Origin of the sequence: Sporomusa malonica (assembly GCF_900176355.1) — a bacterium.
Lineage (GTDB): Bacteria > Bacillota > Negativicutes > Sporomusales > Sporomusaceae > Sporomusa > Sporomusa malonica.
On the sequence record NZ_FWXI01000001.1, the window covers coordinates 230,687 to 288,357 of the forward strand.

General features: G+C 44.2%; 48 protein-coding genes and 1 riboswitch (2 of these 49 running past the window's edge). Of the genes, 37 read left to right on the top strand and 11 right to left on the bottom strand.

Annotation, left to right across the window (positions count from 1 at the left end; translation table 11 throughout):
* The 11 genes from B9A22_RS01025 to B9A22_RS01075 form a co-directional block, all read left to right on the top strand.
* A protein-coding gene (locus B9A22_RS01025) for an MDR family MFS transporter (RefSeq protein ID WP_217805838.1) crosses the window boundary here: on the top strand, window positions 1-1,087 show its 3' portion. Its footprint begins 566 nt before the window's first position; only the last 1,087 of its 1,653 coding nucleotides appear in the window; its start codon lies off the left edge, out of view; its stop codon occupies window positions 1,085-1,087.
* Between the two features lie 123 nt (window positions 1,088-1,210).
* Window positions 1,211-2,611 carry a DASS family sodium-coupled anion symporter gene (locus B9A22_RS01030; protein WP_084573733.1) on the top strand — a complete coding sequence of 467 codons (1,401 nt, stop codon included), beginning with the start codon at window positions 1,211-1,213 and terminating at the stop codon, window positions 2,609-2,611.
* 20 nt (window positions 2,612-2,631) lie between these two features.
* Window positions 2,632-3,531: a drug/metabolite exporter YedA gene (gene yedA, locus B9A22_RS01035; RefSeq protein WP_084573734.1), complete on the top strand. Its 900-nt coding sequence runs from the start codon at window positions 2,632-2,634 to the stop codon at window positions 3,529-3,531.
* 121 nt (window positions 3,532-3,652) lie between these two features.
* Window positions 3,653-4,051 carry a FosX/FosE/FosI family fosfomycin resistance hydrolase gene (gene fosX, locus B9A22_RS01040; protein WP_084573735.1) on the top strand — a complete coding sequence of 133 codons (399 nt, stop codon included), beginning with the start codon at window positions 3,653-3,655 and terminating at the stop codon, window positions 4,049-4,051.
* Between the two features lie 6 nt (window positions 4,052-4,057).
* Complete coding sequence (locus B9A22_RS01045; RefSeq protein WP_084573736.1) at window positions 4,058-5,080, top strand: Wadjet anti-phage system protein JetD domain-containing protein; 1,023 nt, start codon at window positions 4,058-4,060, stop codon at window positions 5,078-5,080.
* Window positions 5,065-6,546, top strand: a complete 1,482-nt coding sequence (locus B9A22_RS01050; protein ID WP_084573737.1) for a hypothetical protein — start codon at window positions 5,065-5,067, stop codon at window positions 6,544-6,546. Before B9A22_RS01045 ends, B9A22_RS01050 begins: the two co-directional genes overlap by 16 nt.
* Entirely contained in the window at window positions 6,536-7,282 is a 747-nt protein-coding gene (locus B9A22_RS01055) for a DUF6063 family protein (RefSeq protein WP_084573738.1), read from the top strand. The genes B9A22_RS01050 and B9A22_RS01055 overlap by 11 nt, the downstream gene beginning before the upstream one ends.
* Window positions 7,242-11,687, top strand: a complete 4,446-nt coding sequence (locus tag B9A22_RS25945) for a coiled-coil domain-containing protein (protein ID WP_245823739.1) — start codon at window positions 7,242-7,244, stop codon at window positions 11,685-11,687. The genes B9A22_RS01055 and B9A22_RS25945 overlap by 41 nt, the downstream gene beginning before the upstream one ends.
* A gap of 70 nt (window positions 11,688-11,757) precedes the next feature.
* The gene (locus tag B9A22_RS01065) at window positions 11,758-12,564 is read left to right on the top strand and encodes a transposase (protein ID WP_084573739.1); all 807 of its coding nucleotides are present in this window, start codon (window positions 11,758-11,760) and stop codon (window positions 12,562-12,564) included.
* Between the two features lie 31 nt (window positions 12,565-12,595).
* A complete protein-coding gene (locus B9A22_RS01070) occupies window positions 12,596-13,144 on the top strand; it encodes a gamma carbonic anhydrase family protein (protein WP_084573740.1) in 549 nt (182 codons plus the stop codon).
* Window positions 13,145-13,163: 19 nt separating this feature from the next.
* Window positions 13,164-13,799: a nitroreductase family protein gene (locus tag B9A22_RS01075; protein ID WP_084573741.1), complete on the top strand. Its 636-nt coding sequence runs from the start codon at window positions 13,164-13,166 to the stop codon at window positions 13,797-13,799.
* Window positions 13,800-13,867: 68 nt separating this feature from the next.
* On the opposite strand, the gene B9A22_RS01080 is transcribed toward B9A22_RS01075, so the two are convergent.
* The 4 genes from B9A22_RS01080 to B9A22_RS01095 form a co-directional block, all read right to left on the bottom strand.
* Window positions 13,868-14,530: a DUF1638 domain-containing protein gene (locus B9A22_RS01080; protein ID WP_084573742.1), complete on the bottom strand. Its 663-nt coding sequence runs from the start codon at window positions 14,528-14,530 to the stop codon at window positions 13,868-13,870.
* A 15-nt stretch (window positions 14,531-14,545) separates the two neighbouring features.
* The gene (locus B9A22_RS01085) at window positions 14,546-16,609 is read right to left on the bottom strand and encodes a methyl-accepting chemotaxis protein (RefSeq protein WP_084573743.1); all 2,064 of its coding nucleotides are present in this window, start codon (window positions 16,607-16,609) and stop codon (window positions 14,546-14,548) included.
* A 98-nt stretch (window positions 16,610-16,707) separates the two neighbouring features.
* The gene (locus B9A22_RS01090; RefSeq protein WP_084573744.1) at window positions 16,708-18,051 is read right to left on the bottom strand and encodes an MFS transporter; all 1,344 of its coding nucleotides are present in this window, start codon (window positions 18,049-18,051) and stop codon (window positions 16,708-16,710) included.
* Between the two features lie 184 nt (window positions 18,052-18,235).
* Entirely contained in the window at window positions 18,236-19,705 is a 1,470-nt protein-coding gene (locus tag B9A22_RS01095; RefSeq protein ID WP_084573745.1) for a sigma-54 interaction domain-containing protein, read from the bottom strand.
* Window positions 19,706-20,102: 397 nt separating this feature from the next.
* On the opposite strand from B9A22_RS01095, the gene caiT reads away from it, so the two are divergent.
* The 6 genes from caiT (at window position 20,103) to B9A22_RS01125 (ending at window position 26,960) form a co-directional block, all read left to right on the top strand.
* A complete protein-coding gene (gene caiT / locus B9A22_RS01100; protein WP_084573746.1) occupies window positions 20,103-21,698 on the top strand; it encodes an L-carnitine/gamma-butyrobetaine antiporter in 1,596 nt (531 codons plus the stop codon).
* A 30-nt stretch (window positions 21,699-21,728) separates the two neighbouring features.
* Window positions 21,729-22,649, top strand: coding sequence for a [methyl-Co(III) glycine betaine-specific corrinoid protein]--tetrahydrofolate methyltransferase MtgA (mtgA, locus tag B9A22_RS01105; protein WP_084573747.1), 921 nt, complete (start codon window positions 21,729-21,731; stop codon window positions 22,647-22,649).
* A gap of 56 nt (window positions 22,650-22,705) precedes the next feature.
* The gene (gene mtgB, locus B9A22_RS01110; protein WP_084573748.1) at window positions 22,706-24,133 is read left to right on the top strand and encodes a glycine betaine--corrinoid protein methyltransferase; all 1,428 of its coding nucleotides are present in this window, start codon (window positions 22,706-22,708) and stop codon (window positions 24,131-24,133) included.
* A gap of 64 nt (window positions 24,134-24,197) precedes the next feature.
* Window positions 24,198-24,845 carry a glycine betaine-specific corrinoid protein MtgC gene (gene mtgC, locus B9A22_RS01115; protein WP_084573749.1) on the top strand — a complete coding sequence of 216 codons (648 nt, stop codon included), beginning with the start codon at window positions 24,198-24,200 and terminating at the stop codon, window positions 24,843-24,845.
* A gap of 267 nt (window positions 24,846-25,112) precedes the next feature.
* Complete coding sequence (locus tag B9A22_RS01120; RefSeq protein ID WP_176215336.1) at window positions 25,113-25,706, top strand: DedA family protein; 594 nt, start codon at window positions 25,113-25,115, stop codon at window positions 25,704-25,706.
* A 102-nt stretch (window positions 25,707-25,808) separates the two neighbouring features.
* Complete coding sequence (locus B9A22_RS01125) at window positions 25,809-26,960, top strand: glycerophosphodiester phosphodiesterase (protein ID WP_084573751.1); 1,152 nt, start codon at window positions 25,809-25,811, stop codon at window positions 26,958-26,960.
* Between the two features lie 79 nt (window positions 26,961-27,039).
* Here B9A22_RS01125 and B9A22_RS01130 read toward each other — a convergent pair whose 3' ends face one another.
* The 6 genes from B9A22_RS01130 to B9A22_RS01150 form a co-directional block, all read right to left on the bottom strand.
* Entirely contained in the window at window positions 27,040-27,756 is a 717-nt protein-coding gene (locus tag B9A22_RS01130) for an ABC transporter ATP-binding protein (protein ID WP_084573752.1), read from the bottom strand.
* A gap of 2 nt (window positions 27,757-27,758) precedes the next feature.
* Window positions 27,759-28,907 (bottom strand): ABC transporter permease, encoded by a 1,149-nt coding sequence (locus B9A22_RS01135; RefSeq protein ID WP_084573753.1) that lies wholly within the window; start codon window positions 28,905-28,907, stop codon window positions 27,759-27,761.
* A complete protein-coding gene (locus B9A22_RS01140) occupies window positions 28,904-30,073 on the bottom strand; it encodes an efflux RND transporter periplasmic adaptor subunit (RefSeq protein ID WP_084573754.1) in 1,170 nt (389 codons plus the stop codon). Before B9A22_RS01140 ends, B9A22_RS01135 begins: the two co-directional genes overlap by 4 nt.
* Before the next feature lie 55 nt (window positions 30,074-30,128).
* Window positions 30,129-30,284: a hypothetical protein gene (locus tag B9A22_RS25170; RefSeq protein WP_176215337.1), complete on the bottom strand. Its 156-nt coding sequence runs from the start codon at window positions 30,282-30,284 to the stop codon at window positions 30,129-30,131.
* A gap of 158 nt (window positions 30,285-30,442) precedes the next feature.
* Window positions 30,443-31,840: a sensor histidine kinase gene (locus B9A22_RS01145; protein ID WP_084573755.1), complete on the bottom strand. Its 1,398-nt coding sequence runs from the start codon at window positions 31,838-31,840 to the stop codon at window positions 30,443-30,445.
* Window positions 31,837-32,508 (bottom strand): response regulator transcription factor, encoded by a 672-nt coding sequence (locus B9A22_RS01150; RefSeq protein WP_084573756.1) that lies wholly within the window; start codon window positions 32,506-32,508, stop codon window positions 31,837-31,839. The genes B9A22_RS01145 and B9A22_RS01150 overlap by 4 nt, the downstream gene beginning before the upstream one ends.
* Window positions 32,509-32,725: 217 nt before the next feature.
* Between B9A22_RS01150 and B9A22_RS01155 the strand changes: the two genes are divergently transcribed.
* Together B9A22_RS01155 and eutJ are read left to right on the top strand one after the other, a co-directional pair.
* Complete coding sequence (locus tag B9A22_RS01155; protein ID WP_084573757.1) at window positions 32,726-33,385, top strand: Spy/CpxP family protein refolding chaperone; 660 nt, start codon at window positions 32,726-32,728, stop codon at window positions 33,383-33,385.
* A gap of 317 nt (window positions 33,386-33,702) precedes the next feature.
* The gene (eutJ, locus tag B9A22_RS01160) at window positions 33,703-34,518 is read left to right on the top strand and encodes an ethanolamine utilization protein EutJ (RefSeq protein WP_084573758.1); all 816 of its coding nucleotides are present in this window, start codon (window positions 33,703-33,705) and stop codon (window positions 34,516-34,518) included.
* A 74-nt stretch (window positions 34,519-34,592) separates the two neighbouring features.
* Here the strand turns inward: eutJ and B9A22_RS01165 are convergent, their stop codons facing one another.
* A complete protein-coding gene (locus B9A22_RS01165) occupies window positions 34,593-35,750 on the bottom strand; it encodes an iron-containing alcohol dehydrogenase (protein ID WP_084573759.1) in 1,158 nt (385 codons plus the stop codon).
* 359 nt (window positions 35,751-36,109) lie between these two features.
* On the opposite strand from B9A22_RS01165, the gene B9A22_RS01170 reads away from it, so the two are divergent.
* From B9A22_RS01170 to B9A22_RS01255, 18 genes are all read left to right on the top strand, one after another.
* The gene (locus tag B9A22_RS01170; protein WP_084573760.1) at window positions 36,110-37,921 is read left to right on the top strand and encodes a sigma 54-interacting transcriptional regulator; all 1,812 of its coding nucleotides are present in this window, start codon (window positions 36,110-36,112) and stop codon (window positions 37,919-37,921) included.
* Window positions 37,922-38,143: 222 nt separating this feature from the next.
* Entirely contained in the window at window positions 38,144-38,938 is a 795-nt protein-coding gene (locus tag B9A22_RS01175) for a methyltetrahydrofolate cobalamin methyltransferase (protein WP_084573761.1), read from the top strand.
* 132 nt (window positions 38,939-39,070) lie between these two features.
* Window positions 39,071-39,727: a vitamin B12 dependent-methionine synthase activation domain-containing protein gene (locus tag B9A22_RS01180; protein ID WP_084573762.1), complete on the top strand. Its 657-nt coding sequence runs from the start codon at window positions 39,071-39,073 to the stop codon at window positions 39,725-39,727.
* Window positions 39,728-40,083: 356 nt separating this feature from the next.
* Complete coding sequence (gene trxB, locus B9A22_RS01185) at window positions 40,084-41,052, top strand: thioredoxin-disulfide reductase (protein WP_084573763.1); 969 nt, start codon at window positions 40,084-40,086, stop codon at window positions 41,050-41,052.
* A 13-nt stretch (window positions 41,053-41,065) separates the two neighbouring features.
* Entirely contained in the window at window positions 41,066-41,380 is a 315-nt protein-coding gene (locus B9A22_RS01190) for a thioredoxin family protein (protein ID WP_084573764.1), read from the top strand.
* A 45-nt stretch (window positions 41,381-41,425) separates the two neighbouring features.
* Window positions 41,426-41,869, top strand: a complete 444-nt coding sequence (grdA, locus tag B9A22_RS01195) for a glycine/sarcosine/betaine reductase complex selenoprotein A (RefSeq protein ID WP_084573765.1) — start codon at window positions 41,426-41,428, stop codon at window positions 41,867-41,869.
* A gap of 28 nt (window positions 41,870-41,897) precedes the next feature.
* Window positions 41,898-43,436: a glycine/sarcosine/betaine reductase complex component C subunit beta gene (gene grdC / locus B9A22_RS01200; protein ID WP_084573766.1), complete on the top strand. Its 1,539-nt coding sequence runs from the start codon at window positions 41,898-41,900 to the stop codon at window positions 43,434-43,436.
* A 20-nt stretch (window positions 43,437-43,456) separates the two neighbouring features.
* Window positions 43,457-44,638 carry a glycine/sarcosine/betaine reductase complex component C subunit alpha gene (grdD, locus tag B9A22_RS01205; RefSeq protein ID WP_217805841.1) on the top strand — a complete coding sequence of 394 codons (1,182 nt, stop codon included), beginning with the start codon at window positions 43,457-43,459 and terminating at the stop codon, window positions 44,636-44,638.
* Window positions 44,638-45,006, top strand: coding sequence for a GrdX family protein (locus B9A22_RS01210; RefSeq protein WP_084573768.1), 369 nt, complete (start codon window positions 44,638-44,640; stop codon window positions 45,004-45,006). Before grdD ends, B9A22_RS01210 begins: the two co-directional genes overlap by 1 nt.
* A 30-nt stretch (window positions 45,007-45,036) precedes the next feature.
* Window positions 45,037-46,323 (top strand): glycine/sarcosine/betaine reductase component B subunit, encoded by a 1,287-nt coding sequence (locus tag B9A22_RS01215; RefSeq protein WP_084573769.1) that lies wholly within the window; start codon window positions 45,037-45,039, stop codon window positions 46,321-46,323.
* 24 nt (window positions 46,324-46,347) lie between these two features.
* Window positions 46,348-47,658 carry a glycine/betaine/sarcosine/D-proline family reductase selenoprotein B gene (locus B9A22_RS01220; protein ID WP_084573770.1) on the top strand — a complete coding sequence of 437 codons (1,311 nt, stop codon included), beginning with the start codon at window positions 46,348-46,350 and terminating at the stop codon, window positions 47,656-47,658.
* Between the two features lie 98 nt (window positions 47,659-47,756).
* Entirely contained in the window at window positions 47,757-48,389 is a 633-nt protein-coding gene (locus B9A22_RS01225) for a cobalamin B12-binding domain-containing protein (RefSeq protein ID WP_084573771.1), read from the top strand.
* Between the two features lie 31 nt (window positions 48,390-48,420).
* Window positions 48,421-49,887: a trimethylamine methyltransferase family protein gene (locus B9A22_RS01230; RefSeq protein ID WP_217805843.1), complete on the top strand. Its 1,467-nt coding sequence runs from the start codon at window positions 48,421-48,423 to the stop codon at window positions 49,885-49,887.
* Window positions 49,888-49,919: 32 nt separating this feature from the next.
* The gene (locus B9A22_RS01235; protein WP_217805844.1) at window positions 49,920-51,386 is read left to right on the top strand and encodes a trimethylamine methyltransferase family protein; all 1,467 of its coding nucleotides are present in this window, start codon (window positions 49,920-49,922) and stop codon (window positions 51,384-51,386) included.
* Between the two features lie 45 nt (window positions 51,387-51,431).
* On the top strand, window positions 51,432-53,456 hold the full coding sequence (locus B9A22_RS01240) for a hydantoinase/oxoprolinase family protein (RefSeq protein WP_084573772.1): 2,025 nt from the start codon (window positions 51,432-51,434) through the stop codon (window positions 53,454-53,456).
* Between the two features lie 690 nt (window positions 53,457-54,146).
* The gene (locus B9A22_RS01245) at window positions 54,147-55,766 is read left to right on the top strand and encodes a BCCT family transporter (protein ID WP_084573773.1); all 1,620 of its coding nucleotides are present in this window, start codon (window positions 54,147-54,149) and stop codon (window positions 55,764-55,766) included.
* Between the two features lie 124 nt (window positions 55,767-55,890).
* Complete coding sequence (locus B9A22_RS01250) at window positions 55,891-56,544, top strand: TerC family protein (protein WP_281252331.1); 654 nt, start codon at window positions 55,891-55,893, stop codon at window positions 56,542-56,544.
* A 159-nt stretch (window positions 56,545-56,703) separates the two neighbouring features.
* Window positions 56,704-56,907, top strand: a riboswitch (cobalamin riboswitch).
* Between the two features lie 115 nt (window positions 56,908-57,022).
* Window positions 57,023-57,671, top strand: the 5' portion of a protein-coding gene (locus tag B9A22_RS01255) for a nicotinate-nucleotide--dimethylbenzimidazole phosphoribosyltransferase (RefSeq protein WP_084573775.1). Its footprint extends 386 nt past the window's final position; 649 of the gene's 1,035 nt are visible here — the first part of the coding sequence; it begins with the start codon at window positions 57,023-57,025; the stop codon falls past the right edge of the window.

The following is a 57,671-nucleotide window of genomic DNA, read 5'->3' on the forward strand; positions in this document are numbered from 1 at the left end:
TGGTGCGTTTAGTCTGATTGTAGCCACAGTAACCATGTTGTTAGGCTTTAATCTTGGTGGGACAGATTACCCGTGGTTTTCCTGGCAGATCATTGGTCTGTTGGCAGTAGCGATTGCAGCATGGGGTGCCTTTGTTTTTATTGAGGGGAGAGCAGAAGATCCAATCCTCAGTCTGCAGTTATTTAAGAACAGGGTTTTTACAATTACGAATATTGTCGGGTTTCTGATGGGTTTAGGAATGTTTGGTGCCATGATGTTTTTACCGCTGTTTCTCCAGGGAGTTATTGGAATGAATGCTACAGATTCAGGCAATACCATGATACCTATGATGTTTGCCTTGATACTGACAAGTATAGTTGCCGGCCAGATAGTCACCAAAGTGAGCTTCCGGAGCATGTTTGCTGCTGGAATGAGTATTATGGCGGTGGGTTTTTATCTGTTAAGCTCAATGTCTGCGACCACTACCCAGGTCGTTGCCATTGCTTACATTGTTATACTTGGTCTGGGTATGGGTGTCATCATGCCGACAGTTACGCTGGCCGTGCAGAGTGCCTTCCCACCCGAACAGCGGGGAGTAGCAACATCGGCTACACAATTCTTTCGCAGTATTGGTGGTACACTGGGCATGACAATCTTAGGCGTGGTGTTTAACAACCATTCCCGCACCATTATGGAGCAAGAGTTTTTTCCGCTGGTGCAGGGAGCAGCCGGCCTAACGGCAGGGCCTCTCGCCGGAGTGATAGAAAAAGCGCATGACGATCCGCAGAGCTTGTTTAACATGCTCTTGAGTCCGGAAACAGTAAAAATGATCCCAGATAATCTGCAGCAAGTGTTATTGCCGCCGCTTAAAACGGCGCTAGCCGATTCGCTGCAATTAGTCTTTTTGGTATCGATGTTTGTCATCATCGCTGGTGTAATCATCAGTCTGTTTATGGGCAATGCCAAAGTTGAAAGTAAAGCAGACCGGCCGGCGGCAGAACAAGCAGGGGTCACGTTGTTTGCCGAAGGGTTGGCTACCGAAGTTGAAATAGCTGCTGAATTAGTGCCTGACCTAATTAGCGGTGATAGAGCGGCGAGAAAAAAGTAACACGATAATAGTCCTGTTAAGCCTGTGGGCTGAGCAGGGCTATTATTATTTACAAAGGATTTTTGTAAATAAGCGGAGAAAAATTAAAGATTAGGTTGAGGACAGGGAGCTGAGTATGTTGAAATGAGATATGCCAAAATAACGCTGCTATTGACTGTTGCTGGTATCTTCTTTCTTGTTCCGGTGCCTGGCGGCTTGAGTATAACTGCCTGGCATTTGTTTGGTGTGTTTGCTGCTTTGATATTGGGTTTGATTCTGCAGCCGTATCCTGAGCCAACACTGCTTATGATTACCGTTACGCTGGCTAGTATGTTTGTATTACCAATTAAGGAGGTATTAGTCGGATACACTGACGCCATGTTATGGCTGACATTGGTGGCTATGATGATTGGCATTGGCCTAAAAAAGTCCGGGCTTACCCGGCGGCTTGGCCTGCTTTTGATTAGCCGGTTTGGCAAGACAGCGCTGCGGATTGGCTATATTTTATGCTTTATTGACTTGCTGCTGGCGACAAGCACGCCTGCCTCGCCTGCCCGGACGGGAGGATTGGTTTATCCTCTGGCTGAAGGGGTTATTGAAGCCGGCAGTGCGGGTAATCCTGCGAGCAGGCAGCAGACAGGGGCTTATTTTACATTGCTGGCCTTTATCGCTAGTATGCTTACAGGCAGTCTGTTTATGACCGGAATGGGGCCTAATTTGATTAATGTGAAACTTGCACAAGATGTGCTTGGCATCAGTGTGAGCTGGCCATTATGGACAATGGCTGCTCTGCCGGGATTTCTCGGTTTCTTGCTGACACCGTATCTTGTATATAAATTCTGTCCGCCTGATGCGGCTTCCATGAATGAGGTACGGGCCAGGGCCGGTCTGGAACTTGCCGATATGGGGGGCGTTAGCAAGAATGAACTGATGGCAGCAGGGATCTTCCTTACTATTCTGCTGTTGTGGTCAACAGGTACTGTGTCCGGAATAGACAACACACTGGTAGCCTTTATCGGCATATCGCTCATGTTGGTATTGGGAGTTCTTGACTGGAATGACCTGGCAGAGACCAGAGAAATGTGGTCGTTTCTGATTTGGTTTGGTGCTATTTTAGGCTTTTCGGCTGCGCTCACCAAGTTTGGGTTCTTCAGTTGGTTTGCCGGTATTATTAAGCTGCTGCTGCCAACTGCTGGGCTGGAATCATACACAATTTTAGTCCTTGTGGCAACACTGGCCATCGTGCCACACTACTTTTTTGTCTCCTATACCGGTTATGTTGTGGCTTTTTCCCCGCTCATCTTCTCCTTTGTCGCGGCAACCGATGTGCCCAGATATCCGGCTTTTTTTCTATTAGCCTACTTAATGATTATTTCCTGTACCCTGACCCATTATGGCAATGCGCTAGGCCCATTATTGATGGAAAAGGGGTATAATGACAAAAAGACCTGGTGGGGTGTTGGTACACTGATTACCGTGTTACATGCGGTGCTTTATTTAACAGTAGGGATTGCCTACTGGAAGCTGATTGGGCTTTGGTATTAGTTTAAAAGGGGATTGCTAATATGGGAATTACAACACCGGTTGCCGCCGCTTTGCTGGCTGTCTATATCTTTTGGGGCGGAACTTATCTGGCAATGAAGTTTGCAATTGAGACCTTGCCGCCGTTTACGATGGCGGGGCTGCGATTTGTTATAGCAGGTGCAATCATGTATGTTTGGCAGGTGGCACAAGGGGGCGAGCGACCACAAGCTATTCATTGGAAAAATGCTGCTATTGTTGGTGGACTGCTGCTGTTAGGCGGGAACGGTGGGGTCGTATGGGCTGAACAGCTGGTTTCCAGCGGGATTGCTGCCATCATTGTAGCCACTGTTCCGTTATGGATGGCATTGCTATCTTGGCTCTGGCAAGGTGGTAAACGCCCAGGTAGTATGGTACTATTTGGGTTGGTTCTGGGTCTTGTCGGGATTATCTTGTTGGTTAAAGGTTCCGGAGGTGAGGCAGCAGACACGGCAGAAATGTGGTTTGGCTATGCAATCTTATTATTTGCTGCAATATCCTGGGCCGCAGGGTCACTATATTCCCGCGTGGCCAAACTGCCCTCAGCACCGTTTATGTCAATTGCTCTGCAAATGCTGACAGGCGGACTGTGCTGCCTCTTGGCCGGTTTGGTGACGGGTGAATGGACTAGCCTTGATTTCTCCCAGGTATCGACGCGCTCTTTGCTGTCTGTAGGGTATTTGATATTCTTTGGCTCAATTATTGCGTTTAGCGCTTATATCTGGTTGCTGAAAAAGGCCGATCCCACGCTGGTTTCCACTTATGCCTATGTCAATCCGGTGGTAGCTGTGCTCTTGGGCTGGGCTTTCGCTGGTGAACAAATGAGCCTCCAATCAGCGCTGGCTGCCACCATTATCCTCGCGGCCGTAATAATAATTACAAAAGCCAGCACCCGTAAACCCTAAATGTCAAAGGGGTGTTGTCAAGGGGACGGTTCTTTTGACATTCCAGATTATGTATGTTGATCTGAATCTTAAGTAAAAGATAAGGGGCGATGTAGTCCGCTACTGGCAGGGAGGTTATATTGTGATTGAGGGGATTAGCCATCTAACCTTTATTGTTAAAGACTTGGGAAAAGCAGCTGTATTCTGGCAGTCTATCTTTGCGGCTAAAGAGATATACTCAAGCGGTGATAGAACTTTTTCGCATACTAGAGAGAAATTTTTTCTAGTTGCCGGTCAGTGGATTGCCGTTATGGAGGGCGATTCCCTGCCTACCCGTACCTATAATCACATCGCATTCAAGATAAGAGAAGAGGACTTCGAGATTTATGAGGCGCGAGTACGGGGATTAGGGGTGGATTTTGAACCGCCTCGATCACGGGTTGAAGGAGAAGGGCGGTCATTATACTTCTATGATTTCGACAATCATCTTTTCGAATTACATACAGGTACACTTGCTGAAAGATTAGCTCGTTATGGGTGAAGCAGAATGAGAAACGTATTGGAAATCTTTTTAAAACAATATACGAGGGTGACAGTTACACTGGCTCAGTTAGAACAGGTATCTGCAGGCTGGCAGGAATACCGAGAATTTGCTGGGCAGGTGGAGAGGCTGATTACGGACATGGTACTAACGCCGATTGCAGCCTGTGGTACTAATCAGGCCAATCCGCCGTTGCCATTAAAGTACCGAGTCAATAAACTTAGGCTGTGTACTGAACTGCATGAACGCATTAGGGAAAAACAGCTTGTCGTACATAGCTTGATTCAACTTGAGCCCTATTTTAAAAGCGATGAATCTCTTTGGCGCAAGGAAGCTGCCTGGATTGACATGCTGCATACATATCTTAGCCGGTGTGATTTGCCGCTGCATGAGACATCTGTGTGGGAACGGTCTTACGAGATAGCGGGCGACGAAAAGTGGATCAGCGAAGGCGGCGGGTATGCATTTTTGCAGCGTGTGGGTTTGTATGGCAAGCTTAACATTGTTGATATAGCCGAACCCCTGATGTTTGCCTTGAATCCAGGACGTATTAGCGACCCTATTTGTTTACACCTCATTATTGAGAATAAGACAACCTTCGATATTTTAGCCAGTAATTTACCGGAAACTGATTTTTTAACAATGATATATGGCGCAGGTAAAGGTTTCTTGAGCGGTATCGGCAATCTGGAATGGCAGTTGCATCTTACTGACCGACAGCACAGGTTGTTCTATTTTGGCGATTTAGACCAGGAAGGGATCACTATCTGGTATTTGTTAAATAGCAGACGCCCAGCCCGACTGGCACTTGCTTTTTATCAAGCGCTGCTTGCTAAAGAGTTTACCAAGGGTAAAGAGAATCAGCGGCAGAATGATAAGGCATATGCCAGCTTTTTATCTTATTTCCCAGGGAATGATCAGGACAAGCTCAGGTTGCTTTTTGCTGGCGCAGGTTATTATCCTCAGGAAGCTTTGGCAGCTAGTGAATTAGGCGAGATTGCGAGGAAAACCCCATGGAAGAGTATCTGAAAGATACCGTAAAAGGTTTTGGTGAGCGGAGTAAGCGACTGGCTATTTTCGGTCCCTTATTTCAGCTCAAAAGTAAACGAAAAACTACAGCCATTCCCTTTGAGCTTGATTGGTTTAATCTGGGGCTTTTAAGCTTATTATATTTTTTTGAATGCAAACTCCATCGGCAAGGCAAAAAAGGCTTGCAAGAATTAGCCGATTTTTTATATGAATTGACAGGTAATACCACAGGTGCCGGTAAAGAGCATTATAGCTTGATTGCACAGACCATTGTCGAGACTTTCCGTGATCCTTCTGGCCGCAGACATACCGAGTCGATTTTTAACTGGGAGACAGGGGAAGAAGAGACCTACCAGTTTACAATTTTGAAAACAGATTCCTTTGATCAGGAAACTAACAGGCAGTATTTCACCTTGGATGAGGCTGGCCTTGATTTAATCTTTGCGACAAAGGAATACTTCAGCGAGTTTCGTATTTCCATCGCGCAGCTGTTAATCCGCAAGCAACTGGAAAAAGGTGAGTTTGCTAGTGCGCTGCATGAGATTCATGAAATGCGCATTGCTGTACAAACGCTGCGGGATAATATCCAGCGGTTAGGGTTGGAGATTGCCAGAAACATCATCTCCGAAGAAGTGCATGCCAAATATACGCGAACGGTAAAGGCGATTTACGAACGACTGGAGAGGGAAGATGAGGAATTCAGCGAACTGTACGAATTTGTCAGAGAGACCAACCAGAAGGCGCAAATAGGCAGCCGGCATGATGCCGATGAAGAAGCCAGAATTAAAATTGCTCAGGTTGACCGTGAACTCAGAGAGGTACATCATCTGCATCAAAGCCTGCTCCATGACACGCTTGTTCTTAAAAACAAAGCATTAGAGGCGGCGAGGCAGGCATTGTTTTCGGCTGGGGTAAAAGGGTTTAATTTTGACCAGGAAATTGTCGCACGGGTGGTCTCCTCGCCACTGCCAGTCGAAGCTGTGAAAGCGCTTGTTCACCCGTTCGCAAGCCTGCACCGGGAAGCTGTGTGGCCGCTCTTAGCCATATTTTTTCCACAACGCCTGCAAAAGCAGGAGCAGGAAGAGGTAAGCTTTGCTTATCCGGAGTGGGATACTCAGAGGCAACTGCAGCTATCTATCCAGGAAGAAAACTTTCGGATTATCATGGAATTGGTCTTACAAGTTATGAGCGGGCAGGACTCAGTAGAATTAAAAGCGATCTTGCCTGTTATGCCGGCTGAGATCCTTGCCCACAGGTCATTTTGTGATTTTTGGCTGTTACTCCATCAGCGCAGTCCGGTCCGCAGCCTAAAAGGGGAAGAACGGCATGTTCTTGATAAAGCATTAGCCTTGTTAGACGGAGATATTGTTGAGGTTACAGAAACCAGTGAAATCTTATCAGTAGGCGAGCGATATGCGCTCCAGAATATGCAATTGCGTAGGCGGAGGTATGAGGATGCGGTATGAACAAAATGATGTGATCAAAGCCTTTCAGTTGTTTTCCCTACTGACTCAGCAGGGTTTTATTGAAAAAGATGATGTTGAATTTTACCGGATTAATGAAGAGGTGCAGAGCCTTGTAGAGCAGTTTGCCAGAGAAGTTGACGCTGTTTTGGTATTGGCGGCTGATATTGTTTATTTGATTCCAGCCACAGCGTTGTCACCTTTTCACGTAAAAAACGAACAATTGCGGCGGGAAATGGGATCCAATGCTACCAACGCCGATATCTATATGATGTATTTTTGTATACTTGTCTTTATTGGTGAGTTTTATAATAGCTATTTGTCGAACGAGGTGCAGCGGGATTTTTTGACGACATCACAATGGCTTGATGTACTCCAAGAGCGGCTAAATACGCTGCGCCAGCATTCGGCAGATGACCTGTCCAGGCATGCCGAGGAATTGCAATACAATTGGCTTGCTATCCTGGAAAAGTGGGATGCTTTAAATGATTTAAAAGAATCAGCACAAAGCCAAAAAGGGAATACAGTCAGCCGGCTAAGCTTTCTCCATAAGGTGCTGCAGTTTATGTTTAAGGAGAAGTTAGTAGAGCAGGTTGGCCCTGACGAATATATTTTGACCGAAAAGACCAAGACCATTGTCCAGCGTTATTTCATGGAGCTTGATTACAACCGGGGCATCTTACAGTTTATGTATCGTTATGATGAACGAAAGGATGAGACGTATGCCGACAATCTCTAAAATCCGGTTTGCTAATGTAGTCTATGAAAACCGGCAAAAGCGGTATAATGATGAAACTTTTGTTTTTGACGGCCATAATAGTGCAATCCTGCTGGAAAACGGTGGCGGCAAGACGGTTTTTGTTCAGACACTGCTGCAAGCTGTTATTCCCCATGCTACTCTGGCCAACCGTAAGGCTAAAGATACTTTTTCGCTGGCTCAGTCGGCTGCCCATATTGCGATTGAGTGGATTTTGCAGGATTCGCCCCGGGTATACGCGCTGACAGCGGTCACCCTGTTTTTGCGGAATGACGAATTGCGGTCATATAAATATACTTACCGGTATATGGGTGGTGATAAAGAAGCCATTACCCATTTGCCATTTACCGAGACTGATGTAATGGGGCGTAAAAGACCGGCTACCGCTGAAGAGATGCATGATTATTATCTCAAAATGAATCAGAGATCAATGCATGCCCGTATCTTCGAACATATTTCAGAGTACAGCAGGTTTTTACAAACAGAATTCAATATTATCGAAGAAGAATGGCGCTCGCTTGCAGTGATTAATGCTGGTGAAGGGGACGTCGCCAAATTTTTTGAAGCCTGTAAGACGACCAACGATCTGGTAAACAAACTCTTAATCCCTACAGTGCTTATGGCTATTAAGAGTAATGAAGCTGTCAGTTTTACCGACATGTTTGAGCAGAAACGGTCGTATTTTAAAAAATACAATCAGCTTAAGCAGCAGATTGCTGAAAACCAATTGATTGAGGCTGAACTGGCCAAAGTTATGAAGGTGTATTTACGTCGTCACGAGGCTGAGACAAATCACCATGCTCTTAGGCAGAAAGCTAAGGGATATTATCAGGAAGTGGTTAAGGTCACTGATGCAGCCGCTCAGACTATGACTGAACTTAAGCAAAAAGAGGAGTCACTTCACGAAGAAAAGCAATTAGTTAATGAACAGACTGATTCGCTAGGTATTGCTAAAGAGCTGGCGATAGAGACGACAGCTAAGTTAGACTTTGACCAGCATGAGGCTAAGTATAGTGATGAAGATAAAAAACTGGCCGAGTTACTGAGTGATAAAACCAGGCTGCTTTATTTGCGGGACCGATGGAAACGGGATGAAAAAGCGGCACAGATTGAGCAGGAGCGAAGGCTGCTGGAGCAGCAAGCCGGGCAACCTGACGCCGCTGATATTGAACAGGAATTGGAGTTTGTTTGCCAGCAGCTGCGGGCTATTTTAAGCAGGAATGAAGCTGAGATTAACAGCCAGATAGTGAAATTGGATGTTCAGATTGTTGATACGAATAAAGGGCTTAGTGAGTATAAACAGGCAATTCAGAAGCAGGATGCCAATCTCAGAACCTTGGAGAAACAAGAGCAACGCTGTAAGACAACTATTAATTTTGTAAGCCAGGAGCAAGAAATCATTGCCAGGAGGATTTTGGCCAATTGGCAAGAGCAAAAAGTAGAGCAAGAGCTGGAGGGTTGGAAACAGACAGCTGCCCATGTTCAATTATCAATTGCTGAGCAAATGAGATTAAGCCACGCTAAAGACCATGAAAAGCTGCAAAAACGCACTGAGGCTGATGGCCTGCGCACGCAGCTGCAAAATGCCAAAATAGAAATGGAGAAGCTTGACGGATACTTCCGGACTGTCGATCAGGCACATGGCAAGCTGCTGGAAAAACTCCATTTCTTCTCCGGACTGCGTGCCATTACTTCCGTATACTTGGAACATGGAAAAATTGATGCAGTACTTGCCAATCATCGGTTACGGTGCGAAAAAGAACTGGAAGATGCCCGTCAGCGTGAGCGGCGGGATTTCCGGCTTGTTGACAGTTATGGTGATCAGTCCGTATTTATCTTTGACCCTGCTTTAGCTAGCCTGCTTGAATCCTGTCAGCTCATTGTTGAGAGTGGTACTGCGTATCTCGAACGGCTGGTTCGAGCTGGTTCAACTACGATAGAGGAGCAAATGACTCAATTTCCATTGTGGCCATTATGTTTAATTGTTGCGGAATCAGATAGACGCGAGCTAGAACGAAAACTGCTGAAAATGAGCGATACATTGACCTCACCTGTGCTCATACTCTCTGAAGCTGAAGCCAAGCTAACTGCCGAAGGAAAGTATAGTTATCAAACCTTATGGCCAGACTTTTGGCCCAAAGTAGTTGACAGACACTCTTTCAGTGAATGGAAAGAAATAGTTAACGAGGTAGCTGCAATCAGCCGGAATCGGCGGATCGACAAAGAGCAGAATGTTAAGCAGCTTGAGGATGTTAGCCGAGATTTAACAGAATTTAATAGTAATTATCCTTTTGCTGTTTATCAAGAATCTAAAGACATGCAAAAAAAATTGCAGCAGGATTATGGGCAGAGCGAGCGTTCTCTCAGTAAGGCCATTCAAGAAGAGCAATCAGCTGATATGGTGTGGCGGACTTGCCAGAATACCCTGCGTGACCTTGATGGTCAGACCAGCGATTTAGATGTCAGGATTAAGGCTGCATTGGAATGGCTTGAAAAAGATAAAGAGCGCCTGCGGCAGGAGGCCGAACTGGCAGACTGTGAAATACTGCTGGACAAGGCTCACCAGGAGCTGGCTGTATTGATTAACAAGCAGCAGACCTTTGAGGATGAGAAAGATGTTCTTGATGAGAAACGGCAACAGTGGAGAACAGAACTGAGCCGCCTGACCGGGACAGAGCTATATAGCGAATTGCAGAAATATCAGCCGCAAGCTCCAGTGGAATCGGAACTGGTGCTGAGGGAAAAACGGCAGATGCTCAACTTGGCTTTAGGAAAAATTAATATTGAGCGAAAAGCAATAGAAGCTAGGATCAAACAGTACCAAAATGAAAAAGCCGACTTTGACCGGCGGCTGAAAGAATACAAACTTGAGATGTCTGATGACGGTGTATTTCCTATTGATGGTGAAGTAAGAATTCTTAACCTAAGTGAAGATATCAACCGCGTTGAGGCAATCGTCAGTATACTGCGTGATACCTGCCGGGCAGCGGAGAATACATGGCGGGAAGCGCGTGCTAAACGGGAAACAGCTGAGGGTTTTTACCGTGAGAAATTCAGTAATAAACAGCCACACCGCTTTGCTGAGCCATTAACACTTGTGGAGGCAAGATTAGAAACCCAGCGCAACCGTATCTTAGGTGAATTAAATTTAACCGGAATACAACTGCTAAAGGCTGGCCACGAGCAAGAAAAATGGCAAGCAGTTAAGTTAAACCTTGAGACACAAAACGGCAAGCTTGAGTTTCTTGACTCCTCCACCGCGGCAGCGGGACTACTGTCTGATGAAGCGCAGTCTTTTCCTTATCAGGGTGGGCAGATGGCTGCCGAGCTATTACGGCAGTTGCAAGAATCCTTGCGACAACTGAATGAGCTGCGTCAGCAGTCATTAGAAGCCAAAGAAGCTTTTGAAAGCTTTTGCAATTCCCACACCATTCATAATGAAAAAATGCGGCAAAATGCCCTTAACGGGATTAGACGAAAGCAGGCTTTTGCTGAAATGCAGGAATGGGTAACAATCATCAAAGATACCATCGCTGGGGTTAATGCTGTTGCCGAGCAGCATCTGCAAGAGTTTAACGCCGACATCAAATTTTTTGTAAACCAGCTGCATGTGCATCTGGTGACCATCAGAGATGAGATTGCATCAGTTCAAAAAATGACAACCGTAAGGGTGGAAGACCATTACAAGACCATTTATGAAATCAAAACACCGTCTTGGGATGAGAATGAGGCCAAAGCCCAACTTATGGATCATATTGAATGGATGTCAGACAAACTGTCGTCGTCTCAATACAGGCAGGAGGATGGTTTGGAAGATAGCCAAAAGATTCGGCGCGATATTGAGCAGTGGCTGAGCCCGTCCCACCTCTTCCGCCAAATAAGCCCTGGTAAAGGTTTTTCGGTGGGTGTCCGCAAGGTGTCTAATGACAACCGGATCAGCAACTACCCTGTAGACTGGGCTACCTCGAACAGCTGGTCTGGCGGTGAAAAGTGGAGCAAGAACATGGCTCTGTTCCTGGGGATACAAAGCTATCTGGCAGAAAAGCTGCAACCGACCAAACGCCGCAAAGGCAATACCAGGACAGTAGTGCTTGACAATCCTTTTGGTCAGGCCTCAAGCGACCATGTCCTAGAGCCAGTATTCTTTATTGCTGAAAAGCTGGGCTATCAGGTTATAGCGCTCACTGCTTTGGCTGAAGGCAAGTTCTTGCGTGACTATTTCCCGATCATCTATAGCTGCCGTCTGCGTCAAGCTGCTGTCGGCGATACTGAGATTATCGATAAAGACCTACAAATCAACCATGCCTACTTTGAAGATAAAGATCCACAAAGCTTAGAACGTCTCGGTCAAACAAAACCAGTAGAACAACTGGCCCTAAATTGGTAAGCATGTCAAGGGGACGGTTCTTTTGACATTGTAAATTTTGTATGTTAAGCTAGGTATTGGGTGATATTAAATGCCAAGACAAGCTAGACGAAAAAGTCAATCAGGGATTTATCACATCATGGTGCGAGGGAACGAACGAAAGCCCATTTTTAATGAACCCCAAGATAAAGATAAATTAATTGATATCCTTTTGGACAAGAAGCGAGCTGCCTGTGCCAGGCTATATGCTTTTTGCATTATGGACAATCATGCGCATTTTGTTGTAAGGGAAGACCAGGAATGCGGCGATTCAATCGAAACGCTGATGAAACGCATTGGTGTAGCATATGCCACTTACTATAACCAAAAGCAAAAGCGCGTCGGCCATGTTTTCCAAGACCGCTACCGAAGTGAGCCAGTCGAAGATGAAGCTTACCTGTTGTCAGTCATAAGGTATGTCCACAATAATCCGCAAAAGGCTGGTGACAGGCAGGGCTTAGCCTATCCTTGGAGCAGCTATGGTTTGTATGTGAGTGAAGAAGCAGATGGCAGGCTGGGTGAGATTGAAGAAATTCTTGAGATGTTTCACGCTAATCAAGCTGTTGCTAAGCAAAGTTTTCAAAGTTTTCATTTGGAGGCAGAGGCCGGAAGGTTTTTAGACGTGCCAAGTGGGCTAGGGATTGGCCAAGAGCCGACTGTGGTATTGCAGGATTTTTTGGCTAAGTACAAGTTAACGCTGGAAGATATGCAAAAGATAGATGGTTTGCCGGAAATGAGAGATGTTTTGTGGAGATTTATGCAGGAAACAGGTCTCTCGGTGCGGAAAATAGCTGAAATAGCAGGAATAAACCGGGAACGGCTGCGAAAAATAGTTATGTCAAAAGAACCGTCCCCTTGACATACTTGGACGAGTGGAAGGAGATGTAGCAATGATTACAGAATTTGAGGGAATTAAACCAACGCTTGATGAAAAAACGTTTATTGCTGATGGGGCTAAGGCTATTGGTGCTGTGACGATGAAAGAGTTTAGCAGCCTGTGGTTTAATGTTGTTGCCAGAGGTGATGTGAACCGGATCGAGATTGGCCGGTATTCCAATGTTCAGGATAATAGTGTTGTCCATGTCGCAGATGCTCATCCGACAATAATCGGTGATTTTGTGACTGTTGGTCATAATGCTATTATTCACGGTTGTACGATTGAAGATCACTGCTTAATTGGGATGGGGGCCGTTGTCCTTAACGGAGTAGTGGTAGGGAAGGGGAGTATTATCGCCGCTGGGGCGGTAGTCAGGGAAAACCAGATTATTCCCCCGCATTCCTTGGTGGTCGGCGTACCGGCCAAAGTGGTTAAATCTGTGCCTGATGATTGGGATAGCATTCACGCGCAAGCGGTAAAGTACAAGACGCTGTGGTCTGAGCGCTATAAGATTATGCCAGAGGCTGGGGGCGAGCGTTATCAGGGTGAAAAAATAGTCTAATTAATGGGAGGTCGTTCTCATGGATTTCGAATTTATTAATAAGCGTTATAGTGTACGTCAATTTAAGGACGAGCAAGTAACTGAACAAACGATTAAAGAATTGGTTAAGGCTGCTACCTGTGCTCCTTCGGGGAAAAATCAGCAAAACTGGCATTTCGTCGTTGTGACTGACAAAAATAAAATTACCGAGATTGCCCGGATTGTAGAAGCTAAAAATGCAGAGTTGGCTACATATTTGAGAGATGAGAAAAAAATCAAAGGCTTTAAAGGGACGGTCGCCTACCATACTGTGTTCAAAGGAGCGCCTGCGCTTATCCTTGTTTACGCAGGCCCTTATGAAACCATTGCTGACATGCTGATAGCCGACGGTATTATGCCGCGCGAAGAAGCTATGAAATATGCTAAGCCGAATCCAGGTATTCAAAATATTGCTGCTGCCATGGAGAATCTGCAACTGGCTGCCGCCAGCATTGGCTATGGCACTTGCTGGATGACAGGGCCGACGTACGCTGCCGAGGAAATTTCTACATATCTTGGTTTCAATAAAGCAGGCTACCATTTGGCCGCTATGACACCGCTTGGTATTCCGGCATCGGATAAATTATCATCTCCGCCGCGCAAGCCTTTGGAAGACGTGTTGACCATTATTGGGTAAATATATTTTGTGAAAAGTAAATGGTATAGTAAAACAGGTAGGATGCTAAATATAGCATCCTACCTGTTTTACATGTCTGGGTAGAAATCATGTAGAGAGGTTTCCTGACCTGGATTGAGTAAAATGAACTCTTTGTCCCATGGTCCTGTCAATAGTTTGTGCAATAACCGTAATGAGCCGGGGGTAATCTCATAGTGCATATTTAATTCTTCGGAGATTTTCTGGATGTTAAATACCACTCTGTCAATGGTATAAGCGCCGGTATCGATGATCAAAAATCGAGTATAATTGTTGAGCATTTTTTTAACTAGCCGCAAGGCTTTTTGTTCGCCATAGCGTTCAACCCAAGGGCGATAAGACCACATTATGTTTCCTTCGGGATCCAACCAGCCTTTAGTTACAAAATAAGTACTAACCTCGTTAGGAACAGCTCTACGGGCAGCTGATGAACCTAACAGTAAAGAGATACAGTCATCAATTCGTGGTATTACGATTTTAGCGTGAGAAGCTTGCAGCCCGACCAGGCCGTTGCCGCAACAGCCAAAGGCCATGAGAATAACATCAGCGGTATCAAGTGTGTTGAGTTGCTCTTGAATTTTTTGACGTAGAAGTTCGGGGGTGTTATGCAATCCCGATTCAAAATATATCACTGGATAAGTGATACTTGCTTGTTGCATGGCAAGTTCAATCTCATCTTTCATCGTCTGACAAGCCAAAAGTACTGTTTGCACTGTATCACCTCTCCATTAATCTTTGAATTTACCTACTGCTCTCTCCAAATCTAGTACAAGCTGACGGATCGCGATCACCCTTGTTTCAAATTCTTGCATAATTGCCGTCTGTTCTTGTGCGGCGGCAGCAACCTCTTGCGAACTGGCTGCTGTCTGTTGACCGGCCGCAGAAATATTACCAAATACATCAAGCATTTTAGTTTTGTGTTCTGTCATTTTTTGCTGGAGATTCCCGATTTCTGCACCTTTAACGGTAGTTTCTTTTATTAAATCAGATATTTGGTTAAAGAGTCCTTCTGTCTCGCTGACAGCCTGGTCTTGCTCTAATGTAATCTTCTTTGCCACGTTCATCTCAGTTACTGCATTTTTGGACTGTTGTTGAATGCTGTCAATCAACTCTTTTATACTTTGTGTAGATTTGGCCGACTGCTCAGCAAGTTTCCGCACCTCTTCGGCAACTACTGCGAAGCCTCTGCCGCTTTCACCGGCTCTTGCCGCCTCGATAGCCGCATTTAAAGCTAAAAGATTAGTTTGTTGGGCAATTTGTCCAATCGTCTCAGTAATTGCGCCTATCTTGTCAGACATATTGTCCATATCAATAATGGTGCAGTTTGCTTCTTCAACTGACGCTTTCATATCATTAGATATTTTACTCAAGACTTTTACAATGTGTAATCCCTGACCGCTAAGCTCTACTGTATTTTCGAGCAAGCAGTTCATGGCTGCGCTGCTGATAGAGGTTTCCTCAATATCATTTGATAGTTCTCTTAATCTCTGTGAGCCTATATCAAGATCTTTGGTTTCTTCTTGTGTGCTTGTAGCTATTTGAAGGATAGACTGAGATATTTCATTAGCCGCCCTGTTTGTCTGAACGGCTATTTCTGCAAGGGTATCTGACGAATCACGCACGGTGACTGCCGATCCCTTAATATCGCGAACCAGCGACTTTAGTGTTTCCTGGGCTGTTTTCAGCCCAACTGCCAGATGTCCGAACTCATCTGGGCGCTTTAGCAGTTTCTCCGGTGCGGCAAAGGCAAAATCACCTGCTGCAAGGTGGCTGCATTGCTCATCTAGCACGGTGATTGGTTGGGTAAATCTTCGTGCAAATACCCCTGAAGCCGCTAATGCCAGGATAATGAACCCCAAAGCGACCAGCATGAGAATGTTCCTGGTTTTAATAGCATTTTCCAGTATTTCTGATTTTTTTACAATTGACAGAAACTTCCATCCTGTTTGTGGTGAGGTGTATACATTGATAAAACAGTCAGTACCGTCGATATTGGCTTCAAAATTGCCAGCAGCTATTTTTTCTACACCTTTCAGCTTGTCAATGTTTAAATCAGCCACTTTTTTAAAGTTCGTCTCCGGATTTTGGGGGTTTGCCAAGATGGTTCCGTCTTTATCCAATAAAATAATGAACCCGCTTTTTCCAATACGGATATTTTTGACGATGTCTGTCATGCCTTTGAGGCTTACGTCCAGGCCCTGAACACCGATCACTGCACCGGCGTTATCTGTTATTGTTTTGACTGTACTGATAACCACCATATCGTCAGCAGGGAAGTAGTACGGACTTGTCCTAGTGGTTTTTCCTTGAACTTCCATGGCTGCTTTATAAAATGGCCTAACCCTAGGGTCGTAATTGTCCATTGTCGATCCTTCAGGCCACTGAATGTACCCTCCATGGACTGTGGCCATATATGCATAGGCTGTTCCAGGGTGGGCCTTAGCGAATGTTACGTAGTCCTGATATATCTGGCCTTCCAGCCCGCCATTCTGGGATGGTGTCATTTTGACATTTCCCTGCTTGTTGATATAGGCTGTAATCGACTGATCGGCTTTTTTAACAAGGCTATTTTCAGCCAGTAAAGTGCAGTTTTCTTCAATGGTCTTTAAATAGATTTGAAAACCGTTATCTACTTGCATAATTTCTTTTGTGGTTGACCTGATAAACTCTGCCTGCAGTTCAGTCTGCATCACATAATTAACGTAGAAACTGATGCACACTATAGGTACAAGCATAAATAGTGAGACTGACAAAAATAGCTGGCTGCTGATATTAGTGAGTTTGAATCTCACGGATTCCACCGCCTTTTCATAATATTGAGTCTCTGCTTGAAATGGAGTTCACCTGCCACTCCTTGTGCCTTAATGAGGATAGGCTTTATCGCCGTAGATTATTTTTTATTTAACGTAAGTGTGCTGGTTTCTTTTAGTGTCAGACCTCTTGTTTCCGGGGCCCAAGCTATACAAACAATTAATCCAAGAAATGTAAGCAGGGTGCTAACTAACATGGTATTGCCAATTCCGATCGTCTGTAAGGAATAGGGTAAGGCGAAAGTGCCAATGGCCGCGCCAATACGGCTAATGGCTGTTACTACTCCTACAGCAGAAGCGCGGATATTGGTGGGGAATAACTCGTTGGGATAGATCCAATCAAGGGCACTTGGCGGACCGGAAAAAAAGGCATAAACAGCGAAACCCAGGAAGATTAACCACGCAGGTGCGCCTGGAACCAGGCCTAAGAGTAACATGGACAATGTCATAAAAACAAAGCTCCAGATAATAAGTGGACGTCTGCCAAAGCGATTTACAAAAGACATTGATGCAACAGTGCCAGTCAGGAAAAATATATTGATAACAGCATAGCCGATAATCCATTCATTGCCGCTGCCTAAATGGAACGCATCTAAAATCTGCGGTGCAAATGTATAAATGGCAAAACACGGCGCTACCTGAAATGTCCAGAACAACCCTACGAATAAAGTTTTTCTAAGGTATTCTGGTTCAAGCAATATGCTGAATCGAGTTTTTTCTGTTGTGGGTTCGTCTAGATCTGCAAGGCTAGCGTGAGTGCCATATACTTGCTTAATGACGCTGAGAGCCTCTTCGGTACGGCCTTTGCTGACAAGCCACCGGGGAGACTCTGGAGTACCCCAGCGACCGGTCACCAGAATAAGAGCGGGAAGAGCAGCGCTGCCTAACATCCAGCGCCAGGCATCAGGACTGGTATTTAACAGTAAATAGCCTACGATACCGGCCACAACGGCACCGGCGTACCAGGCGCTTGCCAATAACCCCATCATAGCGCCTCGATACTTACGGGGAGAAAACTCGGTTAACAACGAGGTTGCAATTGGATAATCTGCCCCAACGGCAATTCCAATAAGAAACCGTAATATAACTAATTCCCAAGGTGTACTAATAAACATTTGCAAAATTGAGATAATTATGATTGCGACAAGATCAATTTGATACATGAATTGGCGTCCAGTCAGATCTGTCACATAACCAAAGATTGCTCCTCCCACTAACAGTCCGATAAGAGCTGCGGCGCCAATCATCCCTGTCCATAGTGCGTCCAGCTGGAGCTCAGGTTCCAGCTGTAGTAAAGCCATTCCAATAATTGTAAGGATGTAGCCATCCAAAAAAGGGCCCCCACTGGTATAAACCGTAAGTTTTCTTAAAAAAGGGGTTAAGGGAGAGTCTTCAATACAGGGGGAGTGGTTCACGTTTTTCATTTTTCAGCCTCCTTGACGTAGGGTCGTTGAGTTGCCTTGTTAATAATAAAGCAAATATCATGCCAAATAGTGCGATATAGAAGCTGTACTGAAAAAAACATTTAATTAATAATTAAGCCGCTCGTATTCTCCCTTCGTCTACCTATACCTTAAGGTATAGGTGGGAGTTAAGAGCGGCTTAGTCTCACTTTATAAACTCAGCTTTATAGGTGGATGATTTTATTCCCAGCTTGCGAAGCCGGTAATGCAAGTCTTGTCTGGAGACTCCTAGCTGCTTGGCACTATCGCTTACATTGCCGTTCGTCATCTTTAAAGTGTTTTGAATTAAATCTGTTTCACACTGCCGCAGATATTCAACTAACAGTTTACTTGTTGGTGTCTCTGCTGCCGAAGTGTTGTTTGATTTATTTGCGGATAAATTACTGAGCATTCGTTTTACTAAAAAGGTGGGTAAATCCTCAAGAATTACCTCTGTCGCTGTATTTTCAACAATACTCATGGCACTTTCGATAACATGCTCCAGTTCGCGGACATTTCCCGGCCACTTATATAAAGATAATAGCTCTAATAGGTCGGGGGATATTTGCTTAATATTCAAATTCAATTGGTCGTTAAAGCGAGAAATAAACTCTTTAGAAAGTACGGGTATATCTTCTGGACGTTGTCTGAGTGGCGGGATATGCAGAACTACCGGCGTTAAGCGGTAGAGGAGATCATCACGGAATGAGCCATTACTGGCCGCTTCATACAAGTTTTGATTGGTTGCGCTGATTATCCGGCAGTTGATCGTACGCTCGGTTTTATCGCCAAGACGCCGGACTCGTTTATCTTGTAATAACCGTAATAGTTTTGCCTGTAACTGTATACTTAACGAATTGATTTCATCCAAAAATAAAGTTCCATTTTCTGCCTGTTCACACAAGCCAGGGGCATCAATAGCGCCCGAGAAGGCACCTTTTACTGTACCCATGAGCAGACTTTCCATCAGTGTCTCAGGTATAGCCGCACAGTTGACAGCAATAAAAGGCCGTGAACTGTAGGGGCTCGCATTATGGATTCCTTGTGCAAACAGTTCTTTTCCTGTGCCGGTTTCGCCATAAATCATGACAGTGGAGGCCGTCGGTGCGATTCGCCGGGCTTGGTTAATCGCTTGTTTGATTGAGGGACTGATGCCGACAATATCATCAAGGCTAAAACTAGTGCCATTTGGCCGGTTTTTCGATTTGTTTTGGCCAAAACTATTCATAACCTTTGTTAAAAGCTCACTTATCGAAGGAATATCCCGGTTAATGGAATACACTGCCGTAAGTTCTCCATTTTCAAAAAATGGATAAGAGTTGTAAACAATATCAACCTTTTTCCCGGTATATAAATGGTAAGTCATATATTGTTCCAATAACGGTTTTTTGCTTTGCAGCACTGCCATGCGCTGGAGATTTTCCAGTGGTGGTAGTGAATATACGTCTGTATCTTTCTTTCCTAACATATTCTGTCGCTTTGTAGCCTCAATTCTTTCAAAAGCTCGATTATATATCAGAATGGTGCCATCTTTATTTGCGGCGTACACACCTTCTGATATTGAGTCAATAATTTCATGCAATAATTGATTCTCGCTGCTTAATTCTTCCAGAGTTTTTTGCTTATTTTCAAGCATATAGAGATTTCAGCCCCTTTGCTTCGCACAATGTGCCTTATTTGGTAGAAAAGAATTTTTCAGTGAAAAAATTCTTTTCACTTGCATGTAAGTCCAATGGACATACTACTTTTGCCAAACAGGTGAAAAAAAATTCTTCACTGATAGACAAAATATGATATTGATTTAAGGGTTAAGACTCTTGTGAAAATAGCATGACTTTTCGCAAGAGTCTTACTATTTGCTGCATGCTGGCGTAATAACGTGATTATGGCACGAGAATTGCAATGCTAGAAGGTGTGTTGAGTTTCAGGTGTTGCTTGATTTTAGTTGGGAGGGGGACCGATTCGACCGTAAAGTGTGTTACTTAGTTAAGTTAAATTAGGCTAATCCAAATTGTAGTTAGGAGGGGCGCGTAATGAGTAAAGAGGAAAAAAAGATTGATCAAACGTTATTTTGGCCTCCGTTATTGTTGGTTGCCGCAGTATGTAGCGCAATTATTTTGAATCCTGAGGCTGGTACAAATGCCGTAAATAAAGTGTTCGCTTTTTTAACCGGTCAAATGGGCTGGACATATGAAGTTTTTGTTTTAGCGAATTTGGGGGTAGTGCTATATTTCATATTTGGTAAATTTGCTAATAAGAGATTTGGCGGGGAGAAACCGGAATTTAGTACCCTGAGTTGGCTGGGGATGCTCTTTTCTGCAGGTACCTCTGCTGCGATTGTGTATTGGAGCCCGATTGAATTCTACTTTTACCTTACAGCTCCACCTTTCGGTTTAGAGCCTATGTCACCACAAGCTACAGCTATGGCGACAGCCTATCCCTTGTTCCATTGGGGGCCGAGCAGCTATGCACTCTATGTAGGTGTCGGTGTGGTGTTCGGGTACCTGTTCTTTGTTCAGGGAAAGGAAGTTTTCCGGCCAAGTACGGCGTGTGAAGCCTTGCTCGGTAAGCATGCCAACGGCTACTTGGGTAAAGCCATTGATATCTTTTATATGGTCGGGATTATTGCCGGGATCAGTACTTCGGTTGGGCTGGGAACGCCGCTGCTTAGTGAGGTTATTACCAAAATCACCGGCATTCCCCATACGTTAGGATTAGATGCAACAATACTGATTATTTGGACAGTCATTATTGGTATTAGCGTGTATGGCGGACTGGACAAAGGAATCAGACAGTTAAGCGATTTTAGAAATTGGCTGGGTTTTGCGCTATTGGCCTATGTTTTAGCAGTAGGACCGACCGCTTTTATGTTCAATAACTTTTTTGATAGCTTAGGAGTTATGTTTAATAACTACTTTAGAATGAGCCTCTATACTGACCCTATTCAAAAATCTGGATTCCCTCAAGGTTGGACAATCTTTTATTTCGCCTGGTTCATCGCTTTCGCTCTTAGCACAGGCATTTATCTGGCAAGAATTTCACGGGGAAGAACAGTCCGGGAATTTACGTTAGGTGCCACTTTTTCAGGTATTACCTGCGTCTATACGTATTTTATGGTCTTTGGTAACTATACAATGGATTTGCAAGCCCGCGGGGTGTTAAATCTCGCAGAAATAGTTAAAACACAGGGTGTGCCGCGCGCAATTGTAGAAATATTTGCGACCCTTCCCTATGCATCAATCATTCTACCGATCATTTTAGTGTTACTGTTTATTTCCACGGCAACCGTTATTAACAGTATAGCATATACGCTTGCTATGGTAACTACTGAAAAACTAAAAGCAGGCGAAGAACCTGCAAAATGGAACCGATTATTTTGGGCGCTGGTTTTAGGCGGTCTCTCGCTAACTCTTATCTTCCTGGGCGGTATGAAACCGCTGCAGGCTGCATCTGTTGCCGGGTCTTTCCCAACTATGTTTATCATGGCCATTATAATAATCGGTTTCATTAAAAAAGCAGGCAAAGACTGGGTTGATTCAGATGAAACAAAGTCTGTAGACCTAACCGATGCCAGGTTAGCCACAGAGCAAACGGTTAATCCAGAAAATGTTAACAATATCAAAGCTTAAACTAAAAAACGATATAGGAGTGTGAAACTGATGTTCAGGTTTACTGCAGAACAACATGTGTATGACATTAACGGCGTAAAAATCGGAGGTCAGCCAGGCGAATTTCCCACAGTATTGATTGGGAGCATGTTTTACCGTGGCCATAAGATTGTTCAGGATTCAACCAAAGGGTTATTTAATGAGGGTGAGGCAAAAGCTCTGCTAGATCAGGAAGCCGAAATGAGTGCCGAGACTGGAAACCCCAGGATTATTGATGTGTTAGGAGATACCCCGGAGGCGTTGGCGCGTCATGTTGAGTTTATTCTTAACTATACTTCAGCTCCATTTCTGCTTGACAGTGTAAGTCCGGAAATACGGACAGGCGCCTTAAAATTATTGGGTAAGGATCCTGCTATCATCAACCGGCTTATCTACAATTCCATAGAAGAAAACTATACAGAAGATGAACTAAGCGTCATTAAGGACTTTGGTATCAAGACTGCGGTAGTTCTGGCTTTCAGCAAAAAACATCTTAAACCAAGCAGCCGGCTGAAGTTGCTAAACGGGGACGAAAAAACAGAGGGATTAATTGCAGCAGCCAAACGGGCCGGTATTGAGCAGTTTTTAGTAGATCCTGGTGTGTTGGATGTGGCCAGCAATAGTTGGACCACTAAGGCCATTTATGATGTAAAAGAGCAATTAGGATACCCGGGCGGCTGCGCTCCATCTAATGCGTTATATCTGTGGAAAAAGATGCGTTCTAAAGGGTCGCCTTACTTTGAAGCAGCCGGTACTGCGGTATTTACCTATCCTGTCACTCAGGGAGCGGACTTCCTTCTGTACGGTCCAATGATGAATGCGCCGTGGGTCTATCGGGGAATCGCCACTACTGATGCTATGATGGGCTATACTACCAAGATTACCGGTACCAAATTAGGGACTACTGAGCATCCGTTATTAAAGCTGTTTTAACCGTGGAGCTTTGCTCCCGGTAGATATAATGACAATAATAGAAAGAGGTGCTGGCAATGTTACCCAAATTTAATGTATTAACACCTGAGCAGGTGAATCAGGTCCATGAACAGAGTATGAAAATTCTGAGTGAGATTGGTGTAGAATTTTCATACCAACCGGCTCTTGACGTTTTGCAAGCGAAGGGGCAAAGGATAGAAGGGCAGCGGGTCTACTTCAAAAGGCAGTTTGTGGAAGAACAAGTGGCTAAGGCGCCTGCCGAATTTACTCTTCATGCGCGTAACCCGCAAAATAACCTGGTAGTTGGTGGCGAGAATATCATTTATATGCCTGGTTATGGAGCTCCGTTTATCCATGACGTTGATGGCAAGCGGCGCAACTCAGTAATGGAAGACTTTGATAATTTCGTCAAACTGGCTCAAATGAGTCCTAATATGCACATGACTGGCGGAAATTCCGCAGAGCCTACCGATGTTCCTGATTCAATCAGACATTTGAAAATGGTCTATAGTTCAATAACGAATTCTGATAAATGCTTTATGGGCAGTGCCTCTGGTTATGAAAAAGCCCAAGATAGTATCGAAATGGCTGCCATTCTTTTTGGCGGGAAAGAAGTAATTAAGGAGAAACCAGCCTTAATCTGCCTCATCAACTCAGTAACCCCACTAAAATATGATGACCGTATGCTCGGGGCCTTGATGGCTTATGCTGAGGCCGGTCAGGCTATGGTTATTGCTTCCTTGGTTATGGCTGGGTCAACAGGACCGGCAACAATGGCAGGTGCTTTAGCCCTGCAGAATGCTGAAGTATTAGCTGGTATCACATTAGCACAAAGTATTAATCCAGGCACGCCAGTGGTTTATGGATCAACATCAGCCATCACCGATATGCAGACAGGATCATTGTCCATCGGCAATCCGGAAGGCGCGCTGTTTACTTCTGCCAGTGCTCAAATGGCCAGGACTTATCGAGTTCCCAGCCGGGGAGGCGGTGGCCTGAACGATGCTAAGATTGTCGATGCCCAGGCCGGGTACGAATCAATGATGACACTGATGGCTGCCAGTGTGTCAGGGATCAACTTCGTTCTGCATACAGCAGGGATACTGCAATATTTCATGGCCATGTCATATGAAAAATTCATCGTCGATGATGAGATCGCTGGTATGGTTTTACGGTATATTAAAGGCATTGACTTTTCAGAGGATAAGTTTGCCTTTGATGTCATAGCAAAAGTTGGGCCAGGCGGACATTTCCTTACTCAGAAGCATACCCGTCAAAACCATGGCAAAGAGCTTCGGCGGGCTACACTTAGTGACCGGTTGTCTTATGACGGTTGGGGTAAGGAGCATCTGGATACTAACCAGCGGGCTGAGAGAAAGTGGAAAGCTATGCTGGCTGAATACCAAGCGCCAGTACTGGATAGCGGTGTGAATCAAGCGCTTTGCTCTTTCATTGAGAAGAGAACAACTGAAATAAAAGACTAGTTTCAGATTTCATTACGACGGCGCATAAAAATATAAAGCAAAAGATTAATGGAGGTATAATGATATGAGTGAGATTTTTGAAAACTTAAAGCAGGCTATTCTTGATGGTGATGAAGATCTGGTTGTTGAATATTGCCAGCAAGTTATTGATGACAATATTGACCCGGTTGCAGCTATCGAAAAAGGTCTTATTAAAGGCATTGAAGAGCTTGGGGCAAAATGGAAAGCTGGGGAAGCATTTTTGCCAGATGTAATGATGGCAGCAGATGCTCTTAAAGCCGGCCTTGATATGCTTGAGCCGGTTATTGCCGAATCAGGAGCTACTGGCGGCGATGCCAAAGGAAAGGTTATTGTAGGTCAGGTTGCCGGTGATATTCATGATATCGGCAAAAATATCGTTGGTGCCATGATGACTGCAGCCGGTTATAAAGTATATGATATCGGTATTGACCAACCGGCAGAAAACTTCCTGGCCAAAGCCGAAGAAGTAGGTGCGACCATCATCGCGGCAGGGGCCCTGCTGACTACCACGATGGCTGCTCAAAAAAATATTATCGAATATCTCAAGAGTAAGAATGTGCGGGAAAAATATAAAGTAATGATCGGCGGCGGCCCTACCAGCCAGGCCTTTGCTGATGAGATTGGTGCCGATGCCTGGGCCGAAACTGCTGACGAGGCGGTTGTCCTGTGCGATAAGTTGATTGCCGGATAATAAAGAAAGCACGGCTTGCGACGAGCCTTTGGCGACAGCGGAAGTCGATGCTGCCCTTATCCAGGAGAAAGTTATACTTTCTATCAGGAGAACAGAAGTAGAACTGGCCTTTCCCCTTCGTAGCAGTTGGGGTGAGGCCAGTTTTATGTAATCGAGGGATCGACAATCTTATTACATATGGTTATATTTATTCTAATTTTACCGGAAATACTAATTTGTGTATTAGAAAAACGATTGGTTATTACACAGTGGAGGCTTATCAAATTAATGCCCATGGAACTAACGGCACAAGCCTTGCTTAGCAATCTAGGTGACTACGGCTATGCTGCAGTATTTGCAGCAATGCTGCTAACAGGTATGGGGTTGCCTTTACCCGGTGAATTAACATTGGGTTTTACCGGCTATTTAGTGTACAGCAGTCAGTTCGATTTGCTTCCTGCCATAGCCGCCACCACGATAGGTGACTTGTTTGGGGCTATGATTAGTTACGGTATGGGATTTTTTGCCAGAACAAAGGTTGTAGCCCGATATTTTAGTTTCCTCATACCGTCTGAGTCCAGACTTGCAAAGCTTACTCAATGGCTTGAGCAGTATGGTATTTTAGCATTAGTGTTTGGCAGGCTTTTGCCGGTTATCCGCGGCGCTATTCCCATACCGGCAGGCTTTGTGCACATGAATGTTAAGTCATATATTTTGAGTAATCTTTTTAGCTCATTGATTTGGTGCAGTGCACTGATCTACTTAGGTTTGGAATTAGGTCATAATTGGCAGTTGCTATCAGGTTTGGCAAAAGATGCTGGTCTGGTCGCTGCCGGAATACTTACTATAGCTTTAGCAGGATGGTATTTAACCCGCAAATAATGAATAGTATGTTAATATAAAGATAATACAACCATAACAAATCCCATTGTTTTCCAATGTATAATTTATCCAAGTGGAAAAATAGTACAAGGGGGATTTGTAATGCATAAAGGAAAATGCAATTGGAGACGTCTTATTGCGACCGGTATTACTGCGGCACTATTAACATCTGGGGTGAATATGCTGACCATGAATTTTGTTGAGGCAAAAGCCAGTCCCCCAATCTTTGATTTTGAGGCTCATCGCGGCGGGCGTGATGCCCGTCCGGAAAACACGCTGGTTGCCTTTGCTTATGCCATGGAACTAGGGGTAACTACCCTGGAAATGGATATGCAAATGACTAAGGATGGAAGAATTGTAATTAGCCATAATCCATTTATGAATAGTAATTTAGCTAAAGGGCCGAACGGCAATTATGTAGAACCTGGGAAATATGATATCCGTAAAATGACTTTATCTGAGGTAAAACAGTTTGATCTTGGAACTATGAACCCGGCAGCTGGCGACTATTATGAAGGCCATGGCAAAACCCAGTTATCCTATCCAGGCACCAAGATGCCTACGCTGGAAGAAGTATTTGAGCTGGCAAATTCGTATGGTAATGATAAAGTAATGTTTAATATTGAGACCAAATCGTATCCTGATCCCGCTTTCCCAGAGGCTAAAAACAGCCCTGAACCAGCCGTGTTTGCAAAAAAAGTCTATGAAATCATTAAAAAATACCATATGGAAGACCGTGTTATGTTCCAGTCGTTTGACTGGCGGACCTTAAAAGAGATGAAAAAATTAGACCCCAAAATTACCCTGGTAGCACTTACCTGCGAACAGCCGTCATGGGGTCGTGACAGTATGTGCCGCCAGCCTGGTGAACCGGGGGCCTCTCCCTGGATGGCCGGCCTGGACATTGACGCTTTTAAAGGCGACTATGTAAAAGCGGCTAAAGCCATTGGCGCTGATGTTGTCTCGCCTTACTGGGAAGAGTTATCCCATGAATTAGTCAGTGAGGCGCATGAACTTGGCATGAAAGTCGTACCCTGGACTGTAAACAATCCGACTAAGATGAACATGCTGCTGGATATGGGGGTTGACGGTATTATCACTGATAAGCCGTGGCTGCTGCGGGACGTTTTGATACAAAGAGGGGTTGCTGTAGCCGAACCAACGGTCAATACCAATAGTCCTTACCATACCGGAGTCGGCATTGCGACAGGCGATACGAAAAAGCTAGCTAAGGGCACAGATTCTGCGGAATAAAGCAATGATAAAAACCTCTCTGCTTCGCACCTTGTGCGGCAGAGAGGTTTTTTGCGCAAAAAATTAAAAAAGCCGTAAACTATTTCAAATCAAGATTGTCGCGCGCTTCCCCTTTTTCTTCATAAACCAGGCCGTCCCGTATCCGGTAGATCCGTTTAAAGGTTGGTATAATTACCTCGTCATGGGTTACAACAATGATGGCTGTTCCATATTGTTTAGCCAATCCATTCAATAAGTTGATTACCGCTAGTGAACGGTGACTATCAAGAGGAGCAGTCGGCTCATCAGCTAATATCACTGGAGGATTATTGGCCAGTGCCCGGGCAATGGATACCCGTTGTGCTTGCCCTCCGGAAATTTGATATGACTTATACTCGGCTTTCTCGGCAATATCAAGAGCTGCTAATAATTCCATGGCCCGCTGCCGTGCTTTATCATATGATTGTCCTGCCAACAGCATTGGCAGCGCGACATTTTCAACATTAGTTAAAAAGGGAATCAAATATGGCGCCTGAAATATAAACCCTATCTTATCTCGCCTGAGAGTTCGTACATCCTTAGTCAGCCAGCCATTATCAAAAGTCACTTCTTCACCAAGCTCAATTCGACCGGCAGTAGGATCAATAATTGCACCCAGACATTGCAGCAATGTCGTCTTGCCTGACCCGCTTGCTCCAACAAGTCCAACCACTTCCCCAGGGTACACAGCCATATTTACACCTCTTAGCGCGTCAACCGCGGTCGGCCCTTTACCATAACGTTTCTTGATTCCCGCCATTACTATCGCAGTTCTCATAATTACCCCCCAATCGCCGCTGCCGGTTCAACTTTAATTGCCGCCCGAATACTGATAATACTTGCGAGACTGCATATTCCCATAGTTAAGGCAAAGGAAATCAATCGAATATCGGTACTGTATGCGATATATCGGGGGAAAATTGGTACCCATAGAACGGAAACAATGAATCCTATAGTATAACCGATCATCCCAATACCCCAGGCTTCCTGTAAAATCATCAGCGTAATCAGACCATTGTTGGCTCCAATCAATTTCAAAACGGCGATTTCCTTCAATTTACTCATAGTCATTGTATAAATCAAGAGGGCAACGATGGCAGCACTGACAATCTCTAATATAATTAAGAAAAAGCCGATTTGTGTTGCTGCTTTTTCAATGATCTTTGACAGGAGTAAATGTTCCATTTCTGGGTACGTGTAGGCTTCAAAGTGTTTCCACTGTTTGATATTTGCCGCTACCTGCTTTATGTCCCACCCCGGTGCTACTCTAACTAAAATTGCATTGGTCTTATACTTGGAGGATTCGTTATCCTCTGTTGTGCTTTGTCTTTTCCGGTCGTTATAAATCGATGTGTTGTCTTTTTTAAATTGTACCTCTTGTGCGTCTTTTAAGCGAATAAAAACGACGGGGTCTCCTGCGGTACTTACCATCCGTTCCGTTAAACCTACAACTGTATAGTCATTACGCCGGATTTTAATTTTATCACCCAACTTAAAACCGCTCTTTACATCTGCTACTGCCTCATATTTTGATTGAACAATAGGTCGGCCGGTTATGATATTGGCTGGTTGTCCCAGTTTACCATCCTGGTATCCGGCGACCATTACCCGAACATCGTCGGTTCCCCGCTCTACTTGCAAAGAAAAGTAAAGGACGTTGGCTACTTCGGCGACTCCGGGGAACCCGGCTAATCCGCGATACTCATCAGCATAAAGAGAAGAGGAGTCGGCATAAGGCCCTACCGTATTTTCTTGTACAACCCAAATATCGGCTCCCGATGTGGCTGGCAGTGAAGTTGCATCAGCAACCATCCCGCGGTAAATCCCAAACAACGTAATTGTGGCTGCAATCAATAATCCTAAAATCGTTCCGGTAAGCGAATAACGCCACCAGCTATATCGAATATCCCGAATGGCTAAGCTGATCACAATGCCGCCACCAGCCTTACTCTTGTTCCTTCGGCAAGCTGAGCTTTACTGTTATTAAACAGGATGACTATTTCGTCCTGTTTAAGGCCGGTGATAATTTGAGCCTTGCCGTCCACAGTACGCACTCCGGTTTTTACCAGCTTACAATAAGCTTTTCCATTTTGTACAACCCAGACGCGGTCCTCACCGTTGATTGTTTTGATTGCGGCCACTGGAATATATAAAGAATTGGTTACCTCAGGCAATTTTATCGTCACATCTGCTAAATCTCCCAGGAAAATTGAGGAAGGAATATTCGTGAATTTTACGTCAACAAAACGTTCTTCGGTAACCGTATCGCCTCGAACCTCAAGCCGGTCTACAGTTCCACACAGTACTTCAGTTTGATTAGAACGCAGTACGATTTCTGCACTTTGCCCAAGTGCAACCCCGCTAAAACGGGCTTGGTCAATTCTGGTTTGGACCCAAAGCGTCTTCGGATCAATCATAATAAAAACAGCTTGTCCGGCAACTAACGTACTTCCTGCTTCAGCCTGACGTGCTACTACCATTCCATCTACTGGACTAATCAGCATAAAATTTCTTTTCTGTTCAATCTGTCCATGATAGTCTGCAGCAGCTTGATCTACCATACTTTGTGCCGCCTGAAAAGCGGATACCGTCGAAGCTAAAACTGCTTGTGCAACTTCAGCATTGTTTTGTTTCGATTCTAACAATTCTTTACTGATCGCGCCGCTTTCAAAAAGCTTTTCGTACCGGACTGCTTCGGTTTGGGCTAATTGATTGCGGCTCATGGCATCTTGTAGTTGCGCTCTGGCAGTCTCTGCATTGTGTTGACTGCTGACTAAAGCGGCGTTACTGCCAGTGATACGCTGCTCAAGGTCGACTGGGTCAACTTCACCTAACACTTGGCCTGCTTTTACCGAATCACCTTGATCTACATATAGTCTTAATATTCTACCGGTTTGCGTAGGCCCTATGTTGTAATTCATTTTTGCTTGCACTGTACCTATTCCAAACACGGTTGGTTTGAGAGTACCTGTTTCAACTTTTGCTGCAACAACTTTTTGCGGTCCCAAACCACCCCACTCATAAAGATAAAAGCCAACTACACATGCAAATAGTATTGCTAAAACCCAAAACCTTAGACGACTATTGAAATTCATCTAAAACTCCTCCAGCTTGTTATTGCTAATATAAGATATATTCTTAGGGCTAAGCTTACCAGTATAGAGCATAGTGAACAATATTTGCGATAACGCTGCTAAGAACGTAGGTGAAATATAGTAGTAAGGCTGTAAGAATAAGCAATATACCATACACAACATATGCATGGTTCAATAGTTTTTCCATATCCTTGGTAACCTCAATAACCATTCATAATCCTCCATTACTCCAGAAAAGGTTTCCGGTATAAGCTTACATATGAAACTAAATTGATTATAACCTGGCAAGGTGTCATGAATATGGCAATCATTGATAACGGTTTTATAAATAAAAGATGCAAACTACGCTAGCAGCTTGCATCTTTTATTTCATGTGAGATCTTGTCTTTGCCAAGGTATGTGGATTTTAAAACTCGTTCCTTCGCCTTTTTTGCTCTGTACCGATATCGTTCCTCCCATGGCTTCCATTAAACCACGGCTTATTGACAATCCCAGACCACTTCCGCCTGCAGAGCGGTCACGGGATTTATCAATACGATAAAAGCGTTCCCAGATCAGCGGTAACTCCTCGTCGGCAATTCCTTCTCCTTGATCGGACACACAAACTTGGAGCCATTCGTTTTCTTCGGTCAATATCAAACCGATACGGGAGCCTGCCGGCGCGTATCGAATCGCATTACTCATGAGGTTATCCAAAACCTGCTCAAGTCGACCGGCATCGCCCAAGATGCGGTGCTTATCGGTCTCTACCCGCAGCAGCAGAGAGAGATTTTTTTTCTTTAACAGCGGTTCTATCTTATCGGCCTGGTTTAGCAGTAATGCAGCTAAATCAATAGGTTCCTGCTTGATAAACATTTTACCGGACTCCAATTGTTCAGTATCTGTAATGTCATGGACTAACCGGGACATTCGGTCTGTCTCAGCCAACACCCTTTCTAAATATTGCGTTCTTTCCTGGTCATTAGTAGCAATACCGTCAATGAGAGCTTCTGTTGTTGCTTTGACACAGCTCAGCGGCGTTTTTAATTCATGAGAAATATTGGCGAAAAAATTGCGTCTGGTTTGCTGGGTATGAAAAATTGCGTCGGCCATAGCATTAAATGTTTTACCCAGTGCTCCGATTTCATCTTTACCAGTGGAATGGGTGCGGCTTGTATAATCTCCGGCAGAGAAGCGCTTTGCGGCAGAAGCGATGTCGGCAATAGACCGGGTTAATTGGCGGGACAACAACATTGCCAATAGAAAAGCAGCTACAAGTCCAACAATAAACGGAAAAAAATAAAAGCGGGTTATTCTTTCCAGAACTAAATGAATAGAGTTAACCGTATAATAGGCGATTATCTGCCCGGGCTTGTCTGCTATTGTTACAGGGACTGAAATGATAATAGCATTTTGCATTTCTGGTGAACGAACTATTTTTGCCTTGGGATGATTTAATGGATTACCGACCTTATAGGATTCCGGGTTCAAATGATTCGGAGGCATCCCCTGGATGATCTGTCCGTTGGCATCTTCCAGCCAGAGCACCGCCCCAGTAGCATTACTCGCCAATTGCCATTCCCGCATATCAGGTATGTAGCCGGCTTTCAATTCTTCCGTAAAGAAAGCTGCAATATTGTTTACTCTTGCAGTTAAATCTCCTTCTTTTTCAGTCAAATTGCCCTTATATACAAAGTACATAACTGAAAGTGATAATGTTAGTGCCATAAAAATGATAACTGCCACATGACTAAATACTTGGCGAAAGAATATTGAACGGGCTATCATTGCTTGTCCACCTCAAACTTGTAGCCTTTGCCGCGTATCGTTTTTATGAAATCGCCGGCCGAACCGATTTTCTTGCGTATTCTTTTAATGGTAGTGTCAACAGTACGCTCGTCTCCCTCAAAGTCATAGCCCCACAAATTAACCGTCAATTTTTCCCTTGTAAAAATAGTCTGCGGATGGCGGGCCAAAAAGTACAATAATTCAAATTCCTTTGTTGATAATTCAATCCGTTCTTTATTAAAAATAACTTTTTGTGTTCCGGGTTCTATAGATAATGCTGAAAACTGTAAAACATCTCCTGCCAAAGCCAGTTTTCCGTTTCGGCGTAAAATAACGCGTACTCTGGCTACTAATTCCCGTGGACTAAACGGCTTTGGGATATAATCATCAGCTCCCAGGTTAAAACCCGTAATTCTATCATTTTCTGCCCCTAATGCCGTCAAAAATATAATGGGCACATTGCGATTTACAGCTTTGGCAACCTCCCAACCGGATAAGCCTGGCATCATCACATCAAGCAGCAGTAAATCCGGCGCATGCAGCGCTTCTATTTCCATTGCTGCATGGCCGTCAGCCACAGCAAACACCTGAAATCCTTCGCGGCTTAGGTACCACGTAACAATGTCCCTGATATCTTTCTCGTCATCGGCGATTAGAATTTTAATCACGGCAGTGAGTTCTCCTTCCTAAATCTTTGATCTTGTTTCTTAAGTATAATACAAAATGATGGCATAGATATGGCAGGCTCTCCTGATTTTATATAATAAATTTTTTTGCTAGGCATTTGCCTTATTGCTGCCATATTGGCCCTTTATAATAATACTTGTTGCTGGATGTATGGCTAACACCAAATCATTTACTATTAAATTTAGGGAGGTAATACCAATGATTCAAACTGGAAAGAAGCTGTTCACAAAATTAGTGCCTGCGCTTGTCGGAATTATTATGCTCACGGGGTTTATGGTTGTGGGGTTTGACAACAATTTGGCCGGAATGGTAGTAATAGCACAGGCAAGTCCAGTAGAAGGTCTGAATGTAAGCGAGCAACAAAAAACAGAAATTCAGGCCATATTTCGTCAGGCTAATGACCAAATGAAACAGTTAAAAGCAAATACACACATTAATCGCAGTCCATTTGCCCGTAATCAAGCGAAGCAGCAAGTCGAGGAGTTGTTTAAACAACTCCAGACCATAAGAACCGATGCCATGGGAAAAGTACGTAACCAGTTAAATCCCAGCCAGCAGGCATCATTTGATCAACTTACTGCCAAAATAAAAGAAGCAGGTAAAAATCGGACTGAACTGCTGAAAAGTTTAGAACTGACTCAACAACAAAAAATGAAAATTGCTAGAGCAGCTGAACAATCCAAAGAAAAAACATGGGATGTTCTAGGTGATAGCACACTCTCCAAGGAGCAAAAGATTACGCAAATAAAAAAGATGAAGCAAGATGTCACAAATACTATTCGTGAGCAACTTACAGCTGAACAGCAAACAAAATTTGATGCTTGGCGGCAACAGCAGCAGGAAGATTTCGTTTTTTAGGAAGCCTATTTAGTGGTGGCTTTCTGTGTTACTACCAACAAGTAAGCGCCCATTCTGGGCGTACTGATAGGAGACTAGAACCCGTTCGGCGGTGGTAGTCTCCTGTTTTTTATTGCAATAATTGTTACAACAGCGATAAAAAGCAACGAGTTTAAGTAATAAAAAAGGACAAGAATCTTCTATATACAAACATAAAAGGGGATAGTAGAATACAGTTATTAAAATTATGGTTATGGTAACAGGGATTTGCTCATGCTTTAGGGAAACCAAGTACCATAGCGTAGCTAATTGAATGCGGGTGGCGAGGGGGAACCAGGGTGGAAGCATATGAAAAGATTTATAAATTGTATGAGTTGATTGAGACTAAGACGGTAGCTGATTTGCCAGGCCCTTACAAGGTTGGGGTCGACCTGGGAACTGCTGATGTTGTGTTGGTTGTTACCGACGAGTCGGGTAATCCGGTTGCCGGTAGTATGCGGTGGGCTTCTGTGGTTAAGGATGGTCTTGTTGTTGATTTTCGGGGCGCTATGGTCATTGTCGAAGAGTTAAAGGCCGAAGTGGAAGAACTTATGGGGATCACCTTAGACAAAGGGGCCACAGCCATTCCTCCAGGCACGGTGGGGCGTAATGCCATGGCTTGCGGCCATGTCATTGCCGGGGCCGGTTTAGAACCTGTCTGCCAGATCGATGAGCCGGTGGCAGCCGCTAAGGCGCTCAATATTACGCATGGGATTGTGGTGGATATTGGCGGCGGAACTACCGGTATTGCAGTTTTAAGGAATGGCGAGCTAGTCTTTACGGCTGATGAACCCACCGGTGGAACTCACGTATCGCTGGTATTAGCTGGCGCCTATAAAATATCATTTGAAGAGGCTGAGCTTTTGAAACGGGATGCTGCCCAGCACCGTAAGATTCTGCCTGTAGTTTTGCCTGTTGTTGAGAAAATGGCAACAGTAGTAAAAAACATGCTTGCAGGGCAGCATGAATTTGATGATTATCCGGTCTACGTTGTTGGCGGGACAGCGTACCTGCAAGGGTTTGAAACAGAATTCGGCAAAGCCTTTGGCCGGAAGGTACATGTGCCGCCACATCCCTTGCTGGTTACGCCGCTGGGCATTGCCATGTTCGGTTAATTTTACAAATATAATGCCCTGCAGACTTTGATCATCTGCAGGGCATTATATTTGTCTGTTGGAAAGTTTATATATTACAATATGGAGCGGTAGATTGCCTCTATATCCTGCTGTGTGCCTTGGCGGGGATTGGTTAGGCAGCAAACATCCTTCAGTGCGCTTTCGGCCAGCCGGGGGATGTCATTAGCGTTGAAGCCACGGAGCTCATGGAGTCTTGTCGGCAAGCCCAAATCTTTATTGAGCTGCTCAACCTGCGTTATGAACTGCCTGGCACTTGCTTCTGCTGACAAACCGATGAGTTTGATTCCGGCGGCACGGGCAAGGTCAGCATATTTGGTTACGGCTGCCGGCAGGTTGAACTCCATGACAGCCGGCAGCAGGATGGCATTGCACAGACCATGGGGCAGATTGTATAAGCCGCCAAGCTGGTGGGCCAGTGCATGTACATAGCCAAGACTGGCATTGTTAAAGGCGATACCGGCCAGGTATTCAGCGTAAACCATGGCTTCCCTGGATTTTAAATCAGTACCGTCTGTATAGGCAGTTTTTAAATTATCGACAATTAATTCCACTGCCTTTACGGCTTTGCAGTCTGTTACCGGACTGGCATTTGTTGAAACATACGCCTCGACGGCATGGGTTAACGCGTCCATGCCGGTTGCCGCCGTTAAGCCTGGCGGCATCCCGATCATCAGCTCGGCATCACTGACTGCAATAATGGGGGTAACATGCCAATCATTAATCGTCATTTTTACATGCCGCTCTTCATCGGTAATGACGCAGAAGCGGGTAAGTTCACTGCCTGTACCGGCTGTTGTATTTATGGCGATAAGCGGCAGTGCTGGTTTCTTTGATTTGTTCAACCCTTCATAGAGTCCAATCTCACCGCCGTTGGTAGCTAAAAGAGCAATAGCCTTGGCGCAGTCATGGGGAGAACCACCGCCAAAGGAAATCAAAAAGTCACAGCCATTGTCTCTAAGAAGTTTTAGTCCGTAATTTACCTGGGCTACTGTGGGATTGGGCGAAACATCTTTGTAAATTATGTAAAAAATTCCCTCAGCGTCAAGTAATGAGAGGAGTTTGTCAATCAGCCCACTGTCGACCAGTATTTTGTCGCTAACGATCAGGGCTTTTCTAAACATCATTGGCTTGATATAACTTGCGATCCGTTCCATGCATCCTGTGCCCAAGATACTAATAGGTGTCATAAAATATTCATGGACCTTGGTCATTGACTACAGCCTCCTTGTTCATAAGTTCTTAATACAATAGCATTGTTTACTATTTTTCGCAAGGTTTGAGAGTGTGGCTAGGCTGACTTCAGCAAAAAAGTGATAAACCATAACTACTTACAACCACTTATATTAAAATGCCTGGCTCCATTAGACGACCCTTATAGTTTTCTGGCTGTTTTCGGATTAAGGGAAACGAAGTAAGATTTAAATTTCACAATTGCTAATAATATGGAATTTTATAAGCATTATGTTATAATTTGGATATAGTTAAGAACAAGGAAGATTTAACCAGAACTACTGCAAAGGTATGACTATTAATATAGATCTCCGAAAGATAAAGGGCGGGAGGTAATAGCTTGAATAACGATGGCACAGATATACTAAATCTCAAGTCAATTCAAGATTATATCCAACGCGTAGCAGATGCATTTGCAGCTGTACTTGATTACGAGGTTGCTATTGTAGGTGAGTACCTAGAGGTCTTAGCGGGGACTGGAAAGTACAAAGATCAAATTGGAACTGTTTATGGTTCAGGATCAATTAATTATCAATTGCGCTGCACACAGAAGAGTTTTTTAGTATTCGATCCGCCAAACTGCAAACTGTGTCAGAAATGTAATCTTAAAGAGACCTGTAAGGTATTGGCGGGCTTATTATACCCGATTAAACTTGGAGATAAGTTAATAGGCTCAATCTCATTATACGCCTTCAATGAATCGCAAAAAGAAAATATGTTAAAAGACTACGCTAAGCTTGAAACGTTTTTACAGCACTTAGTAGAGTTAGTCTCAGGAAAACTCAATGAAAGGGCATTATATAAACGATCAAAGAAAGCCGCTGAACAATTCAACACCTTGATTAATTCTGTACGTGAAGGAATTGTGGCGGTTGATTATCATGGAAAAATAACTCATGTCAATCGATCTGCCACAGATCTTCTTATGGTACCAGATAATCTAATCAATGGAAGTATGATTGAAGAAGTCTTTTCAGGAATTTCTATGGGAGCGCTCCTGAAAATGACTAAGCCATATATAGAACAAGATATATTTTATAAATATGGTCAACAAACATTGCATTTCATGAGTACTATCACGGAAGTGAAGTATGGAGAAGGTATAGACGGCTTTGTTCTTTCAATTCGCTCGATCGGGGAAATGCGGAAGTTGGCTGGGCGTTTTATCCAAGAGGAACGCAAGCATACTTTTGATGGTATTCTTGGCCAAAGCACGGAAATCACCAATATTAAAAAGAAAATGTGTAGAGTGGCGACAACCGATTCAACGGTTCTTATCACGGGTGAAAGCGGCACTGGTAAGGAGCTTTTTGCCCATGCGATTCATCATGAAAGCCTGCGGAAGAAAGGTCCTTTTATTGCCGTAAATTGTGGGGCTATTCCTGAGAACCTACTTGAAAGTGAGTTGTTTGGTTACGAAGAAGGTGCATTCACAGGGGCGCGACGTACTGGCAAACCAGGAAAGTTTGAATTGGCTAATGGTGGAACCATACTCCTTGACGAGATAGGAGATATGCCATTGCATTTACAAGTCAAACTATTACGGGTACTACAAGAGCGTACGATTGAACGAGTGGGCGGGACTAAGCCATTAATTACAGATGTTCGAATTATCGCTGCTACCAATAAGAACTTGGAAGAAATGATAAAGACTAACCAATTCCGCAGTGATCTATATTATCGTTTGAGTGTTATACCTTTCCATATTCCTCCTTTGAGGAAAAGAATGGAGGACTTGGAGTTGCTCATTCACTGTTTTATCCAAAAATATAATTTGATTTTGGGAAAAAAGGTTAGAGGCTATACACGTGATGCTTTAGCGAAAATGTTTGAATACCCTTGGCCGGGTAATGTTCGAGAATTAGAGAATGCCATTGAGTATTCAGCTAACGTTTGCCCTAATGCCTTGATTGATGCAAATTATCTGCCGGATCGAATTATTAAGCATGTTACTACTTCACAACCGGCCCAACCCCAAGAGAGTGTTCAATCAATCTTGGATCTAGAGAAAAATGCTATAGTAGAGGCATTAAAAAGGTTTGGCACAAGTAACCTTGCCAAAGAAAATATTGCGAGATCTTTGGGGATGAGTCGTTCAACTCTTTATCGAAAAATTAAAGAGATGGGTATAAATGTAGGATTAATGAAATGAGTAAGTGAGTACTGCATTAAGCTTAGCTATTTACAAAGATATGAATAAGAACTTACCCGATTGGGTAGGTTCTTATTTTTTTATTTATGATAAGAAGATGTATCCTAAAATGATATGATCGCGAATGTATGTCTAGTAAATGTTGGGCGATAGAGAATTGGCACTATTCTTGCAATTGCAATATTGTTGTTAAGGGTCAACATTTTAAAGGAGTGATTGGGAATGTTTATTGTCGGAGAATTAATCAATGCAAGTCGTAAACCTATTAGGGCTGCAATTGAAGCACAAGATGCGGCAGTAATTCAAAAAGTAGCTGTAGATCAATTTGAAGCGGGTGCCAATTATATCGATGTCAATGCCGGGATTTTTGTACATAAAGAGGCCGATTATTTAAAGTGGCTTGTAGAAGTTGTACAAGAGGCTACAGGTGCTCCATGTTGTATCGATAGTCCAGATCCAAGGGCTATTGAAAAAGCGCTATCCGTGCATCGCGGAGTCGCCATGATTAACTCCATCTCTTTAGAGAAAGAACGCTACGAAGGCCTCTTACCGTTGATCGCCGGTACAGAACACAAGGTTGTTGCATTGTGCATGAGTGATGAAGGTATGCCTGAAACATCGGATGCTAGGCTCGCCGTAGCAGATAAGCTTATCAATGGTTTAGTACAAAATAATATCTCCTTGGACAATATTTATGTCGATCCGCTCGTACAGCCAGTGTCCACGAAAGATGAATTCGGAATCGAATTTTTAGAAGCAGTTGAAAAAATCATGACGACCTATAAAGGGGTTCACACGATGTGTGGTTTGTCGAACATCTCTTACGGTTTACCCGTCCGTAAGCTCTTGAATCAGTCGTTTGCCGTAATGGCGATTGATCGAGGTTTAGACGGCTTAATCATAAATCCTTTAGATAAACAGATGATGGCTAATATAATAGCCGCCGAGACCATAGCGGGACGCGATAGCTATTGCGCTAACTATTTAGGTGCGTACCGGGGAGGCAAATTTGAATAAGAGGAGAATTAAAGAAAACGCTGTCGGACATATGCCGGGCGAAGGCGATTAAGAAAAGATTATAGGCTACCTGCTTAGCAGGTAGCCGCTTTTACATCTCAAGGTCACAATCCTAAAGGAGGGAGATGCCTTATGAATACGGTTGTTCTCAACAATTTCCCGTGTGAAATAGAGTTTGATGCTCTACTAAAAAAGTTACACATTAAGAAAGAAAGCAGCTATTTAGCCGAATTAGAGATGATGGCAGCTGAAGCGCAGTTGATAGCAAGACCCAAAATAGTTTATAAAGAGGCAACTATTGAAGTAAAAGGAGATAACTTTGTTGTTGTCGATAAAATCAAGCTTACTAGTCGCCTGCTACGAAAGAACATGGAAGCGGCGCTAACCGCCTACCCGTTTGTTGTTACTTGCGGGACTGAGTTAGAAGCCTGGTCTAAACAATATGAAGATTTTTTTGCAAGTTTTTGTGCCGATACGATTAAAGAAATGGTACTACGTACTGCTATAAAAATTTTTGAAGAACATCTAGATAAAGAGTTTGGCTTGGGTCATGCTGTCAATATGAATCCGGGCTCATTGGCTGAGTGGCCAATCACTGGACAAATACACCTATTTAATCTATTAGGTAATGTAGAAGAGTTAATCGGGGTTCGACTTACAGATAGTTACCTTATGCTTCCGGTTAAGAGCGTCTCTGGAATCCGGTTTCTCAAAGAAGGAACGTTTGAAAGTTGCCAATTGTGTCCCCGAGAGAATTGTCCCAGTAGAAAAGCACCATATGGTTCATAAGGGCCACGATAGTATGCGTTTTAATAAATATCTTAAAATGAGATATTTATCCCCAGTTAAAAAAGTCAAATATTCCCTTTGATTTCAAGCTAAACGTGAGGTTAGATGATCATAAAAAATATTAGCTCATCAAATTAGTCTCAAAATAAGATATCAAATTAATCACTAATTTCATCATTAGATTGAAAATATTCGTCCGAAAATGAGATATGAAACTTTAAGATTTGGACCATAAGGCTCAAATACTGGCTTCGATACACCATTTGGACTTGGCATAGTAATTGCATAATCTAAGTTAAAGAGTAAAAACGATTGAAAAATCAAAGTATTAAAAATATTTTAAAGGAGAAGCAGGAATGTCTAATCTGTATGATATTCTTATTGTTGGTGGCGGCCCGGGTGGGCTGGCTGCAGCGATTTATGGATCTCGATCGCGTTTGAAAACTGGAATTTTAGAAAAAGGCAGGTTAGGTGGTCAAGCAGCCACTACCGAAGAACTAGAGAACTATCCAGGATTCTCCCGAGGTCAGACGGGACCAGCGTTAATGGAAAGTATAGCTGAGCACGCTATTAGCTTCGGGACAGAAATTATTCGCGAAGAAGTCATTGGGCTGGAATTGGAAGGAGCTATAAAACGAGTCAAAACCAAAAGCGGTCATGAATACCTAGCGAAGACCATTATTCTTGCCACCGGGGCTGAACCAAAATCCTTAAACATTAAGGGAGAACATTCTCATAGAGGGAAGGGCGTATCTTATTGCGCCACCTGTGATGCCGATTTCTTCGAAGAACTGGATGTAATTGTAGTCGGCAATGGGGATGCCGCCATTGAAGAAGCAATGTATTTGACCAAATTTGCTGAGACGGTGACTGTCATTGTGAGACGCGCAGAAGGGGACTTAAGATGTAATAAGAGAAGTGCGAAAAGAGCTTTCGGCAATCCGAAGATTAAATGGGCTTGGAATTCTGTTTTGGAGGAAATAAGCGGAGATGGTCTGGTGGATAGTGTTGTCGTTAAAAACCTAAAAACCGGGGAGCTCTCTGTGATGGAAACCAATGGTGTGTTTTTCTTTGTTGGAACTGTTCCGAAGACCACTATGTTACAGGGCAAAGTCAGGCTCAACCAAGAAGGATATATTATAACGAATGATCTGATGGAGACATCTGTGCTCGGAGTATATGCGGTGGGAGATGTTCGGGAAAAATTCCTCAGACAGGTGGTTACAGCGGTTAGTGACGGAGCTATCGCAGCTGTTGCAGCTGAGAAATACCTCGCTGAAAAGGAAGGCGTGGAAAGAAGCCCTGAACAGCAAAAAATATCTTAAAGGAGGGGATAAAATGTTGATACTTACAAAAGAGAATTTTGCAACAGAGGTTCTGAATGCAGAGGGACTGATACTGGTCGATTTTTGGAGCGAAAAATGTGAACCTTGTAAAGCTTTGATGCCCAGAATTCATGAATTGGCGGAAAAGCACCATGGAAAGGCAAAATTTTGCTCCTTAGATACTAATGGTAACAAGCGCTTGGCGATGGCTCAAAAGGTTTTAGGTTTGCCTACGATACTCTTCTATCGAAATGGAGAAAGAATTGCTGAGTTAACCACGCAAATTTCCGTTGAAGATGTAGAAGCCAAACTGCTTGAACTGGTGTAGGCCAACTTCTAAAATAGCAAAACTATGGAAAGGGGAAATGTGTAAATGCTGAAAGGTAAAAAGGTAGCTATTCTTGGTGACCGTGATGGTATTCCGGGCCCAGCTATTGAAGAATGCCTGAAATCAGGTGGCGCAGAAGTAATATTCGTTACCACAGAATGCTTCGTTTGAACTGCGGCTGGAGCAATGGACCTGGAAAATCAAGCGCGTATTATGGGGTTTGCGGAAAAGTACGGTAAAGAAGATTTGATCGTGGTTTTAGGAGGCGGGGAAGCAGAAGCTTCCGGTCTGGCTGCGGAAACCGTATCTACCGGAGATCCCACGTTTGCAGGTCCATTAGCCGGAGTCCAGTTGGGACTCAAAGCTTACCACATTTTTGAATTGAAGGATATGGTTGATCCCGCTGTCTATGATGAGCAGATCAGCATGATGGAAATGGTACTTGATGTCGACACAATTGTTGAGGAAGTAAAGACCTATCGTAAATAGCTTGCGAGTGGCACATAGAGGTGATTTGATGAATTTTCCTGTTATTAAAGGTGCTGCCTATGGGCTGGTTCATGCTACTGACATGCTTGTCCATCATGGTACTACTCAAACCATGGAACGGGCTAAAGATGCTAAGTCAGGACATCTTGAAAAGCTTCCGGGGCATCTAAGAAGTTTTGAACAAGTGGCTGATTATCCTCCGAACCAGGTATACATCGGGAATATGACCCCTGATGAATTAAGGGAGGTTCCACGTCCCTGGTATAAGCAAGCAGGCTTTGGAAAGAGTCATGACGGAAAATTCGGTGCGATTATCCCAGAAGATGAATTTATAGGCTTAATGAAAATGGCTGATGCCTTTGAATTGGTAATTCTGGAAGAGCAGTTTCAATTAAGAGTCAAAGACAAAATTGTTGCTCATCCGATTCTGGGAGCTATCAAAGATATTAACAAGCTTGATAAAAATCCTGGTACTTCGGAAGAAATCCGGAAATTAGTTGAAGAGCACATTGCGCAGCCGATGTACTCTGCCGGCAAGCTGGTCGGGTGTGTGAAAAGAGCGCATGAGTTTGATGAAGCGTTATCAGACCATGTAATGTATGAGAATCTTGTGTCTAAGGCGTCTGCTGCTTTTGCCCTGCAATTACTTTTGAGCAAAACCAAATTAAAGGCGGAAGAAATTGAATATATCATCGAGTGTTCTGAAGAAGCTTGCGGAGACATGAATCAAAGGGGCGGGGGGAATTTCGCCAAATCTATTGGTGAGATGTGTGGCTGTGTTAATGCAACAGGCTCTGATACCCGTAGTTTCTGTGCAGCGCCCGCACATGCATTGGTAGAAGCGGCTGCGCTTGCCCAGTCTGGAATTTATAAGAACATTGTGGTATTGGCCGGTGGCTCTTCAGCAAAATTAGGCATGAATTCAAAGAATCATGTTGAAAAGGGAATGCCGGCTTTTGAAGATGTGTTAGGCTCCTTTGCAATTCATATCGGGGAAAACGATGGGGTAAGCCCGATGATCCGTACTGATGGTGTTGGTAGACATAAGATTGGTTCGGGTTCGTCGCCACAGGCTGTAATGACTGCTATTGTAGCTGACCCCTTAGACAAAATTGGCTATAAGATACTGGATGTGGATCGTTACGCAGCAGAAATGCAAAACCCAGAGATCACCGAGCCTGCCGGAGCGGGTGATGTCCCCCTGGCTAATTATAAGATGATTAGTGCTTTAGGGGTCAAAAGAGGGGATTTAGAAAAAAAGGATCTGCAGAAAGCTGTTGACAGTTTTGGCATGCCTGGATTTGCTCCCACTCAGGGACACATTCCCTCTGGGGTTCCTTTCATCGGACACGCACTGGAAATGATCCTGTCAGGGAAAATTCTGCGGGCCATGATTATTGGCAAGGGAAGCCTTTTCCTAGGCAGGATGACCAATCTTTTTGATGGTGTCTCCTTTATTATTGAGAAGAACAGCGGATTTGCTGAGTCAGGCTTCGATAAGCAAGAAGTACGGGGAATGATTGCTGAAGCAATGCGAGATTTCGCCAAGACTCTTGGCGGAGAATAATTTTAAACATAGTTGCTTCAATGGTAGGTGAAATAATGGGTAAAAACCTTATTAAAACAGCAATCGCGGAGATCTTTGGGGAAATGGCTCAAGCTTTAGAGACAGGTAGTATCGCTAAAAGTTGCAGGGTTGGTCTAACAGTCTTGGGCAGTGATCACGGACCTGAGGAACTTGTGCGAGGAGCGGAATTGGCCCAGAAGCAAGATCCAAATATTCAAGTAGTTATTATCGGCAGCGGAGTAGAAACCCAATTGGAAACTGTGGCTGCCTTGGATGAAAGAGAAGCTCATGCTGCCATGGATGAGATGTTGTTGAACCATAGCCTGGATGCAGCCGTTACTATGCATTACAATTTTCCGATTGGGGTATCCACTGTGGGGAAAGTTATTACCCCGGGCAAGGGGCAAGAGCTGTTTTTGGCGACAACAACAGGGACGTCGGCAACGGAGCGAATTACCGCTATGCTCAGAAATACTATTTATGGGATTGCGGTTGCCAAGGCTTGCGAAAATCCCAAACCAACAGTAGGCGTCTTGAATATTGAGGGCGCCAGGCAAGTGGAAAGAGCCCTGAAAAAGCTCAAGGCGGGTGGCTACCAAATCGATTTTGCAGAGTCCGCCAGGAGCGACGGCGGTATAGTTATGAGGGGCAACGACCTGTTACTGGGTGTTCCAGATGTTATGGTAAATGATAGTCTAACCGGAAACGTCTTAATGAAGGTATTTTCCGCATACAGCACCGGAGGTACTTATGAAGCGGTGGGAAGCGGATATGGACCCGGTGTGGGAGAAGATTACGACAGGATTATCTGCATTGTTTCCAGAGCGTCTGGTGCCCCCGTGATTGCCGGAGCCATCCGGTTTGCCGCAAATTGCGCTAAAGGGAATTTGCGGCAAAAGGCTAAAGCAGAGTTCGCCGCAGCCAAGAAAGCCGGTTGGGAGACTATCGTTAAATCATTGAGTGCTAATGCCTTGCCGAGCAAACAAGACGATGAAAAAGTGGCAGTATCTCCCTCGAAAAAAGCGGTTACTGATTCCATTCCCGGGGTAGAAGTCATGCAGTTGGAAGACGCAGTTCAGGTGTTATGGAAAGCCGGCATTTATGCGGAATGCGGCATGGGCTGTACCGGACCCATCGTGATGATTGCTCCGGAAGACAGGGAGAGGGCATTAGAATTACTGAAAGCTAAGGAATACCTGTAATGAAATACCTAATCGTCACTAATAATCCGGCGGTTGCAGAAAAAAACGATAACATGTTATTTGTGGAAGGTTCTGCAGAAGAGACTTTGATTAAGGTACGAGATCTAGTCCATGAAGGATATGAACTAATCAGCCACCCTCTAGCTGCTAGTTTAAGGATGATGTTTTCACCGTTTCGCTCCGTAATCTTAGGGAAAAAGTCGACAAAAGTAGATTCCTTCTCTGCTGAGATTATCGAGGATAGCATCATTAAATATAAGAGGCATATGGACTTTCGTAAAAGAGACACAGCGAATGCTGAGGATTACAAAATGATAGACCTGATACTGTTAGAAGCGGCTTTAGCTGAGCAACCTGTTACTTGGTGATTTTTGAAAAATAATAGGGAGGTGAACGTTGTGAAACTGGAAATTGGCCGGATTTATATTAAAGACATTCAGTTAAGCAATGAGACTTCTGTAAAAGACGGAGTCTTAACCGTTGATAAGGAGGGATTAATTGCTTACCTGAAAGAAGACGTAAGAATTAAAGATGTCTTAATTGACGTAGCTAAGCCAGGCGAAAAAGTAAGAATTATTCCGGTGAAAGACGTAATTGAGCCTAGGGTGAAAATTCAAGGCGGCAATAATGGTTTTCCCGGGGTTACGTCTAAACAGGCTCAGTGTGGAGAAGGCAGAACCCATGTTTTATATGGTGCCGCAGTTGTAACAGTTGGTGATATTGTGGGCTTTCAAGAAGGTGTCATTGATATGTGGGGTGAAGGGGCTAAGTGGACTCCGTTCTCCCAAACCTATAATTTAACGGTGGATATCCGGGTGATAGAAGGGCTGCAGCCCCATACCCATGAAGAAACTGTTAGGATAGCTGGACTGCGGGCAGCCGAGTTTATCGGGTTAGCAGGGAAAAATTTAACCCCAGACGAGGTACGTACCTTTGAAATTGGCAGTATTTTTGAAGAAGCAGCCAAATACCCTGATTTACCTAAAGTTGTCTACGCCGAGATGAATATTACCCAGGGGTTACTGCATGATACCTATATTTACGGCGTCAATCAATCGTCAATTTTGCCAACACTACTTCATGCCAACGAGGAATTAGATGGTGCAGTAATTAGTGGGAACTGCGTTGCGGCATGCGATAAGATTACTACTTACCAGCACCAAAACAATACCGTGATCTATGACCTGTATGCCCAGCACGGTAAGGAAATCAACTTCTTGGGGGTCATTATGGTCCCTGAACACACTACTTTAGCTGGTAAGCTCCGCGCATCTGATTATACTGTAAAACTGGCAAAAATGCTGGGGGCCGATGCGGTGATTGTATCCGAAGAGGGCTATGGGAACCCTGACTCTGACCTGTTAATGATTTGTAAAAAATGCGAAAAAGCTGGTATTAAAACCGTATTAATTACCGATGAATGTGCGGGAAGAGACGGCATGTCTCAGCCTTTGGCTGACACAGCGGCAGAAGCAGTGGCAGTAGTTTCCGGGGGAAATGTTAGTCACGTGGTTACGCTGCTTCCGGCAGACAGGGTTATCGGCAATGCGGCAGCTATTGCGGTATTGGCTGGTGGTTGGGAAGGTTCTTTATTGGAAGACGGTAGCTTGATGTGTGAGTTAAATGCTGTGATTGGTGCCACATCAGAAATTGGATTCCACAATGTGACCTGCAGACTGTACTAAACTTATATGAAAGGTGGATATCTTATGGCAGATAAGTTTAAAGTTCTCTACTATGTAAACCAATTTTTTGGCCAAATAGGTGGAGAGGATAAAGCAGGTATGCCCCCAGAGTTTAGTCCGAATAAGATTGGCCCGGCAATGGGTTTTGAAGGATTGCTTAAGGGGGAAGGATCGGTTGTCGGCACCATTATCTGTGGTGATAACTACTTCAATGAGAACAAAGATGAAGCCATAGAGACTATTTTGAATATGGTAAAAGAAGCTGCTCCGGATGTGTTTGTCGCTGGGCCTGCTTTTAATGCCGGGCGGTATGGAGTAGCCTGTTCAGAGATTTCCAAGACTGTTGCTGAACACTTGAAGATCCCGGTAGTCACTGGTATGTATGTGGAAAACCCCGGCTTGGATAACTGCAAAGCGATCGCCTATGTAGTCAGTACGAGCGATAACGCTGGCGGAATGCGTAAAGCATTGCCCTTAATGGCGTCACTGGCCTGTAAGTTGGCCAAAGGGATTGAAATTGGGTCTCCTGAAGACGAAGGGTACATTGCTCGCGGTATGAGAAAGACGCTCATTGTGGAAAAAAGAGGTTCACAAAGGGCTGTGGAAATGTTACTTGCCCGCTTAAAAGGTCAGCCTTTTGCAACAGAAATGCCGATGCCTGTATTTGATGTAGTGGCACCTGCTGAATCAATTAAGGAGTTAAGTAAGGCTACCATTGCCTTGTGCACCTCTGGCGGTATTGTACCAGCAGGAAATCCGGACAAAATTCAGTCGGCCAGTGCGCAAAAATGGGGTAAATACGATGTTACTGCAATTAATGCGCTTGAGGCTCCTTGCTATTATACAACACATGGTGGCTATGATCCGATCTATGCCAATGAGGATCCTGACCGTGTCGCACCATTAGATATTTTAAAAGAATTCGAAGATGAGGGCTATATTGGAAAGGTTTATGACTGGTTTTATACAACCACCGGAACCGGAACTGCCGTAAGCAAATCAGTAGAATTTGGTGTGCAAATAGGAGCTGAATTGAAGGCTGCTGGAGTGGATGGTGTTATCTTAACATCCACCTGAGGGACCTGTACTCGTTGCGGTGCAACGATTGTAAAAGAAATCGAAAGATATGGTATTCCTATTGTCCACATGGCTACTATTACGACGATTAGTGAGTCAGTCGGTGCTAATCGAATTGTCCCGACTATTGCTATTCCTTATCCGGTGGGAAATCCGAAGCTTAGTAAGGGCGATGAACATACTTTGAGAAAAGCAATAGTTAAAAAGGCATTGGATGCGTTAACTACCGAAATTACCGAACCAACTCAATTTGAGTAAGAAAATTCTTATGTAGAGAGGATCGGCTATATTATGTCTGATCCTCAAAGAAAAGATACATCAAAAGCTAGATTTGAATTTGAAAGGGGATAAAAAGAATGGCAAACTTTGAAGAACTGTCAAAAAGCGTAATCAGCGGTAATCTCGCCAAAGTTAAAAAGATAACACAGACACTGATAGATGAAGGAGTCTCGCCTCTAGATATCATCAATCAGGGGTTAATCGGGGGAATGAGTGTAGTGGGTGCCCGTTTTAAGAACGGGGAGATGTTTGTACCGGAAGTTCTAGTTGCTGCCAGATCCATGACTGCGGGAATTGAGTTGGTAAAGCCTTTGATATCAGCTGAGAACATGCCTTCAGCAGGCAAAGTTATGTTGGGTACGGTTAAGGGAGACCTTCACGATATCGGGAAGAACCTAGTGGGAATGATGCTCGAAAGTAGAGGCTACAGCATTATTAACGTAGGAATGGATGTTTCCCCGGAAAAATTTGTGCAATTACTAAAAGAGCACAAACCAGATGTATTGGGGATGTGCGCCTTACTTACCACAACAATGCTGCATATGAAAGATACTATCGAACTCATGAAAGAAGAGGGCATCAGAGATCAAGTTAAAGTAATTGTAGGAGGGGCGCCACTGTCCCAGGATTTTGCGGATGAATGCGGTGCAGACGGATATGCGCAGGATGCGGGTTCGGCGGTAGATCTCTGTAATCGGCTCTTGGCGTAAACTTAGAGGGTTTGAAAGGAGAGAGAAGTAAGTGAGTACAACAAAAAGTCGTTATACGCGGGCAAATTATGCGGTCAATCAGACCACCGTTTGGGAAATGCTTAGTGAGGATCAATGTGAAGAACTTTTCATGACAGCGCTTGAGGTTCTAGAACGTACCGGGGCAGAAATCCTGAACGAAGAAGCTCGTAAAATCTTCGAAAAAGCAGGCTGCTGGGTCGATGGCAATCGAGTTAGAATCCCTTCCGCGTTATCAGAGTGGGCGGTAAGAAGTGCGCCTTCACGCGTCACCGTATGTGACCGAAATGGCAAAAGGGCTTTAAAATTAGAAACTACAAACGCTTATTATGGACCAGGTCACGGTAATACCTATGTGATTGACCCCCTGACAGCTGCACGGAAAAAACCGGTTAAGACGGATGTCGCTAAAACCGGCGTTGTTTGTGACGGATTAAAGAACGTTGATTTCGTTATGAGCAACGGTCTTCCCACAGATGTCCCAAAAAGCACAGCAGAAGTTCATGCTTTTGAAGCCTTGGTAACCAATACGACCAAGCCAATTATCCAGTCAATCCAGGGAGTAGAACAAGCACAAGCAATTCTTGACATCGCCACTGCCGTGGCCGGAAGTTTAAGGGAATTCCAAAAGAATCCTTTTGCAGTTTTTCTGATTGAAACAGAAGGAACGCTGGTACATTCCGAGGCGACGTTGGCCAAGGTCCTATTTGCTGCCCGAAACGGAGTTCCCTATATTTATGCGACCAAGCTCATTGCCGGTGAAACATCGCCTGCTACTCCGGCCGGGGCCATTGTCGTAGCTTTGGCAGATGATTTAGTCGGGATATTGCTGGGACAATTAGTTCGCCAAGGAGCCCCTGTGATTGCCGGCGGTTTCTTCACAATTAAAAATCAAGAGACCGGTATCTTGCCTTACGGCGCTCCGGAAGTCAGCCTGATGGGAACAGGAATGGCAAATGTTATGCGTTTCCTTAGGATTCCGAGTTTCGGCTTTGCCGGTGCTACAGACGCTAAAGAAAGCGATGCACAAATGGGCTTAGAAGCAGCATTTTCCATTCTGCATGCCGGTATGAGCGGAACAAGTCTGATTCATGGCTGCGGTCAATTGGAATATGGCCTGACAGGATCTTTGGAATTACTGGTCATGGGCGATGAAGTCATGGGTATGACGCGCAGAATGATGAAAGGCGTCGAGGTAAATGAAGAACGATTAGCCCGAGGCGTAATTGATGAAGTACAGCCAGCAGGACATTACCTGGGTGAAGATCATACTTTAAAATTTTTCCGCTCGGAATTCTGGTGGCCGACAGTTATGAATAGAACAAGGATTGCTGAATGGGAGGCCAATGGGGCGAAAAGTTTAGGCCAACGAGTTAAAGAAAAGACCCAAAGTATAATCAAGACCCACCAAGCAGAGAAACTTTCTGAAGAGGTCCTGAGCAAAATCCAGACAGTCTTAGACAGAGTGGATGCCAGATAGAATTAAATGAGGGTTGAAAGGAGAGTTTGAAGTTGACAACTAGAACAAACTTTAAAGCGTATTCAAGTACCAAGATGAATATATTGTCGGAAGCTCAATGTCATGAATTGGTCATGGCTGCAGTAGAAGCAATGTGGCGCACCGGAACAGATTTCCATGACAAAGAGTCGCTGGAAATTCTAAGAAAAGCAGGCTGCTGGGTCGACGGGAAAAGAGTTCGGATACCGGCAAACATTACAGAACGGTGCTTGAGAAGCTGTCAGAAACACGTTGTGCTTTGCAATAGCCGGACTGGAGCCCGAGAACTGTTTATCGAAGGAAATAATGCTTATTTTGGTTCGGGCCCCTGCACCCCGTTTACCCGAAACCCCTTCACGAACGAAAGACATCGTGCTACCAGACAGTCTGTAGGCTGGGCAACCAAGGTTCTTGATGCCTTGCCAAATATTGATTATGCGATGTCGCTGGGTATTGTTCAAGATGTGCCTCTGTTAGTATCGGACCGCCATGAGTTTGAGCAACAGATTTTACACACCGATAAACCGATTATTACGGTTTGTGTTGATGAATGGGGCCAAGCGGACGTCATTAAGATGGCTGAGATCGTCGCCGGTGGTGAGGAAGAACTAAGACGGAACCCATTTATCTGCCTGTATGCTGAACCGATTTCGCCAGGTGTGCACTGCAAGGAAGCTGCGCAAAAGTTAGTCCTGGGGGCTAAGAAGGGCTTACCGACCATTTATACCCCTTGTATTATGGCTGGAGGAACGGCACCTGCAACTATGGCAGGGGTAATGGTTCAAGGTTTATGCGAAAGCTTGAGCGGTATGGTTCTGAGTCAGTGTACCCGTGAAGGAGCCCCCTTTATTATGGGTGGAGTGTACACTGTACTGGATATGGGTACGACCATCTTCTCCTATGGAGCACCGGAGCTTCACCTGCTCCTAGCCAGCTTAGCTGATGTGGCTCATTATCTGAATATTCCGATGTTTGGTACGGCAGGCTGTACAGATTCTTGTATTATTGATGAACAGGCAGGAATAGAGGCAGCCCTGTCCATCGCTATGACAAATATGTCAGGAGCCAACCTAAATCATGATACAGGTTACTCAGAATACGGGACGACTTCAAACCTCGACCTTGTTGTAATTGCCGATGAAGTATTGGGTATGGCCAGAAGATTAACCAGTGGTATACGTGTTGATCAGGAAACGTTAGCGCTCGATGTCATTGAAAAGGTTGGTCCGGGCGGCAATTTTGCCGATGAAGATCATACCGAAGAGCATGTAGAGGAGAACTATACCCCGAGATTGGTCAATCGCGCCGCTCGCAGTATTTGGGAAAGTACAGGCGGGAAAACACTGACCCAGGTAGCCAATGAAAAAGTTCGAGACATTATTAATTACCACGAGCCCATTCCTCTGCCGAAGGATATTTCCGCAAAGATCAGGGATATTGTAGAAAACGCTGTCGGACATATGCCGGGCGAAGACGATTAAGAAAAGTTTAGCTGCCTGCTTTTGCTTTCGTAAGGAGGAATAGAAATGTCACTGGTATTGGGAATCGATACTGGCGGAACTTATACCGATGGTGTGGTCGTGGAGCTTAGGAGCAAACAGATATTGAAGAAGGCCAAAGCATTGACTACCCGTGAGGATCTATCCATTGGCATTCGAAACTGTATTACTAATTTGGATTTTGAAGATTTTAAGAACATCAGTGCGGTTTCGCTATCAACCACATTAGCAACTAATGCAATTGTAGAAGGTCGCGGGTGTAAGGTGGGCCTTTTGATGATTGGCTATAATTCCACTGATTCACTCCCTGCAGAACATAACTATGTTCTGCAGGGAGGGCACAATCTCAAAGGCCGTCCCAATGCAGAACTAGATCTGGAAAAGACCCGCCAAGCTATTTGCGAGCTAAAAGGTAAAGTAGATGCCATAGCTATTTCGGGATATCTTAGCATAAGGAATCCTGAACACGAAGTTGCTGTAATGGGTATGGTGAATGAAATTTTGGATCTTCCGGTGGTATGTGCTCACCAGCTAACGACTTCCTTAGGATTCCATGAAAGGACAGTTACAGCAGTTCTCAATGCTCGCTTAATTCCAATCATTACCGAATTAATTGAATCTGTAAAAAAGGTGCTTGGCGAAAAAGGGATAGAGGCACCCATTATGGTCGTTAAAGGCGACGGGTGTATGATGGGCGAGGCTTTAGCGCGTGAAAAGCCTATCGAGACTATTTTATCGGGACCGGCTTCCAGTATCATAGGAGGAACTTTTCTTACTAAAACTTCTGATGCTCTTGTGCTTGACATGGGTGGAACCACAACTGATATTGCCATTCTAAAAAATGGAGTGCCTAAGATCAATCAAGAGGGGGCAACAGTAGGTGGTTGGCTTACGCGTGTTCAAGCTGCACAGATCTATACCTATGGCCTAGGCGGAGATAGCTATGTCCAAATTAGCAAAGATGGTGAAATTCAGGTAGGTCCCCAACGGGTATGGCCCTTGTCTGTGGTTGCGTACCAACATCCTTATTTGGTCGATGAATTGAAGATGAAATTTGATAAGACCTATGATCTTATGTTTGCCCAAGCAACAGATTGTTTCATGTTCCTTAAGCAAGCAACATTTGAAGAATTGAATGACCAAGAAAAAGAAGTTGTTGAAATTCTTCAACATGGACCAAGAAGTTTATATTATCTAACCCAAAGGATGAATCTGGATCCTAACCTGCTAAATTTACAACATCTCGTTAATTTGGGAGTATTAGCCAGAATATCACTTACTCCCACTGATCTCTTGCATGCCAAAGGGACCTATCATCAATGGAACCGAGAAGCAGCGGAAATAGGCGTAGAAGTCTTAGCAAGCCGAATGAGAGTAAGCTCGGAAGAGTTTATTCGACTGGCTTCAGAAAAAATAATCAATGACCTTTGCATTACCTGTCTTCAGAGTCTTGTAGGCTGTGATGCGCAAAACATTAAGATAAAAAATACACCAGATGTCATGTATTTCATAGAAAAAGCCTTATCACCCAAACAAGATCAAGGATTTGACTGTTCTTTTAAAATCAATATGCCAATTGTTGGCATAGGCGCTCCGGTTAGGGCTTGGTTGCCAGCTGTAGCAGAGAAGATGAATACCTCTTTGATTATTCCGGAGCATGCTGAAGTAGCCAACGCTGTTGGGGCCGCAACTGGTAAGATCATGGAAACTATCAAAGTATTGATTAAGCCTGGCGAAAAAGATGGAACCTATCTGATGCATGCCCCTTGGGAATGTAAGATGTTTGAAAGTCTGGAAACTGCAGTGTCCTATTCACTGGACAAAGCAAAGCAACAGGCAAGGCTGGCGGCAAGTAAAGCAGGGGCAAAAGAGTTTGAGTTAGTTGTAAGCCATCAGGATAGATATGCGCAAGCCTCAATGATAGAAAAAGATCTTTATATTGAATCACTTATCGAAATAACCGCCGTAGAACGTCCGGAGTGGGAAAGAGAAGAAATAAAAGAAAAATTCTTTGTGGATTGTGCAGAGCCCGTTTTGAGTAATGCTGGTTGAGTCTTGCTGCCGGAAACACAAAAAAGGCTCAAGGCGCAAAGCTTTGAGCCGCAGCAATTCCTCCCTTTATGTAGGTTTTTATCTGAATATTCTATCTACAAATAAAGCTCAGTGTAATAAATGGAAAATAAGGAATAGTTCGTTTGTGGTGGATGAATTAAAAAAGTACCTATGAAAAACACTAGGTACTTTTGTTAATATTCATAGTATTAATTTGATTATACCTTAGTTGGAAAGCGCTCAGCAAGTATAGTATCAAAAGTGATTCCGTCCCACCCCTGTTTTCTCATAAGAAGTGGAAACGGAATCGGCCCAAAATCCGGCAGTGATGAAATGAAATTACCCTTTCTTGGCAGTGGGGCAACTCCTTGTCATTGGCCGAGATTCTGCAAGGGAGGTGAAAAACCACCGCGGGAGATAGAAAAAATATTTACAATTTATAGATTTTATATTTTTATTTGGTGTTATGATTATACAAAAAAAAATATTATTTTACAATGCTAAATTTTACTCGTTGTAAATCTCTAAAAGCACGATACTAACTGCTGATCGAATACGCGGGCTTACCATGGACTTAGCTTTGGTGGGTGCGTGGGCAAATACCCTTTTATATACTCCCATTTTTTTAATAAGGGAATTTGTTATAGGTACTGTCTAAGAAATTCCTAGAATTGAAAGGAGATTTTCTTGATGGCTACACCGAAACAAGAAGGCTTTAAACACAAAGACATTTGTGAATACACAAAGGATTGGGGATTGTTTGGTAAAGTTGACCCAGTCGTATTCATTCTATCTGCAGTTTTATTAACTGCGTTTACCATATGGGGATTAGTTGACAACAAAGGCCTTGGCGCAGTGGCCGGCGCAGCACTCAAATGGACGATAACTTATACAGGCTGGCTGTACATGGGCGGCGTATTCTTTATTTTAGTCTGGTGTTTCTATATGGCTTACGGCAAATTTGGCCACATAAAACTGGGCAAAGATGATGATGTCCCGGAATATTCGGATTTCTCTTGGTTTTCCATGCTGTTTGGCTGTGGAATGGGCGTAGGTTTAATTTTCTGGTCTGTGGCAGAACCTCTTTACCACTATATGAAAGGTCCTTCTTATGCTGGCGCTCCTGGTAGCGCACAGGCAGCGGAATGGTCAATGGCTATTTCCTTCCTGCACTGGGCGTTGAATGCCTGGGCGGTATTTGTGGTAATTGGTATTGCCATAGGTATTTTAATGTATAAAAAAGGACTCCCCGCCTTGATAAGTACCTGTTTCTATCCTATACTGGGAGACAAAATATATGGACCGATCGGCAAGATAATTGATATTGTTACATTGGTCGCAGTATTCTTCGGTCAATGTACCACGATTGGTTTGGGCGTTATGCAGCTGACTTCCGGGATTAATTTCAACTATGGTGTTCCCATAACGCTGGGGTTAAATGTTGTGGTTCTGCTCGTATGTTGTCTTGTCTATCTGGCATCTGCTTGTCTGCCTATTGAAAAGGGGATTAAGGTCGGTTCGAACATCAGCATGATTGCGTGTCTCGGTATCATGCTTTACTTGTTCCTTGCCGGACCGACTACTTATATTTTAGACAACTTTGTCAACGGCACCGGGCTTTATCTCCAAAACATAGTGAAAATGAGCTTATGGATGGATCCGGTAGAAAAAAGTGGCTGGCTCGGCGGCTGGACCATTTATTACTGGGCATGGTGGATTTCCTGGGCACCTTTTGTCGGCTTGTTTTTCGCCAAGATTTCCAAAGGCCGGACAATCAAGGAATTTGTGCTGGCCTCATTAATTGCTCCTTCGCTGTTTAGTATGATCTTCATGAATATTTTTGGAACAACTGCCTTAAACTTTGAACTATCTGCAGCTACCAAAGGTATCATCTGGAATGCAGTGCAAAAAGACGTGTCAAGTGCTATTTACATTTTGTTTGATCAGTTCCCTGGAGCGGCTCTTCTGGCGCCGGTTCTACTGTTTGTTTCCTTCACCTTCTTTGTGGTATCAGCTGACTCTGCTACGATCGTACTGGGCATTCTGTCCAGCGGCGGCGGCGCTGAACCAAAAACCAGCTTAAAGGTTTTCTGGGGTGCTACCATGGCGGTTGCGGCAGGCGTTTTGATGACCGCTGGTGGTTTAATGGCATTGCAGGCTGCGTCTATTGTGGGAGCATTAGCTTTCACTATTGTTCTGCTCTTCGTGTGCTATACAATACCGAAAATGCTTCAGGACGGCGAGGAGTATTGTAAGCTTGAAACTCCCCAGCAAGTTCCTGTTCCTGATCCAAAGACGGTTTCTCTGTAAAATATAAAAAATAAAGGGGCTGTCTCAAAATAAGTAATTTAAACCTATGCGAGGCAGCTCCTCTCTATGATTATAGTAAAAGGAGTAGCTGAAAATGGAATTCTTGATCGCACTGTCTAAAATCATGATGGTGAACATTGTTTTGAGTGGCGACAATGCGGTGGTCATCGCCATGGCCAGCCGTTGTCTGCCGCCCAAGCAGCAGAAGATGGCCATCTTGTGGGGGAGTGCCGGGGCGATAGGGTTGCGGGTCATACTGACGATCGCGGCGGTAGTATTGCTTAAGATTCCGTATCTGCAGTTTATCGGCGGTCTTTTGCTTGTCTGGATCGGGGTGAAGCTGCTGGTGGAGGACGATCATTGCGAAAACATTGATGCTTCCGATTCGCTGTGGACCGCGATAAAGACGATAATTATCGCCGATATTGTGATGAGTCTGGACAATACGCTGGCTATCGCGGCTATCGCTGAGGGCGATTATTTGCTTTTAGCCCTCGGGCTGGGACTTAGCATACCGCTCATTATCTTCGGCAGCAAGATTCTGGTGATACTTATGGACCGGTTTCCCATTATCGTTTATGCCGGGGCAGCACTGATCGCTTGGACGGCCGGGGTTATGATCAACAAAGATCCGGCAATTGGCATTTATATTTTAGAGTATACGCCCGAATGGCTGTTGCCTGCGGTGATAACGGTAGTCACGGTGGTACTTGGCTACTGGCATAAAAACATGCGGGCCGCTCAAACCGATCCGCCGGATTCGGGGGCAGAAGGGTAATTTACTGCATAGCAGTTTAGTACAAACCTCGATGTGTGTTACATAAGTTTCTTGAGATAGTATTTTTTTGACAAAATACTTTAACATCTTGCGAACACTGCATAGACTAGAAGGAAAATACTTTTGTTTGTAGAATGTGCTACAACATAAGAAAAAAATTAATAACTCCACCATACAGGTGCCTCTCGCTATAGAGGGGAGAATAGGGAAGCTCGGAAGGATTCAAAAAAGAATCCTTAAACGACGCGGTCGCGCCACTGTAATCGGGGAGGAACATCTCTATTATGCCACCGGCTATCCGGGAAGGCGAGGGTGTTCCGAGGAACCGTAAGCCAGGAGACCTGCCTGTTATGGCTGTTATTTACCTCCGCGCCAGGGGTAGTACCAGAAGGACAGGATTTTATGAAAATAGAACCCTAGCCCTTTTGGGCTAGGGGTTTTTATTTGGGCGCAAAATTTTAAAATAGGGGGAGTAGAAATGGATTATCGGACAGCCGTTGAGAGTCTGATTAATGATGCAGCAAAACCGGCCAATAGTTTAGGTTTATTAGAGACGATTTTGAAAAAGATGCTATTGGCGTGGGGGACCATGCATCCTGAAGTGAAACCCTATCATTTAATTTTTGCCGCCGATAACGGTATTGTTGAAGAAGGCGTTGCAGCGGATTCGCCGGAAATAACTTACCTCCAAGCGCGAAATATGGTGGACGGACGTGCGGCGATAGGCTGTTTCTGTAACTTTAACAATGTTCCTTTCTCGGTTATTGATATTGGCATCAATAATAAAAACACTGCAGGAATAAACCGCAAGGTTGCTTATGGCACTAAGAATTTCATGAAGGAAGAAGCTATGAGCCAAGTCGAATTTGACCAAGCCTGGAAAGTTGGGCGAGAAATGGTCAGTTATGCCATTGACACGCAGGGGGCCAACCTGATGTCTTTCGGTGAAATGGGAATAGGTAATACGACAACCTCATCGGCAGTTTTACATGCGATGACTGGAATTTTGCCTGAGTTTGTCGTAGGGTACGGAGCTAGTTTTCAGAATAGCGACCTTGTGAAAAGGAAATGTGTTGTTGTTGCTAAAGGTGTTGAGCACCATAGAGAGACTTTCAAAAGTATTGAGG

Coding starts and splice junctions, on each gene's coding strand:
- caiT (WP_084573746.1), top strand. CDS start 20,103: ATGAGTAAAGAGGAAAAAAAGATTGATCAAACGTTATTTTGGCCTCCG.
- yedA (WP_084573734.1), top strand. CDS start 2,632: ATGGGAATTACAACACCGGTTGCCGCCGCTTTGCTGGCTGTCTATATC.
- B9A22_RS01125 (WP_084573751.1), top strand. CDS start 25,809: ATGCATAAAGGAAAATGCAATTGGAGACGTCTTATTGCGACCGGTATT.
- B9A22_RS01120 (WP_176215336.1), top strand. CDS start 25,113: ATGCCCATGGAACTAACGGCACAAGCCTTGCTTAGCAATCTAGGTGAC.
- mtgC (WP_084573749.1), top strand. CDS start 24,198: ATGAGTGAGATTTTTGAAAACTTAAAGCAGGCTATTCTTGATGGTGAT.
- B9A22_RS01055 (WP_084573738.1), top strand. CDS start 6,536: ATGCGGTATGAACAAAATGATGTGATCAAAGCCTTTCAGTTGTTTTCC.
- B9A22_RS01180 (WP_084573762.1), top strand. CDS start 39,071: ATGAATACGGTTGTTCTCAACAATTTCCCGTGTGAAATAGAGTTTGAT.
- B9A22_RS25945 (WP_245823739.1), top strand. CDS start 7,242: ATGATGAACGAAAGGATGAGACGTATGCCGACAATCTCTAAAATCCGG.
- mtgB (WP_084573748.1), top strand. CDS start 22,706: ATGTTACCCAAATTTAATGTATTAACACCTGAGCAGGTGAATCAGGTC.
- grdC (WP_084573766.1), top strand. CDS start 41,898: ATGAATTTTCCTGTTATTAAAGGTGCTGCCTATGGGCTGGTTCATGCT.
- B9A22_RS01140 (WP_084573754.1), bottom strand. CDS start 30,073: ATGAATTTCAATAGTCGTCTAAGGTTTTGGGTTTTAGCAATACTATTT.
- B9A22_RS01070 (WP_084573740.1), top strand. CDS start 12,596: ATGATTACAGAATTTGAGGGAATTAAACCAACGCTTGATGAAAAAACG.
- B9A22_RS01240 (WP_084573772.1), top strand. CDS start 51,432: ATGTCACTGGTATTGGGAATCGATACTGGCGGAACTTATACCGATGGT.
- B9A22_RS01245 (WP_084573773.1), top strand. CDS start 54,147: ATGGCTACACCGAAACAAGAAGGCTTTAAACACAAAGACATTTGTGAA.
- B9A22_RS01095 (WP_084573745.1), bottom strand. CDS start 19,705: ATGCTTGAAAATAAGCAAAAAACTCTGGAAGAATTAAGCAGCGAGAAT.
- B9A22_RS01145 (WP_084573755.1), bottom strand. CDS start 31,840: ATGATAGCCCGTTCAATATTCTTTCGCCAAGTATTTAGTCATGTGGCA.
- B9A22_RS01130 (WP_084573752.1), bottom strand. CDS start 27,756: ATGAGAACTGCGATAGTAATGGCGGGAATCAAGAAACGTTATGGTAAA.
- B9A22_RS01045 (WP_084573736.1), top strand. CDS start 4,058: ATGAGAAACGTATTGGAAATCTTTTTAAAACAATATACGAGGGTGACA.
- B9A22_RS01155 (WP_084573757.1), top strand. CDS start 32,726: ATGATTCAAACTGGAAAGAAGCTGTTCACAAAATTAGTGCCTGCGCTT.
- B9A22_RS01090 (WP_084573744.1), bottom strand. CDS start 18,051: ATGAAAAACGTGAACCACTCCCCCTGTATTGAAGACTCTCCCTTAACC.
- B9A22_RS01065 (WP_084573739.1), top strand. CDS start 11,758: ATGCCAAGACAAGCTAGACGAAAAAGTCAATCAGGGATTTATCACATC.
- B9A22_RS25170 (WP_176215337.1), bottom strand. CDS start 30,284: ATGGTTATTGAGGTTACCAAGGATATGGAAAAACTATTGAACCATGCA.
- grdD (WP_217805841.1), top strand. CDS start 43,457: ATGGTAGGTGAAATAATGGGTAAAAACCTTATTAAAACAGCAATCGCG.
- mtgA (WP_084573747.1), top strand. CDS start 21,729: ATGTTCAGGTTTACTGCAGAACAACATGTGTATGACATTAACGGCGTA.
- B9A22_RS01030 (WP_084573733.1), top strand. CDS start 1,211: ATGAGATATGCCAAAATAACGCTGCTATTGACTGTTGCTGGTATCTTC.
- B9A22_RS01225 (WP_084573771.1), top strand. CDS start 47,757: ATGGCAAACTTTGAAGAACTGTCAAAAAGCGTAATCAGCGGTAATCTC.
- B9A22_RS01050 (WP_084573737.1), top strand. CDS start 5,065: ATGGAAGAGTATCTGAAAGATACCGTAAAAGGTTTTGGTGAGCGGAGT.
- B9A22_RS01075 (WP_084573741.1), top strand. CDS start 13,164: ATGGATTTCGAATTTATTAATAAGCGTTATAGTGTACGTCAATTTAAG.
- trxB (WP_084573763.1), top strand. CDS start 40,084: ATGTCTAATCTGTATGATATTCTTATTGTTGGTGGCGGCCCGGGTGGG.
- B9A22_RS01210 (WP_084573768.1), top strand. CDS start 44,638: ATGAAATACCTAATCGTCACTAATAATCCGGCGGTTGCAGAAAAAAAC.
- B9A22_RS01175 (WP_084573761.1), top strand. CDS start 38,144: ATGTTTATTGTCGGAGAATTAATCAATGCAAGTCGTAAACCTATTAGG.
- B9A22_RS01165 (WP_084573759.1), bottom strand. CDS start 35,750: ATGACCAAGGTCCATGAATATTTTATGACACCTATTAGTATCTTGGGC.
- B9A22_RS01250 (WP_281252331.1), top strand. CDS start 55,891: ATGATGGTGAACATTGTTTTGAGTGGCGACAATGCGGTGGTCATCGCC.
- B9A22_RS01190 (WP_084573764.1), top strand. CDS start 41,066: ATGTTGATACTTACAAAAGAGAATTTTGCAACAGAGGTTCTGAATGCA.